The organism is Ructibacterium gallinarum (assembly GCF_014982785.1).
GTDB lineage: Bacteria > Bacillota > Clostridia > Monoglobales > Monoglobaceae > Ructibacterium > Ructibacterium gallinarum.
The window spans coordinates 1-57,671 of record NZ_JADCKB010000021.1; the positions used below are offsets into that span (position 1 = coordinate 1).

44 protein-coding genes, 3 tRNA genes and 1 pseudogene (1 of these 48 running past the window's edge) are annotated in these 57,671 nt (G+C 41.8%); 14 read left to right on the forward strand and 34 right to left on the reverse strand.

Features of this window, described 5'->3' with window-relative positions:
* Positions 1-322: 322 nt before the first annotated feature.
* From INF28_RS09570 to INF28_RS09600, 7 genes are all read left to right on the forward strand, one after another.
* Positions 323-514: a hypothetical protein gene (locus tag INF28_RS09570; RefSeq protein ID WP_226393250.1), complete on the forward strand. Its 192-nt coding sequence runs from the start codon at positions 323-325 to the stop codon at positions 512-514.
* Positions 515-528: 14 nt separating this feature from the next.
* Positions 529-774 (forward strand): hypothetical protein, encoded by a 246-nt coding sequence (locus INF28_RS09575; protein WP_226393251.1) that lies wholly within the window; start codon positions 529-531, stop codon positions 772-774.
* Between the two features lie 151 nt (positions 775-925).
* A complete protein-coding gene (locus INF28_RS09580) occupies positions 926-1,171 on the forward strand; it encodes a hypothetical protein (RefSeq protein WP_226393252.1) in 246 nt (81 codons plus the stop codon).
* Between the two features lie 19 nt (positions 1,172-1,190).
* Positions 1,191-2,390, forward strand: a complete 1,200-nt coding sequence (locus tag INF28_RS09585) for a site-specific integrase (RefSeq protein ID WP_226393253.1) — start codon at positions 1,191-1,193, stop codon at positions 2,388-2,390.
* Positions 2,391-2,713: 323 nt separating this feature from the next.
* A complete protein-coding gene (locus tag INF28_RS09590; protein ID WP_226393254.1) occupies positions 2,714-2,893 on the forward strand; it encodes a hypothetical protein in 180 nt (59 codons plus the stop codon).
* Positions 2,894-2,983: 90 nt separating this feature from the next.
* Complete coding sequence (locus tag INF28_RS09595; RefSeq protein ID WP_226393255.1) at positions 2,984-3,286, forward strand: helix-turn-helix domain-containing protein; 303 nt, start codon at positions 2,984-2,986, stop codon at positions 3,284-3,286.
* A complete protein-coding gene (locus tag INF28_RS09600) occupies positions 3,279-4,208 on the forward strand; it encodes a reverse transcriptase family protein (RefSeq protein WP_226393256.1) in 930 nt (309 codons plus the stop codon). Before INF28_RS09595 ends, INF28_RS09600 begins: the two co-directional genes overlap by 8 nt.
* 133 nt (positions 4,209-4,341) lie before the next feature.
* Here INF28_RS09600 and INF28_RS09605 read toward each other — a convergent pair.
* The 3 genes from INF28_RS09605 to INF28_RS09615 all read right to left on the reverse strand — a co-directional run bounded on the left by INF28_RS09605 (position 4,342) and on the right by INF28_RS09615 (position 6,038).
* Positions 4,342-4,418: transfer RNA gene (locus tag INF28_RS09605), tRNA-Met, on the reverse strand.
* A gap of 74 nt (positions 4,419-4,492) precedes the next feature.
* Positions 4,493-4,580: transfer RNA gene (locus INF28_RS09610), tRNA-Leu, on the reverse strand.
* Between the two features lie 144 nt (positions 4,581-4,724).
* Positions 4,725-6,038 (reverse strand): alpha-amylase family glycosyl hydrolase, encoded by a 1,314-nt coding sequence (locus tag INF28_RS09615; protein ID WP_226393257.1) that lies wholly within the window; start codon positions 6,036-6,038, stop codon positions 4,725-4,727.
* Positions 6,039-6,169: 131 nt separating this feature from the next.
* Here INF28_RS09615 and yunB point away from each other — a divergent pair, with 131 nt between their 5' ends.
* A complete protein-coding gene (gene yunB, locus INF28_RS09620; protein ID WP_226393258.1) occupies positions 6,170-6,865 on the forward strand; it encodes a sporulation protein YunB in 696 nt (231 codons plus the stop codon).
* Positions 6,866-7,303: 438 nt separating this feature from the next.
* Here yunB and INF28_RS09625 read toward each other — a convergent pair whose 3' ends face one another.
* Complete coding sequence (locus INF28_RS09625) at positions 7,304-8,332, reverse strand: LacI family DNA-binding transcriptional regulator (RefSeq protein ID WP_226393259.1); 1,029 nt, start codon at positions 8,330-8,332, stop codon at positions 7,304-7,306.
* 13 nt (positions 8,333-8,345) lie between these two features.
* Positions 8,346-9,299, reverse strand: coding sequence for a beta-propeller fold lactonase family protein (locus INF28_RS09630; protein ID WP_226393260.1), 954 nt, complete (start codon positions 9,297-9,299; stop codon positions 8,346-8,348).
* A 191-nt stretch (positions 9,300-9,490) separates the two neighbouring features.
* Here INF28_RS09630 and INF28_RS09635 point away from each other — a divergent pair, with 191 nt between their 5' ends.
* From INF28_RS09635 to INF28_RS09645, 3 genes are read left to right on the forward strand one after another with little or no spacing between them, the layout of a single operon-like run.
* The gene (locus INF28_RS09635; protein ID WP_226393261.1) at positions 9,491-10,393 is read left to right on the forward strand and encodes an RraA family protein; all 903 of its coding nucleotides are present in this window, start codon (positions 9,491-9,493) and stop codon (positions 10,391-10,393) included.
* Positions 10,394-10,414: 21 nt separating this feature from the next.
* Positions 10,415-11,143: an SDR family NAD(P)-dependent oxidoreductase gene (locus tag INF28_RS09640; RefSeq protein ID WP_226393262.1), complete on the forward strand. Its 729-nt coding sequence runs from the start codon at positions 10,415-10,417 to the stop codon at positions 11,141-11,143.
* A 34-nt stretch (positions 11,144-11,177) separates the two neighbouring features.
* A complete protein-coding gene (locus INF28_RS09645; RefSeq protein ID WP_226393263.1) occupies positions 11,178-12,131 on the forward strand; it encodes a mannonate dehydratase in 954 nt (317 codons plus the stop codon).
* Positions 12,132-12,256: 125 nt separating this feature from the next.
* On the opposite strand, the gene INF28_RS09650 is transcribed toward INF28_RS09645, so the two are convergent.
* Entirely contained in the window at positions 12,257-13,141 is an 885-nt protein-coding gene (locus INF28_RS09650; protein ID WP_226393264.1) for an AraC family transcriptional regulator, read from the reverse strand.
* 198 nt (positions 13,142-13,339) lie between these two features.
* Here INF28_RS09650 and INF28_RS09655 point away from each other — a divergent pair, with 198 nt between their 5' ends.
* On the forward strand, positions 13,340-14,713 hold the full coding sequence (locus INF28_RS09655; protein WP_226393265.1) for a mandelate racemase/muconate lactonizing enzyme family protein: 1,374 nt from the start codon (positions 13,340-13,342) through the stop codon (positions 14,711-14,713).
* 668 nt (positions 14,714-15,381) lie between these two features.
* Here INF28_RS09655 and INF28_RS09660 read toward each other — a convergent pair.
* The 12 genes from INF28_RS09660 to INF28_RS09715 form a co-directional block, all read right to left on the reverse strand.
* Positions 15,382-17,424 (reverse strand): beta-galactosidase, encoded by a 2,043-nt coding sequence (locus INF28_RS09660; RefSeq protein WP_226393266.1) that lies wholly within the window; start codon positions 17,422-17,424, stop codon positions 15,382-15,384.
* Between the two features lie 67 nt (positions 17,425-17,491).
* The gene (locus INF28_RS09665) at positions 17,492-20,377 is read right to left on the reverse strand and encodes an S-layer homology domain-containing protein (protein ID WP_226393267.1); all 2,886 of its coding nucleotides are present in this window, start codon (positions 20,375-20,377) and stop codon (positions 17,492-17,494) included.
* A 34-nt stretch (positions 20,378-20,411) separates the two neighbouring features.
* Positions 20,412-22,769 carry an S-layer homology domain-containing protein gene (locus INF28_RS13010; protein ID WP_226393268.1) on the reverse strand — a complete coding sequence of 786 codons (2,358 nt, stop codon included), beginning with the start codon at positions 22,767-22,769 and terminating at the stop codon, positions 20,412-20,414.
* On the reverse strand, positions 22,762-25,872 hold the full coding sequence (locus tag INF28_RS09675; RefSeq protein ID WP_226393269.1) for an S-layer homology domain-containing protein: 3,111 nt from the start codon (positions 25,870-25,872) through the stop codon (positions 22,762-22,764). The genes INF28_RS13010 and INF28_RS09675 overlap by 8 nt, the downstream gene beginning before the upstream one ends.
* 19 nt (positions 25,873-25,891) lie before the next feature.
* Positions 25,892-26,959 (reverse strand): hypothetical protein, encoded by a 1,068-nt coding sequence (locus INF28_RS09680; protein WP_226393270.1) that lies wholly within the window; start codon positions 26,957-26,959, stop codon positions 25,892-25,894.
* A gap of 11 nt (positions 26,960-26,970) precedes the next feature.
* The gene (locus INF28_RS09685) at positions 26,971-29,508 is read right to left on the reverse strand and encodes a hypothetical protein (protein ID WP_226393271.1); all 2,538 of its coding nucleotides are present in this window, start codon (positions 29,506-29,508) and stop codon (positions 26,971-26,973) included.
* Between the two features lie 125 nt (positions 29,509-29,633).
* A complete protein-coding gene (locus tag INF28_RS09690) occupies positions 29,634-31,913 on the reverse strand; it encodes a hypothetical protein (protein WP_226393272.1) in 2,280 nt (759 codons plus the stop codon).
* 63 nt (positions 31,914-31,976) lie between these two features.
* A complete protein-coding gene (locus INF28_RS09695) occupies positions 31,977-32,828 on the reverse strand; it encodes a carbohydrate ABC transporter permease (RefSeq protein WP_226393273.1) in 852 nt (283 codons plus the stop codon).
* An 18-nt stretch (positions 32,829-32,846) separates the two neighbouring features.
* Positions 32,847-33,809 carry a carbohydrate ABC transporter permease gene (locus tag INF28_RS09700; protein ID WP_226393274.1) on the reverse strand — a complete coding sequence of 321 codons (963 nt, stop codon included), beginning with the start codon at positions 33,807-33,809 and terminating at the stop codon, positions 32,847-32,849.
* Positions 33,810-33,852: 43 nt separating this feature from the next.
* Entirely contained in the window at positions 33,853-35,235 is a 1,383-nt protein-coding gene (locus tag INF28_RS09705; protein ID WP_226393275.1) for an ABC transporter substrate-binding protein, read from the reverse strand.
* A 174-nt stretch (positions 35,236-35,409) separates the two neighbouring features.
* Complete coding sequence (locus tag INF28_RS09710; RefSeq protein ID WP_226393276.1) at positions 35,410-36,090, reverse strand: response regulator transcription factor; 681 nt, start codon at positions 36,088-36,090, stop codon at positions 35,410-35,412.
* Positions 36,077-37,213: a sensor histidine kinase gene (locus INF28_RS09715; RefSeq protein WP_226393277.1), complete on the reverse strand. Its 1,137-nt coding sequence runs from the start codon at positions 37,211-37,213 to the stop codon at positions 36,077-36,079. The genes INF28_RS09710 and INF28_RS09715 overlap by 14 nt, the downstream gene beginning before the upstream one ends.
* 439 nt (positions 37,214-37,652) lie before the next feature.
* Here INF28_RS09715 and INF28_RS09720 point away from each other — a divergent pair.
* A pseudogene (locus tag INF28_RS09720) lies at positions 37,653-38,718 on the forward strand (IS3 family transposase); the annotation flags it as partial.
* A gap of 61 nt (positions 38,719-38,779) precedes the next feature.
* Here the strand turns inward: INF28_RS09720 and INF28_RS09725 are convergent.
* From INF28_RS09725 to INF28_RS09745, 5 genes are all read right to left on the reverse strand, one after another.
* The gene (locus INF28_RS09725; protein ID WP_226393278.1) at positions 38,780-39,751 is read right to left on the reverse strand and encodes a radical SAM protein; all 972 of its coding nucleotides are present in this window, start codon (positions 39,749-39,751) and stop codon (positions 38,780-38,782) included.
* Positions 39,751-41,133: a glycoside hydrolase family 38 N-terminal domain-containing protein gene (locus tag INF28_RS09730; protein ID WP_226393279.1), complete on the reverse strand. Its 1,383-nt coding sequence runs from the start codon at positions 41,131-41,133 to the stop codon at positions 39,751-39,753. The genes INF28_RS09725 and INF28_RS09730 overlap by 1 nt, the downstream gene beginning before the upstream one ends.
* Complete coding sequence (locus tag INF28_RS09735) at positions 41,126-41,950, reverse strand: sugar phosphate isomerase/epimerase family protein (protein WP_226393280.1); 825 nt, start codon at positions 41,948-41,950, stop codon at positions 41,126-41,128. Before INF28_RS09735 ends, INF28_RS09730 begins: the two co-directional genes overlap by 8 nt.
* Before the next feature lies 1 nt (position 41,951).
* Positions 41,952-43,028, reverse strand: a complete 1,077-nt coding sequence (locus INF28_RS09740) for a zinc-dependent alcohol dehydrogenase (RefSeq protein ID WP_226393281.1) — start codon at positions 43,026-43,028, stop codon at positions 41,952-41,954.
* A gap of 253 nt (positions 43,029-43,281) precedes the next feature.
* Positions 43,282-44,589, reverse strand: coding sequence for an alpha-amylase family glycosyl hydrolase (locus INF28_RS09745; protein ID WP_226393282.1), 1,308 nt, complete (start codon positions 44,587-44,589; stop codon positions 43,282-43,284).
* Between the two features lie 154 nt (positions 44,590-44,743).
* Between INF28_RS09745 and INF28_RS09750 the strand changes: the two genes are divergently transcribed.
* A complete protein-coding gene (locus tag INF28_RS09750; RefSeq protein WP_226393283.1) occupies positions 44,744-45,523 on the forward strand; it encodes a helix-turn-helix transcriptional regulator in 780 nt (259 codons plus the stop codon).
* A gap of 56 nt (positions 45,524-45,579) precedes the next feature.
* Here INF28_RS09750 and INF28_RS09755 read toward each other — a convergent pair.
* The 11 genes from INF28_RS09755 to INF28_RS09805 all read right to left on the reverse strand — a co-directional run.
* A tRNA-Val gene (locus INF28_RS09755) sits at positions 45,580-45,652 on the reverse strand.
* 173 nt (positions 45,653-45,825) lie between these two features.
* Positions 45,826-46,497, reverse strand: a complete 672-nt coding sequence (locus INF28_RS09760) for a carboxylesterase family protein (protein WP_226393284.1) — start codon at positions 46,495-46,497, stop codon at positions 45,826-45,828.
* Between the two features lie 1,093 nt (positions 46,498-47,590).
* Positions 47,591-47,962, reverse strand: a complete 372-nt coding sequence (locus tag INF28_RS09765) for an integrase DNA-binding domain-containing protein (protein WP_318961759.1) — start codon at positions 47,960-47,962, stop codon at positions 47,591-47,593.
* 501 nt (positions 47,963-48,463) lie between these two features.
* On the reverse strand, positions 48,464-49,828 hold the full coding sequence (locus INF28_RS09770) for an FAD-binding protein (protein ID WP_226393285.1): 1,365 nt from the start codon (positions 49,826-49,828) through the stop codon (positions 48,464-48,466).
* Entirely contained in the window at positions 49,825-51,300 is a 1,476-nt protein-coding gene (xylB, locus tag INF28_RS09775) for a xylulokinase (RefSeq protein ID WP_226393295.1), read from the reverse strand. Before xylB ends, INF28_RS09770 begins: the two co-directional genes overlap by 4 nt.
* A 22-nt stretch (positions 51,301-51,322) precedes the next feature.
* The gene (gene iolB, locus INF28_RS09780; protein ID WP_226393286.1) at positions 51,323-52,111 is read right to left on the reverse strand and encodes a 5-deoxy-glucuronate isomerase; all 789 of its coding nucleotides are present in this window, start codon (positions 52,109-52,111) and stop codon (positions 51,323-51,325) included.
* Complete coding sequence (locus INF28_RS09785) at positions 52,086-53,015, reverse strand: carbohydrate kinase family protein (RefSeq protein WP_226393287.1); 930 nt, start codon at positions 53,013-53,015, stop codon at positions 52,086-52,088. Before INF28_RS09785 ends, iolB begins: the two co-directional genes overlap by 26 nt.
* Entirely contained in the window at positions 53,012-53,839 is an 828-nt protein-coding gene (locus INF28_RS09790; protein WP_226393288.1) for a class II fructose-bisphosphate aldolase, read from the reverse strand. The genes INF28_RS09785 and INF28_RS09790 overlap by 4 nt, the downstream gene beginning before the upstream one ends.
* On the reverse strand, positions 53,830-54,900 hold the full coding sequence (locus INF28_RS09795; protein WP_226393289.1) for a (Fe-S)-binding protein: 1,071 nt from the start codon (positions 54,898-54,900) through the stop codon (positions 53,830-53,832). The genes INF28_RS09790 and INF28_RS09795 overlap by 10 nt, the downstream gene beginning before the upstream one ends.
* A gap of 12 nt (positions 54,901-54,912) precedes the next feature.
* Positions 54,913-56,331, reverse strand: a complete 1,419-nt coding sequence (locus tag INF28_RS09800; protein WP_226393290.1) for an FAD-binding oxidoreductase — start codon at positions 56,329-56,331, stop codon at positions 54,913-54,915.
* A 21-nt stretch (positions 56,332-56,352) separates the two neighbouring features.
* On the reverse strand, positions 56,353-57,671 hold the 3' portion of the coding sequence (locus INF28_RS09805; RefSeq protein WP_226393291.1) for an L-fucose/L-arabinose isomerase family protein. Its footprint extends 85 nt past the window's final position; 1,319 of the gene's 1,404 nt are visible here — the last part of the coding sequence; its start codon lies off the right edge, out of view — the gene reads right to left on this strand; it ends in the stop codon at positions 56,353-56,355.

Sequence of the window (57,671 nt, forward strand, 5' to 3'; positions counted from 1 at the left end):
AGTGATTTTTTAAAATCTTCGTCATATTTTGTATAATTGTTTGTACCCATAGTATCTCTCCTTTTTTGTGTCTTTTTTATTATATCATATATTGCATCTTTGTGTCTACTTTTTTAGCGTTGATCCATTCACCTATTCAGATAGTAATGTAACAGGTAAAGCGGTAGACCATAAGTGGCTAAACAACAGCCAGTACCCCATTGATTGTCTTGAAGTTGGCAACGAATATGATGTTGAAATTTTCCGTCATATATTTTGCTTATTTCATGATGTAAAAACTGAGGAAGAATAAGAATTTATTTATTATTTAGGAGGAATTTTTATGTATATAGTTGATTTAACACCTGATGAGGTGTACGCAGTAATGCGTATGAACACTAAGACTTTTGATGAACTTATTAAGTCAGAACAAAGTCTTGATAAAAACGACCTCGAAGGTTGTCGCAAACATCTACAGCGTGCTTATAATATTTTATCAAGCGCACATAGTTATTTGTACACAGTCGATATGTAACAGGAGGAATCAATATGAATAACAATACTACACCTAAAATGAGATTGATTCGTGAAGTTTTTGATGAACTTCACCGGATAGACCCAAACAGCGCAATTACAATGTATGCGCTTCGTCAGTTAGTGCGTTCTGGGAAAATCCCGTCTATCAACATAGGACGTAAGATATTAGTCAATTACAATGATGTCATTGACTATTTCAAAGCCGCTACAACCGTTGTTGTTCCAGAGGAAACAGATGGCATTCGCAGAGTATGTTAAACTGGATAAAGCAGGGGTAGATATAATGTTTACCCCTGCCATCTATAAAATTTATGACGAATTCATAAAAAGTTTTTGCTTTTTGTAACAGTATTTGCTATAAATAAGGTGGAGTGATTCCAAATTATGTAAACCAAAGGAGGATTATACAATGGAAAACAATGTACCAAAAATGAGGTTAATTCGTGAAGTATATGACGAATTACACAAGATTGACCCCAATAGCGCAATCACCATGTATGCGCTTCGTCAGCTTGTCAAGACGAAGAAAATTCCGTCTGTGAATGTCGGTCGAAAAGTCTTAGTCAATTACTATGATGTAGTCAAATATTTTGAGACACCTACACCAATCACCATGCCATATGAAGAATTTGAAGGCATACGGTGCATTATATGAGGAAAGAAAGGTAATACAAATGGCAACAGCAAGAAAAAGAGGACGAGGATACGAACTGCGTGTATGTTGTGGATATGACATCACAGGTAAAAAATTGGAAAAATATAAGCGGTGGTATCCAGAGTATGGCATGACGCCAAAACAGATTGAAAAAGAACTGGAACGTCAAAAGGTATTATTTGAAGAAGAAGTACGGAGCGGAACAATTCAAAATGGAAATATCCGTTTTTACGACTTCTCAAAACAATGGATGGAAGTTTACGCCGAGCCTAAGTTGACGCCTAAAACGGTATCACGCTATGGGGAATATCTAAAACGTATCAATCAGGCAATCGGGCATATCAAGTTACAGGATTTAACGCCATTACATCTAAATTCATTCTATCAGAATTTGGGTGAAGATGGTATCAGTAAACGCCGTAAGCATGATAAAAATGGAAAATGTATTGATAAAGGACGACTTGCTCCTAAGACAATACTGGAACATCACAGGTTGATTTCTAAAATATTGTCAACTGCGATAAAATGGCAACTGTTAGATAGGAATGTAGCAGAGCGGGCTGACCCTCCAAGAGTGCCGCCTAAGGAAATGTACTATTTGAATGAAGATGAAGCAAGGCATATGTTACAATTACTGCGAAATGAGCCTATCCAATACCGTACTATGATTTCCATACTAATATTTACAGGGTTAAGGCGTGGAGAATTGTGCGGATTGGAATGGAAAGACATAGATTTTAATAACCGTATTTTACATGTGGTAAGGACATCTCAATTTATTAACGGTGGATTTATTACCAAAGAGCCAAAAACAAAGTCGGGCAGACGGGAACTCACGCTAAGTATGGGAGCTTGTACAATACTGAAAGAGTATAAGGCATGGCATGACGAGATGAAATTAACAATAGGCGACCAATGGATTGAAAACGACAGGCTATTCACACAATGGAACGGAAAACCTATCCACCCCGACACAATCACAGGCTGGTTTTCTAATTTTGTCGCAAAGAATAATCTTCCCAAAGTAACACTCCATTCCCTCAGACATACAAATGCTACCTTGATGATAGCAGAGGGAACGGACATACGGACAGTGTCGAATAGATTAGGACACGCTCAAACATCAACCACACTCAATATTTATACCCATGCATTAAAATCCCGTGATAGCATTGCGGCTGATAATTTGGATAATGTTTTAGGTACAAACATTGTATAAAAATTCGCTATTTGCGAAAAAAGATATTGACAAATTGGTCTTAACCTGTTATAATGAATTTGACAGTGAAATATTGGATTAAATCCGATAGGTCGCCTCCTCTAAATTGAAGTGTACAATACACTTGCGGAACACATATTGTGTTCTACCTTAAACGGGGCTACATGTAGCTTGACCAGCCCAACATGGCATGCCCGTCCGTGCGCCACAGGAGCTTGCGCACGGTTAACAAATGAATTAGATAGACTGTCCTGTTTGCACCACCTTTTTTCACAGGAGGGAAACAACTTAAAAATCTGTTGTTTCTGAAAGGAGGTTGCTCAATGAGCAAAAAATCACTGTACAGGCAGGACGCTCCCGGAACGCCACCCCCCAAAAGAATCCGCAGACAGTTTTTTACAGCTAAAAGACGAAAAGCTATTTTCTTAACTGGATTTAAGCTGTTAGAAGCATTGGAAACATTGGTAGGGATAATTGCTACAATACATGGGTTCTTTAAATAGGTCGGCTATAGCGGGAAAGTCTATCTAATTTTGTAAATTCAGCTTTATGCTTTATATATATATATAACAATTAGGAAAGAGGTGGTTATTATGATAGGCGAAGTTTTAAAAAAGACTCGAACAATTTATGGATATAAAGCAAGTGAAATGAGTGCGAAACTTGGTATATCTAATAGTTACCTTTCTGAAATTGAAAATAATAAAAAACAACCATCCCTTGAACTTCTAAAAACATATTCAGAAATCTATGGTATGAAATTATCATCGTTAATTAGTCTTTCAGAAAAGTATGAAGATGCAATAAATGCAAACAAAGGACAAGACATAATTAGACGAACTATGATTAAGTGGATAGATTATATGTCTTCGGATTTGGAGGCTGACGATGAATAGCGCTATGCATAAATATGAAATAAATCAATGTGCCTTATACAAATGTTCCAGTAAAAAGAGACTGGAACATTTGTTGCTATTGAAAGAAAATGAGTTAAAACAAATAAAACAATATACTAGGTACTATAATTTCTCAACTCCTAAAAAAGATGGTTCACCACGCAAAATTACAGCACCTTGTGATAAACTCAAGAAAATTCAAAGACGTATATTAAGACTATTATCACCCATAAAAAGACCAGACTGGTTGATTTCGGGCGAAAGAGGAAAATCATATATTGATAATGGAAAGAGTCATATAAATTCAAAATATTTTCTTACTATGGATATAAAAAATTTTTACCCAAATTGCCAAAGAGAATATGTATTTCGATTTTTTACTGATGTATTATTGACTGCACCGGACATCGCAAAAATATTGACAGATATTATTACCTATAATAATGGAATACCTACCGGTTGTCCTACCAGTCAGTTAATAGCTTATTACGCTTATGAAAATATGTTTAAAAGTATATATGAAATTTCGTTAAATTACGGTTGCAAATTTACACTATATGTAGATGATATGACTTTTTCTAGTAATTTTCCATTTGACCCTAAAAAGTTAGAACAAGAAATTGATATACAACTGAGAAGATATAATCATAAACCTAAATATTCAAAAGTTAAATATTATCCTGCTAATACTTATAAGTTAGTTACAGGTACAACCGTATCACCAGATAATAAATTATTGGTAACGAATAATTTGCGTCAAAAAATAGTTGAGAATTTTAAAATTTTAAAGAATTATCAAAAATTATCAAATGATGAACGGAAAAAGAAGATTGATTCATTAAAAGGTCAAATACAAGCTGCTCGGAATGTAAATAAAACTATTTTCCCAGAGATAAATAGGTTGACAAATGATTTAAAGTAAATTAGCCAGTTTCACTCCAATCTCGCCTATTTTCGTCCGATTGGGGGGCAACTGGGGGGCAATCCGTATTTTTAAGTAAATTTCAAAAATATAAGAAAAACCGCCTAACCCTATTGGTTAAGCGGTTTTTAGTTGGTTGCGGAGGCAGGATTTGAACCTACGACCTTCGGGTTATGAGCCCGACGAGCTACCGGACTGCTCCACTCCGCGATATCTCACTCATCAGTTATTAAGCTATTCATAACTTGTATGATTTCATTATACATTTTAATAAATGCCACTTTTGGTGCCGGAGACCGGAATCGAACCGGTACGGGAAAAATTCCCACGGGATTTTAAGTCCCGGGCGTCTGCCAATTCCGCCACTCCGGCACATACAGCCCCTTTATCATAGCCAGAATATAATATCATATTTTTTAACCTTTGTCAAGCTTTTTTTTAATTTTCTTTTCTCTTTCTCTGGTGCGGACGCCATTTTAAACTAATTCATCTTCAGCGGCGTCCGCATTCTATTTCTTACCTTTCCATTCTCCAATAAACAGCACCATATGGTGGCAAAATACTTCCTCCTCCAAAATCATGCATTTTTCCTGTTAAAAGTTCCTCTGCCCGGCCGCATCCAGCATCAAAATGTGCTTCAAAACTTTGATTATCCGCATTAATCCCAACCAAAATTCGTTCATTTTCTGTTTTACGTTCAAATATTACCTGCCGGTTCGTCAATAAGACCTGTCGAAAACTGCCATAACAAAGTGCTACACTGTTTTTATGAATTTTCGATAGCTGACTTATCCATTCTGTCAGTGCGTTTTCTTGCGGGGTATCAAAATAAGGCCGTAAATCTATATCCGAACCCGCTTTCTTTTCTCCTTTTACTCCCCACTCGCTTCCATAATATATGCATGGAATCCCCGGCATTCCAAACAGGAGCGCATAAATCAATGGCAAATGCTCCGGACAACTAAGTACACTTGCAATACGGGATACATCATGATTATCTACAAAGCAAAGCAAGTGCTTCCCTTTATAAAGTGTCCACGGTTCAGGTCCAAACTGCCGAAGAAGTGAATGTGTTATTTCAAACATATTCATAGAATTAAAACTAGAGTACAATCCTTTATAGCACTCATAATTTGTACAGCTGTGCAGCAACTGATCGGATACAAACTGATTATAATCACCATGAAGAAGTTCTCCTATCAGAAAAAATTCCGGTTTTAATTCATCACACAGCAAACGCAAACGCCGAAGAAACTCCTGGCGCAACGAATAAGCCACATCCAAGCGCAACCCATCGATATCAAATTCTTGTATCCATTCTTTCACACACGAAAAAATATGTTCCACCACCTCCTCATTAGCAAGATTCAGTTTCACTAATTCAAAATGACCTTCCCATCCCTCATACCAAAAGCCATCTTGATATACACTGTCCCTGCAAAAATCAAGATAAAACCAATCTTTATACCGCGAATGTTCTCTTTTTTTCAAAACATCCTGAAATGCCCAAAATCCCCTACCCACATGATGAAATACGCCGTCGAGCACAATGCGTATACGATTCTGATGAAGTATACTGCAAATTTCTTTAAAATCCTCATTACTGCCGAGACGAGTATCTATTTTACGAAAATCTCTGGTATCATACCCATGAGAATCCGATTCAAAAACCGGAGAAAGATAAAGCGCATCAATCCCTATTTTTTTCATATGCGGAATCCAATCTTTCAACTTGCGTATCCGAGATACCGGAATACCATCATTGTGCTGAGGTGCTCCGCAAAATCCCATAGGATAAATCTGATAAAAAACACTTTCATAAGCCCACATGGTCTCGACCTCCTTTTTTATAAGACCAGTATACAGGAAAAGCCTCATTTTGTCACTCTTTTTTTTAAAGACAAACACAAAAAATAAATCTTTTCATATTATAAAATATCCAAGTTTGGGAGATGACGAATATGCCAATCCTACTGCGAAAACTAAAATATCGTTTCCGCCCTTCCGCAAAACATCGTAACAAAAAGCGTCCGCATTCTCCGCGTCATATAGTATGGATTCTTATATTGCTTATGATACCTGCTTTTTTATATATTTTTTATCAGGCAGAAAGGCGCATTGGTCCCTTGGCACAGCAGGCAGCCGTTTCTAAGCTAAACGGCGAAATCACTAAAAGTACTAATCAGGTTATTCAAGATATCTTGAAAGCTCAGTCTTTAAACACACAGGATTTAATTTTATCCGAAAAAGACGAAAACGGACATTTGACAGCTATGTCCGTAAACTTTTCTGCTGTCAATCAAATCAAATCAACGCTTGCTATAGAAATCCAAAATTGCCTGGATCAGATGGAAGTGATTCACACTAGTGTTCCTGCCGGGATGCTTTTTTCGGATACTCTGATGACCGGTATGGGAATTCAGATTCCAATTAAAGTTTTTGCCGTCAGCGCTATAGAAGTGGATTTTATTGACGAATTTTCTTCAGCAGGAATTAATCAAACCCGTTATCAGCTCATGGTTGAAGTACGTGTACCCGCCAGGGTCGCTGGCATTTTTCTACACGAAGACACCGAAATCGTAACACAGGTACCAGTTGCGGAAACCATTGTAGTTGGTGATGTACCAAGCGCATACCTGGCTCCATCCGGGAATTAAATGCATGACCACTGCTCGTACCAGTGGCTTGCACTTCCCCTTAGTGCATATTTAATTTTAAATTTGCGGCAAGGAAACATGGATTTTTTATATGTCCATTCCATTATACCACTCTTGTTTCTGTCCATCAATTCGGGGATGGGGCAAATCCATATTTTGCGATAATATGGGCGTGTATATGCTATCAAAGTTATATTTTAGGGGCCTTTTAAACTCATAAAATACACACTTTGTCAACAGTTCCAAAACGCTCACACCGCCAACAAAAATGACTGCAATAAATTCATTTGTGAATCTTTTGCAGTCATCTATTTTGCCACTTAAGACCAAGCTTATGTGTCCGTCATATACTTTCCATCAACTGATGTAACACAAAGCGGATTATACAATCACTGAGATATATGATTCCTGTTAAGTACAGACATTGCGTAAACCAGTTCAAGAATATATCCGCATGCCCTTCCCTTCTTTATTTCCCTCACTGCTTAGATTTTTCACAGAATTTTGCTCCAGCACCATACAAGCTGGCATCTCTTCCGAGGACAAGTCATGATGTTCAATCGCACTGATCACACGGCGCATGGCCATTTTCCCAATACTTTGAAAAGGAATTTGAACGGTAGTAAGCGGTACGGGAAGGTATTCGGAATAATATTCGGTATTGGCAGCAATAATGGATAAATCCTCCGGTATTTTAATTCCAGCCGTCAGCGCCATATCCATCACCTTTTTTGCGGTATCTGTCTTATTGGTTACAATACTGTGAAATTGTTTCAGCATCTGCGGAGTTAAATCCTCTACCGCACGGCATAAACATGGCAGTCCTTCCTCTTGCATTCTTGTCATATATCCCTTCTGCCGCAAACCCACCTCTCTAATTTCTTCACCATACTTCGGTGCAATATAGATAATCTCCCTATGCCCTTTGGCAAGCAGGTAATCTGTTGCAAGATAAGTGGTCTGCGCAAAATCATACCTAAAGCAATTTCCTTGAGGCAGATCTGTATGGCCATTGATTACCGCAAAGGGAATCTTAGCCTTTTGCAAACGGCGAATATGTTCCATCTCATTAAATTCTGCCATAGATGTAACGGGAGCAATCAAAACAGCTCCATCTATCCTTTTATTCTCATAATAGCTAAGATACGAATAGGAATCCGCAGAAGGGCAAATAACCACGGAATATCCCAACTTTTCCCCCATTGCAGTAATACCTTCTAAAGTTTTAATAAAAACACGGTTATTAATTTCCCACCAGTTCACAATTCCTATCGAATAAGAACGCTGAGAACGCATTCCTCTGGCAATGTGATTGGGATGGTAACCCAGTTTTTCTGCTGCACTGTATATTTTCTGACGCGTTTTTTCAGAATACTTCTTCTCTGTGCTCTGATTGAGAACATAAGACACAGCCGATACACTGACTCCCGCTAACGCTGCTACATCCTTAATCGTTGCTTTTTTCACTTTTTCACATCCTTTATATCACACACAACGGCGTTTTTATATGTAATTCAGCATCCAGCTTTTCAAGTTGGGATCCCTCGCATCGAAAAACCGTAACATTATCAGACAGTTCATTAGTACAAACCAAGTACGCACCAAACAATTGAAAATCCCGGGGGCAACGGCCGCCACAACTGGTTTCGCTTTGCAAAATCAGCGTTTCCCCCTGCACCAAGAAACAGGATATAGAATCCTCCCCTCGATTGGAAACATACAGATATTTCCCATCTTCTGACAACCGTATAGCCGCAACTGTATTATTCGGATTCGGTTTTTTTAAGCAAGAATAGGTGCCGATAGGATGCAAAACATCCCTGATAAACGTAAAAACAGTTACGGTAGATCCAAGCTCATTGGCACAGTATATCAAATGCCCGTCTTTAGAAAACGCCAAGTGTCTTGCACCGTGTCCCGAAGGTACACAAGCGCTAGACCGAAGCTTGAGATCCGAATCATAAACATAAACTCTGTCTGTCCCCAGGTCTGCCACAAAAACATTCTCTTCTTTTGTTATTGTAATAAAATGCGGATGAGATTTTTCCTGCCGCAGAAGATTGGGACCGCTGCCGCTGTGCTGGACAACGCAGGAAGGCATTTTAACCGCCGTTTCTGATAGATAATTCACAAGATAAACCTCCCCATTCCTAACACTAAGGTGACAAGCCACCTCTCCATGCGTGGGTGCAATTTGACCACAGGAAGATAAACTTCCCTCTGAATCTATAGAACATACCTCCAACCCGCTCTCTTGAGATCCCTCAAACGGAGCGCGAAGTAAAATATACATTTGATTCCCTTCCCGCGCCATATACATGGGCCGATCTGCAAAAAAATAACTACGAATGCTCAGCTTCCCGGATTCTTGCAGCGTGCACTGATAAATTCCGCCGTCCGACACGCAAGATGCAATATAAAGGTTCTGCTCCATAAAATCGCCTCATTCCCAAAATAATTTCTGTTTGATTATATCCAATTCTTCTGCAAAAGTCAACCGCCTATTGACAAATCATGCAGAATATGCTATGCTTTTGTAGAAACGTTTCTACATCGTTTTAATTGGAATTATTGATATAAAAACGGCTGAATGTGCGGCGCACATCGGCAGAAAAGGAGATTGTTATGCATTTTAATGTAAAAGAAGAAATCATTGCACTTACTCCTCAATGGAAAGGGGAGCGATTTCCGGACGGACGGCCCAAGGTGGCAGACAAATACCTTTTGGCATTACGGGATTTAACCCTGGAAGAGGTATGGAAGCCAATTTTTGTCAAAGGTTATGAGAATCAGTTTGAGGGTCGTCTTCGGCTTTTGCACGATGATGGCCGCAAACTGATTGGCCGAGCAGTAACTGCCACCTATGTTCCTACTCGTCCGGATTTGCACGAAACCACCTTTGCAGTTGGTATGCAGGAAGGCAGGAAAGGCAATTACAACCAATGGGTTATTGACAGCTTGGTAGAAGGCGATGTGGTGGTAGTTGATATGTACGATAAAATTTATAAAGGGACATTTTTGGGCGGCAACCTGACCACAGCCATCAAGACCAAAACCAAAACAGGAGGCGGGGTTGTATGGGGCGGTATCCGGGATGTAGAACAGATGAAAAAAGTAGATGGCGTACAGGTTTATTACAGAGGCATTGATCCTACCCCCATCCGGGATTTTATTATGACTGGCTTTAACACGCCTACCAGAATTGGAAACGCCATTGTACTGCCAGGTGATATTGTGTTTGGCGCCGAAGGCGGGGTCTTGTTTATTCCCTCTCATTTAGTAGCTGAGGTGGTAGACGGTGCATCCAAAACCCAAATCAAAGATGTTTTTGGATTTGAAATGATTACCCAGAATAAATTTACCACTGCACAAATTGATCGTAACACATGGACGGTAGAAATGCTGGATATGCTAATGAATTTTATTCAAAACGACAGTCGTGGGGCGCAATACCGGGATCTTGACTGGTCCGAGGAATATGATCTGGCAATCAATGGTGACCCCAATGATACCCAGACTGCATTATAACAAAGAAAAGAGATGAGAAACATGAAAAACATTTTAATAACTGGAGGGAGCCGCGGTATCGGAAAAGCCATTGCCCTATCGCTTGCCTCCCCTGAGACCACCCTCTACATTAACTATGCGGGGAACACTGAAAAGGCAGAACAAACCAAGCAGGAGATAGAGGAAATCGGTGGCCGCTGTGTCTTAGTACAGGCTGATTTGCAAAAAGAAAACTGTGCTGCCTTAATCAAACAAACTGTACCAGAAGCAGATATTTTAATTTTAAATGCCTCACTTCAATACCGAAAAAAATGGATGGATATTACCATTGAGGAATTTGACCGGCAAATCAACTGTAATCTGCGTTCTTCTCTGCTACTAATGCAGCAATATCTGCCAGGTATGATAAAAAAAGGCTGGGGGCGGGTGATCACCATCGGCAGTGTACAGGAAGCAAAACCCCATCCCGACATGCTGGTTTACTCTTCAAGCAAAGCCGCTCTGACACTGATGGCACGGTCACTGGCACTGCAAGTGGCAGATACCGGCGTCACAATCAATTCCGTCGCGCCAGGAGTCATTGACACGGATCGAAATACAGACGCATTATCGGATCCTGCATATGAAGCTGCAGTCAAAGCCAAGATTCCTATGGGATATATCGGCAAACCTAGGGACTGTGCCGGCATTGTGACGGCATTATGTACAGATGCCTGTCAATACATAACAGGACAAAATATCTTTGCCGACGGTGGAATGAGCATACGATAAGCATTCATGAAACAAAGAAATCTAGGAGATTGTAATGATACTAACTGATTATTTCCGATATCCCCGGGATCTTACCTGGGAGTATGCACGGCAATGCGGTATCCGGCACGGAGTTATCCGGCTTCCCGAAAACGCTGAATTTGATATATGCAATCTTTTCCACTGGCAAAAAATACACCGTGATTTCTGTGATTTTGGCTTAAAGCCAACCGTGGTGGAACCCTTACCGAATGCACTGCACGATCACATCAAAGCCGGTGACAGCAAAAGGGACGAGTCTATTGAAAAGGTCCTTCAAATGCTGTCCATTATGGATCAGCTGGATATTCGAACACTATGTTTCAATTTCATGGCATATATCGGCTGGCTGCGCACAGATCAAAAAGTTCCACAGCGGGGCGGAGCCTATACCACCGGCTTTCGGCTAAACGATTTTACGCCGCCGGAGAGCCCGGCTATTACCCATAGAGCATTATGGGATAACTATACCTATTTTATCAAGGCAGTGCTGCCCGCAGCAGAGCAGTACGGTATCCGCCTGGCACTGCATCCGGACGATCCACCGGTTTCCCAGCTTGGCAATGTGGCACGAATCATGACCTCTTTTGCAAATATTCAAAAAGCAATGCAAATTCTGCCCAGCAATTTTCTTGGCGTGACAATGTGCCAGGCCACCTACCACATGATGGGGGAGAATCTCTTTCAAGTTATCCCGGCGCTCAAAGATAAAATCTTTTTTATACATTTTCGAAATGCTTCTGGGAATAAAAATGATTTTCATGAAACCTTTCATGACAACGGCGATCTATCCATGGCGGCACTGATGAAGCTGTATGCTGATTGTGGCATACATGTCCCCATCCGAGTTGATCATGTTCCGGCCATGACAGGGGACAAAGACCTGTCGGGATACGGTACAACAGGCCGTTTGTTTGCCATTGGCTATTTAAAAGGTATCCTCGATGCACACTTCATTTCTTATTGTTAAAAACCTTTGCCACAATTTAAATGCGGCAAAAGCAAACTGTCGAAAAAACCTGTTCTGGCAATCACACCAGAGCAGGTTTTTCAGCAGTTTACGGTTTTCTAATATCAATGTATCAGAACTTAACCTTAAGAATCAGTATTGTTTTTCGCTTTAATATAAGAGGTAGGCGACATACCAGTGACTTTTTGAAATGCCTTATAAAAATTAGAAATACTCTGAAACCCGCACTGTTCCGCAATTTCCAATTTAGTAAAATTATTGTGCCTCAATAAATTCATAGCTTTTTCAATTCGTTTGATGATAATATAATCCCAAGGAGAAATCCCATTGTACTTTTTAAAAATCGTAGAAAAATAAGCCTTACTCATGGTAGCCTTCCGCGCCACCTCTTCTAAAGTCAAAATATCCGTATAATGCAGATTAATAAAAGTGATAGCATCAGAAAGTTGCCCCAAAATTTTTTCATTAGCACAAACAAAATCCTTTTCCTCTATATCAGTATAACTTCGTAAAATAAGCAACAATACGTCATATAAATATAAACGGATTTTTAATTCGTATCCAATTTCTTTTTTTTGAAATTCTTTTTCCATTTCCAAAATCTTAGGAATCATCTCCAACGCAAGAGGGTTTTCTCGATGGATTTGATTTGAAAACTCTGCGCTTCGGTTATGAAACACCCGCAACAACGGTAAGGCAGCCCCACCTTGACTATCCCATAAAATTCTAGGCTCAAAATGAATATTTAAAAGATCAAAAGGCTCCTCATCAAAAATATTTGTAATACAATGTGTTTCATCACTGCCAAATAAAAAAACATCTCCTTTTTGAAAAGTATAAGTTTGTTTACCCACAGTATAAATACCCGCTCCATTACAAAAAAGAGATAACTCACATTCCGTATGATGATGTTCTCTATAAGCTCTGCGCCCTGCAGGCACCACCGAATGAAATAAGCGAAGCAAGGGTCTTTTTCCGCTGTCATACAAAATAAATTCCTGCTGTTTCATACCGTTTCATGTTCCCTCCAATAAATCAAAATATAGTGGACAAAAATGTAAATATTTAAGTTGCTTTTATGTTGTTTTTATTATATTATAAAAAAAATAGTAGAATGTCAAGTAAGCCGTTGCAAAATATAAAAGAGCAATCTACCAAAAATATTGAAAACAAATTTCTTAATGCGCAGCGGCGGAATGGAGAAATGTATGAATGAATCAACTTTAAAAGAACAGATTTCAGAAAATGTCAATTTATATTCCAACCCGTCAGACTTAAAAATTACGGATTTGCGGGTTACCCATCTGAATGGAGCTCCCAAGCACTGTATTTTGCTAAAAATCTATACCAATCAGGGATTAGTAGGCTACGGCGAGCTACGGGACGCCTCCAGTGCGACCTATGCACTTATGCTAAAGTCCCGTCTTATAGGAGAAAATCCCTGTAATGTAGACAAATTGTTTCGCAGAATCAAGCAATTTGGCAATCATTCCAGGCAAGGAGGAGGGGTTTCGGGCATCGAAATAGCCCTTTGGGATTTAGCAGGAAAGGCATGGAATGTGCCTCTGTGGCAAATGTTAGGCGGAAAATTTCGGGATAAAATCCGAATGTACTGCGATACCGATGTAGATGGCAAACATACCGGAACGGATATGGGACATGCCCTAAAAAAAAGAATGGAACAAGGTTTTACCTTTCTAAAAATGGATCTCGGCATTGAACTTTTACTTGATGAACCGGGATGCTTGAATGCTCCATCTGGCTTTTTGGACGACATTAAAAAATATTCCTTAAAAGCCATTAATCATCAAAAAGGCTCTATCGATCGCGATTTAATGTTAGGAAAAAATTACGAGGTATTTACCATTCCTCATCATGCAACAGGAATTCATCTAACACAAAAAGGAATGAATTATTTAGAAGATTATGTCCGACAAGTTCGAGAGGTCATCGGATATGAAGTTCCCCTTGCCATTGATCATTTTGGCCATGTGTGTATAGAAGATTGTATTTTATTTGGAAAACGTCTGGAAAAATATAATATTGCATGGATGGAAGATGTTGCTCCATGGCAATACACTAAGCATTATGAAAAAATTTCCCGTGCTGTGCACCTTCCAATCTGCACAGGTGAAGATATTTATTTGGCAGAAAATTTTGTGCCATTAATGCAAAACGGTGGTATTTCTATTGCCCACCCGGATATTCTCACAATTGGCGGAGCAATGGAAATGAAAAAACTAGGAGATCTTTGTGAGAATTATGGCGTGGGACTTGCCATCCATATGGCCGAAAGCCCTATCGCATGCATGGCAGCTATTCATACCGCAGCAGCAATACCCCAGGTTATGGCTGTGGAATTTCATTCCATTGATATACCTTGGTGGAATGATCTAGCACACGGCATTGCCAATCCTTTATTTGATCATGGATTTGTGCGTGTTCCAGATAAACCAGGCCTTGGCATTGATGCTTTGAACGAAGAGTTAATAGCACAGCATCTTCATGAAAAACATCAGGAACTTTGGCCATCATCTGATTGCTGGAATGACGAATGGGCCAACGACAGACAGTGGAGTTAAACCCGCTTATCCAAAACAGAAGAACAATATAAAGAGAAAAGAAAGCTTACACCAATTTGAAAAACAACAGTCCTATATCCATGCTGGCCTTAATAGGTGTATAGCAACACACATAAAGGTTCCCGCCGTTACTGAGGTATATGATCAAAACAGCAACCCTTTATTCCGATGCAACGGCGGTGTTGGCTTTTTTCTAAAAAGTGAAATTTCGGCCATTTATAGCACAAATTTAATGGCTTGTCAAGAGCGCCCTTGATTTTATGGGCGTTTATCTTTCTCTTGGTATCCAGAAAATTTGTGCTATGAGAGCTGTCCGTCGTACATGTTGTATCAATTACCTTTCTGACCTCTGCTGAAAGCTTAAACATCGGCGATATAACATTCCAATTTCCTTCCCACCGTTTCATAACACTAGGATATCCATCTTCCCATTTTTCTTTTACCTTGCGCATTGTTTCATGCCGCTTTCTTCATTTGGTGCATGATAAATATTTTTCTAATCCTTTATATTTTCTTGTATTGAAGCATATTACACCATCACAAAATAATCTCATTCTGCTCTTGCTGCGTTTTGCCTGTAGAATATGAAAAGTACTTACTAAGCTTTTATGAGATGCATTGCTTGACAATGGCGTAGGTGGGATGATTTTTCTGCAATAGAAGTATCTCTATTTCAGTTTCAGAACGCATACACCGTATTTGTCAATTGTTCCGCATGTCAGATCTCCATACAATATGTCAAAATCATAAGGCAAACTAATGTTCTGAGGCGTTTCAGTATAATTTATAACAAATGCATATGCCTCTCCATCGGTTCCATAACGCCACTGTACATTAACACCTCGCGGCGTATCCGGTATTTTCTCTTTCGGCAGCACCGGCTTAAGTGCTTCACCATATGCTTTTATAAGGCCCTCTTCCTCCAACTCTGCTGCTATATAATAGGCTTTTCCATTTCCAAAATGATTTACTGTAAAGGCAGGCATACCCGCATAAAAATCCGTCTTGTATGTTCCAAGCGCTTCTGCTCCGTTTAAATGGGATAACTCACAGTAACGGGTTGCCCTGTATTCTTTGCCAAACATCTCCACCGTATTTTCGTGGATATCATACAATGCATCTGTTTCCTCGTACAGTATTCCAAGGACGTTTCCAAGCGGATAGTAGTCCTTCCCCTGCCAACAAAGATTCTCCTCGTCTACAATGCCTGTACAATAAGTCGAAACAAAAACGCCGCCGTCTTGAACGAATTCTTCAATTTTTTCGACAAGTCCTCTTCGTAATATATACATCATTGGCGCTACAACAACTTTATAGCGCGCAAGAGCAATACCCCCGCTGACAATATCCTCTGTGCCGATAATGTCCACGCCTGCGTTCAAATGCCAAAGCGCACCCAGATTTTTAAACAGGGTGGTTTCAAAGCCCTTTCGTTTTTCAAAGTTTCTAAAACCTTCAATAATATCGAGCGTCCATGCACAATCGTAATCAAACAGGAATGCAACATCATTATGCGAAAGAGTATCCTGAATCTGCACAAGCTGTTCAAGAGCCTTACCTACATTCTCGACCTCATGAAATATTCTTGTCTTGTCCGTTCCGTCATGACCGATTGCCGCTCCATGAAACTGTTCCAGCTGGCCTCTGCTTTTTCGCCATTGGAAAAACTGCACCGTGTTACTGCCATGTGCCACTGCCTGCATTGACGACATGAGATGAAAACCGCAAGGCCGTAGCTTTGCCGCAGGCTGCCAGTTGGTTGCCGAAGGCGAGCTTTCCATCATCATAAACGGTTTGTCAGGTTTCATTGCATTGTATAAGCTGTGATAAAACGCGGTTTCAACTGCTATTTCACAATTATCATTTTTTGAATACCAATTCGGGTAATTGTCCCACGAAACAATATCAACATGTTTGCACAGCTTATAATAATCAATCTCGAATGTATTCATGATATTTGTTGTAACCGGCAGATCGGGATTATATTTTTTTACCGTCTTCACTTCTTCTCTATAAAAATCCACCAGTAGATCCGATTTAAAACGCTTCCAGGCCAGCTTTAAACCTACTGAATGTTCTTCTCCTTGAAGATTGGGCGGCTGTATCTGTGAAAAATCGCTATATTTATGGCTCCAAAAGCCATTCCACCAAAACTTATTCAATGTATCGATATCCTTATACGTTTTCTTCAGCCATGCTCTGAAATTTTCCCTGCAAAGTGGACACAGACAATCATATGGCGCATTGGTGTCCATCTCGTTTGAGATATGCCACATGATCACACCCGGATGATGTGCATATCTTTCTGCCAGCTTCTCATCTATTATGTGAACCTTTTCGCGATAAACTGGAGAAGAATAGCAATGATTATGCCGAAAGTTATACTCATATCTATTCCCAGCACCATCCATACGATTTACTTCAGGATAGTTTATGCCCAGCCAAGGCGGCCTTGCCCCTGACGGGGTCGCAAGAATTGTGTAAATCCCATTTTTATACAGGCTGTCGATGACTCCATCAAGCCACTCGAAATTAAAAACACCCTCCACAGGCTCCAATATGCTCCATGAGAATATACCAATGGACATGACGTTACACTTTGCCTTTTTCATATATTCTATATCCGCTTTAAGCACATCAGGACAGTCAAGCCATTGGTCGGGATTATAGTCTGCTCCATGCCATAATTTAGGTAATTTATTATTTATCATTTTCTCTCTCCTTCTGCCTTATACAAATATAGGCAGAGCAACATAACATCACTCTGCCCAATATACATCAATCAAAATTATAAATGATATAGCATCTTCCTGCGCCCTCGTGTGTCTGAATTAACAACCTCGAAAACTTCTCGCCGTATTCCACATACGGACGCAAATCATCATATGTGCCAACTCTTATCGTTGCTTTGCTCGGATCGTCCTGCGGTCCTTCATAAACGATCGTTCCGTGGTACTGCCACGCGATATTGCTAATTCTTCCAGTTGCACGCATGTCATAGCTTCCGTCGGCCAGCTTATTCCCATACATGACTGAAAAGTCAGGTGAATCTGACAATTCATACACACCTGCATAAAAGTTAAGCTCCGTATTAAGTCCGGCAAACCCATTATAGGTTGTGCTTAACTCCTCTGGCAGATTGCCAACTGTTGCCGGTATGGTACCCGCTGCATCAAAATACACTAGCTGTATTTCAGTTACAAGGTTAACCTTACCATAAAGCCTGATCAACTGTCCCTTTTCGAGCCCCTCACAAATTGAGCTATCCTCACATTCAAACGTCCTTGCGTTTTTGCCCGATATAACATCGATATAGGTAGAGGAAAAGCCATCATCATTAAGCTGCTTGTAGGACTGTACAAACATTGCTGTTGCAATAACATAATCACCATCCATAATTTCCGATGCAGCCGCACTCTCAACATACTGTACCATCAAGCCCGGCCTTTGCTGCTCTACATCGTATACTTGTGCTTTAATACCTGACTGCCATGTGGGTTTTTGTGAGCTGTAATAGCTCTCATCTGTGGTTTCCTGTGACGGTACGACAAAGTATACATCAGGATTAAGATACCGGCCAACCCATTGTCCGTTTTCCTGTTCAAGCACGCGGTATTGGAACTCGCTGCCGATGAAAAAGTTGTCGGAGCTGCCGGCTATGTCAAGATGTGTTTCTTCCTCAAAGCCTGTTGAAACACCTGTACTGGCAGTGAGAACTTGCAGCTCGGTTATCATATTATCTTTTGTCTTATAACGCACAACCTGCGAAAGGTCAAAATCGGGATTTGCATATTTGGCGCTCTGTCTCAAAAGCGTTTCAGCATTGTCTTTTGCTTTTTCACCGTTAATTTTTAAATTGTCAGCGCACTGAAATTCTGTAATTTCACCGTCCTCGGTAAACAGTCTGACTGCCATTAACTCGCCTTTGGTCAGCCCTGTACTAAATGCCGCAGAAACCAGATATCCGTATACAAAATCACTCTCCGATTCGCTGCCAGAAAGTGCTGTAAGCTTGCCTCCCGCGTCAAGCAGGAAAGTCCCCTCCTGCGTATCGTTCAGTCTGTATAAACCATCCCCGAAATAATTGGTGTTAGCTATATAATACACATTGCTATCCAATTCAATTTTTCCTTCATTTGGATAACGGGCTGTGACCGTGCCGCTGACAGTCCTTTGGGAAACAACCATTTTGGCATAAACAACATTATATTTTTCAGCATAGTCAGCAACATTATAAACTGTCTGCCCATACGGCATATAAACACTCAACACCGCACCGCTCTTAAAAGCCGACGCATCAAAAGTCTCTTCGCCGCTCTCAGTAGTTTTATAAATACTGTCTGCACCCGTCTCCGCATTGTACACATCGACATAAATATCGCTTGCGTCAATGGTAAACATGGTAGTATCATACTGCAATCTGACAGTTAATTCGCTTTCATCAAAGCTCGCAGCTCTTATTATGTAGTTTGTATATTCCTCAATATCAACAACCGTGTATCCGCTATCGGTTCGCACATATCTGATGCTTCCGTCTTTAATTTTAAAAATATCCTCATTGTAAGCTAGCTCCGGCACAGTGCCATTATATAAAAGAGTGGCGCCGCTAAGGTTAACCGTCACCTGTCTGTCCGCATTGTTATAATGAGTGAGTATGCCATCATGAAAGCTTACAAAATCCTCTGCGGCAACGATGGTCTCCGTGGTTCTTTCAGTGGCCGCCATATAGATAAGTTCTTTGGTGTCCGTGTCATACCAAAAGTTTACATCATAACCTAAAAACGCATTAAAGCTGTCGGTACAGGGATACATCTTTCCATCGATGCTAAGCTGTCCCTCAGCGGGTGTGGTTTTGCCGTCAATGCTTGCAAACCGGTTTGTCTCGACCAACCCTCTATCCTTTACAGCATGATATATATGAAGGAGAGGGGCATCCCCATCCGAGGCTGTAACTATCGTTTCATCATTGATATATTCCAGGCGGGCCATTGGTGTTTCAAGCACATCTGCAAGGATTCTGGCCATATCAATACGGGTAATAGCCTGCTGATTATTCACACTATTTGCATTCAACATTCCCAATCTTGCTGCTACTGATTTGAACCCTGTCGGATAACCGCCAAGTTCTTCTGCAAGCGATGCATAACCCAGTGCACGCAATACCATAACCATCGCATCCTCGAATGATATGGTATCATTTACACCAAACGTATTGTTTTCAAATCCTGAAACAATACCAAGGCGAACTGCTGTGTAAACCAAACCATAATATTCGTGATCTTTAGGAACATCGTAAAACTGTCCTACCATTGAGCTATTTTCACTGTCATAGTCAATTTTAAAAAGCTTCAGCAAGCCCTCTAAGAATTCGGGGCGGCTAATATAAACATTCGGTTTAAACATACCTGTTCCGTCATAGTCGCCCATAATACCAAGTGCGCCGAGTATCCCAACCACAGATAATTCATTTGTATCAGGATAGCTGATTAACCCCTGCTGACTGACCAAGGTCTCAGTCTCGCTTTGGTCACCGTTCAAATCAACGCCATCATATTCCTGACCGGGTCTCATGATAATGACCTCTTCATCATCGTCAGCATAACCTGCAATGCACGGGAGTGCAAGTGTCAGGATTAAAAATAAAACACCTAATCGTTTTAACAAATTTATACGCCTCCTCTGCACATGAATACTGCATTTAAAGATTGCGATACAAACGGCAAACAACCGCAGCCGCCTCTGCCCTGGTTACAGGCCTGTCAAGGCTAAGTGAACTGTTTTCATAAAGTCTGGTCAAATAGCCTTCTTTTATAGCAAATAATACGTTTTCCTTTGCCGATTCGCTTAAATTGCTCATATCGATTTCACTGATACTACTTTCATCAGATGTGCCGCCGCTTATATTATGGTTTATGCATATCTGCTTAACCGCTCTGCATATCTCCTCAAAGCTGATTTTGTTTTCGGGATAGAAATACGCGTCACGAATAATCCCTTCTGCATACGCAACACCTGCTCCGTCTGCGTACCAGCTGTCAGCTGAAACATCCTCATAGAATGTGCCTGCATACTTACCCGTTACATGCAGCATTCGTGCAAGCATTTCATAAAATTCCGCTCTGGTAATATCATTTGACGGATGAAACAGACTGTCTCCGTTGCCGCAAACGATACCTGCCTGACGAATGATCTCTATCTCATTTTTTGCCCAGCTATCATCGGTATCAGCAAATGCCCCTTCTGTAAACGTAACAGTTTCTTCTATCACCTCATTTTCTGTATCACCGCCTATTTGCGGAATGTGTTCGGTCGTTTTAAGTCTGAGTGCAACAAGACCGTTACCCCGAAGCTGATAGCTGGTAAAATTCGGCTCATTTTTTTCTGTTTTAATGTATTGCGTAAGCTCTGCGCTTTCGGCATCATAGGAATATGTCAATGGATTCGGTGCAACCACCTGCATCTCCTCTACCAATGTAAAATTGTGTGGAAGGTCAAATTCTATATCTATGACATCATCTGCGTTTTTGTTGGTCAGAAGCAGAATCAATTCATCCGTTCCATTTGCCATTGCATTTACTGAAAAGCTCTCTGATTTTTCAGCAATTATCCCCTGTGAATTTGGAGTCGGGTCGACTGTATAACCATAGGTACTGTTCCATCTGGGTTCTACGCCGTCTTCTATCCAATGCCAATCCGTGAATATGACACGGTCGCCCATTGCATCGTGATACATTCTGTATACCTTTTCAATTGGGGACGGGAAAACGCCGTGCTCAGGATTATATATCCAATAAGCCCAGTCCGGACAGTCTATACCGCTTGTCTGGCCAAGAACACCGTGATAGTTGTTACCATCCCACCAAGGTGTCTGAAAGGTTAAGTTAAGATAATGCATTACACTGGAGGCTGCCTCAAATGTACTGCTTCTTTTTAATCTTGTCCCGGACGTCCATCTCGCATGTTCTGTACACGAAATCTTTATATCCTTGAGATTTCCGTTTTCGTCTCGCAAGTCGAGTTCTGCGACATTTTCGTCAATGATGCTTTTCATATCCTTACAGAAGCCCAGTAGCATTTCCTGTGAATTTCCGTCATAATAGCCGTGCCATGACATCGCATCAACATACGGTGCGAGCACATAGCTGATCTCATCCACCCATTGCCGGTATGTATCACCTATTCCCCATGGAGCTGTCGGCCCACAGAACATAACCTTGGCATCCGGATTGACCTCTTTAATCACTTTGGCAAGTCTAACCGCGACGTCCTTGTACCAATCCATTCTCTTTTGGTTAGGATACGGCCTCAAATATTCAATTTCATTACCAAGCTCCCAATAGAAAATCTTGATGGGTTCTTCAATCCCATAGTATTCCACTCTCAGCCTGCCCCACTCGGATTCGTCCTTTTCGTCATAGCAAAAGGCCATAAAACTACGCAAATCCTCCTCTGACATGTACCATGGCGTAATACATGGAACAAACGAGGTTTCGGGATTGTTGATATACGCCAGCTGGACCAGTTCGCCAAACCCGAGTCTTCTAATCTCAGAATTTACAGTCACTTTAGGCTCATAACTAATCATATTTTCCTCTATCGGTGCTGTTCCGCCCCTGTCTTCCACAGGGCCAAGCGTATCTAGTAGGTTCACCCGGCTCGATGCCGTACCACCAATACGCCAGCATGGAATCGGCGCCATTCCTTTCAGCTGATCCACAATTTCAGGTTTGAATACGCCTCCTTCATAAAACCAATCATACATATCAACATATTCACATTGTACGCCCAGGTTTTCTTCAACAGCATCCCACATTTTTGTTTCATCTATCGTGACAAGTGCTTTTTTATATGTTTCTTCGCCGCCGTAAAGCTGTTCTGCATTCATCTCTGCTATGGTTGCCTTTTTATTTGCCGCAAGCAGAGCGTCAAGCTCACTGGTACGGGCATTGATGGCGTCTTTTGATAAAGCATCATCCGCGGCCGATACGCCAAGCATGCCAAGACTCATTACCGCTGCAAGTGTTACTGCCACCCATCTTTTAAAGCTTTTATTCACTTATAGTCACCTCTACTTCTCTCTGTATAAGCTCGTAAATCATCTTGGCACTTTCTGCACGGGTAATGCTGTCCGCAGGGCGCATGGCGCCATTATCGCCGTTGATTACGCCGCCAACCTGTAGTTCGGAGATGGCATAAACCGCCCAATCTGAAATAGCATTCGCATCGGTAAAACGGATCAGTTCATAAACCGGTGCAAGCGTTTTTCCTTGTGCTGTCATAATTCTATGAAGAATTACCGCTGCCTCTTCACGGCTGATTGCCGCATCGGGGTTTGCGTTGTTTTGGTTATCGCCCTGTAATACTCCGGCATCTGCGGCCGCCTTAACATACGGATAGTACCACGCGCTGACATCAACATCGTTAAACAACGGTTCATCTTCCACAATTTCGCCTTCCGTTGTTTGCTCTGCTTCTTCTGCCGTCGTCTCATCCGCTTCTTCCGTGGGTTCTTCTGTAACCAACATATCTGAAGCCACCAAAGAAAGCTTTAAAAATTCTGCACGGGTAACGGAGGCATCCGGCATAAACATCCCGTCCTCGTAGCCATCTGCGGCACCTATCGCATTCAAATACCGGATTGGCTCATATCCCCAATAGCTTTCAGGGACATCGCTGAATATCTGCACTCTATCAACAACCGGATCGGTGTCGGGTTTGGCTTCCGGCAGGACATCTAAATTCTCCTCGAAGCGAACGCCGCCCCCAAAACTACCGCCGCTGCCACCGCCTGAACTGGGCCGTCTGTTTCCCGTACTGCCGGTATTGCTGTCATCAGCTGCGGTCTCACGATAACTGTCAATGGCTGTTTTAAGTTCCGCCACTGTGTTGATATCTGCACTGATCAGATTTTTGGCCAATGTAGTTTTGTCCTTAATTGCGCTGTAGTGATCTGCATCATATCCGATTTCGGCCGCACAATCGTCCAGCATGGTTATCAGATATTTCTCCGAAAGCCCCGCATTTTTATATGCTGCCATGACGTAGGCCTCCTTAAAGGTCTGAACAAGTTGATCATAGCAGGTGAACTGTAGATTGCTTAAAGCTGTGTGAACGGCTTTTTCGCACTCTATATAATACTTGTTATCAATAGGCAGATTTAAAATCGTGTTATTTTCTTCTATTGCGGTCTTGATGGCATCGGTCTCTTCGGTCGGTGCAGCAAGATTGCAAACTCTGCCCGTGTATAGCTCTTTTAAGAGTGATTGCTCCATCTCTTTTATTGCTTCAATACTGCTGCAGATATATTCCTTACCAGCTGCCGCCACTCTTTCTGCAAAATAATCAAGTTCGGTCTTTTGCTGCGCATCTGCCTGGGTATTGTCAATTTCAAGCAGACTTCTGTTGCTGACAGCATCTACGTTAAAGATGCTGTTTGTCTGAACAACCGAAAAGAAATCTTTGATAGCAGCAATATCATCATCCTTGACCGCCCGGTTAAGGGTATCGACGATATCCTGCTGATCTGCAAGATACTGATTCATTACAGCGGGGTCACCGCTTTCAATCGCCGCAGTCATCGGGCCTACAATTCTAAGCTTTTTTGTCAGCGTTCCGCCACCTGCAAAGCTGTATGTAACGGCTGCCTCACCCTCAGCTGTACCATATACGGTATCATTTTCATCATCGACAACCGCAATATTTTCGTCATCAACCGCAAGACGCACACCATCGTAAACGGTTATGCCCTTTACGGCATAGATGTCATACTTTTTGGGATCTTCCCCTGCTCTCGTCTTCGTTATATCCATAGCAATATCTCCCACAATTGCATATACCTTCATATCGGCAGGGATTTCATCTGTTCCGTCCGGCAGTGTCAGCGCCGAATACTTTATCTCTACATCGTCTATCGCGGGCATCCATTCTCCATCTGCATTTAGTACTGCAGAAATTATTTCTCCATCTGCAGTTGTGAGCATAAGAGTTTTACCCGCAAGCGTTGGACTGATGATACCTGAGATGGCAGCACCATTCTTCTGGCCGAGGTCAATTCTTCCTTCCACAGCAGTTTTGTGTTGAACACCATTAATACAAAGATTAACATTTCTTTGCTCTATGCCTTCGTCCCATATCCTTAAATCTTTAAATGTGACATCGTCATAACCCGCTGCCAGAAATTCAATGGTGTAATTTTCTGCATTGGAGAACAGATTACCATAGTCCGCATCATTATATACAAAATCCTGATTGAATTTAGCGCTGTCATCAAAGTTAAAGCGGTTATTGGCTGCATCGTACGTCTGCGGTATGTTGGACTGCGAAGTGGTCGGGGTATCCCCTCTGTCCGCAAAACCGTCAAGATAGTTCGTCACCCGCCACGCAACCGTCTCTCCATTATTGCTGCTTCCCTTGCCTGTCGCAAAGGCCTCCCAGCCAATTCTCTCACCATCGGTAATAATGGTCCATTCTACCACCTTTTGGTTTGGCATAAAATGGTTGACCACATGCCCGCCAAAGCTGTAGTTGGACGTATGTTCTCCTACATTTGCATTATGTGCTTGCATCACGGCCACGCCATCTTTTACAACCTTGACATATGCAGAGGAGATGTTATCGCTCGCCCAGACAAACGCCGCAGGACGCCAGCCCTTCATGCCAAACTCCAGATAGCTTGTCTTATCCTCATTCGTGTAAATTCTGATAGCACCAAGTGGCGGCCAGTTGCTGTTTGTCATGTCCAGCGTAAAGGTCAGCTTTTTGATGGATGTAAATGCTGTGTCAAGGCTAATCGATATGGGGAGCTTATCTACAGTTGCTCTTGCCGCTATTCCGTCCGAGACAGGCTTTATATACCAGTCGTTGGTGGTGTCTGTGTCATGCCCCGTCCATATGCCGCCGTCGCGCCTTACGGCAAAATCGGGCTCTCCATACATGACACGCCCGTCGACATCATCGTCTTCAAGATCATCATAACCGTATCCGTCCAAGCGTATCAGTGTTCCATCCGGGTTGGTATCCGCATCGTACACACCCCAATTTTCAACAAATACGGGCACAGGCTCTGCAGATACAGTCGGTAAAATGCCGGCTGCACAGAGTACAACAGCTATCACAGTCAAGCCCGCTGCCGCTCTTTTGCCAATTCTTTTAAATCCCATGTGACATCCTCCTCCAGTATTATTCGCATAGATAGCTCTTTACAAAATGCGGCGCAGAGACCATGATTTTTTGTACACCGTTCTTAATAAAATACGGTTCTTCCATAGCCTGCAAATAAATTTCTTTTTCTCCGCCGCCCTGCACGGTTGTACTTTCTGATTTTAACTTGTACAGCCTGCCTTCATCATCATACAATCCAATCGTGTATTTGATGGTCTCTGCTGCTGCGAGAGGATTTTTTACTGTCAAGGTGTAGGTATTGCCCGACCTTTCCGGTTCTGTAACCGAAATTCCCGCAGTAAATACAACATCAAATGTTGTGGTAACCCCGCAGAACTCCAGCTGGACCTGCGCTGTACCGCCTGCACTGTCATTCCATTTTAAATTGCCGTTTTGGTCAACCACCGCGTTTCCGCTTTTGACTGACCAACGCTTCATATTATTTAAATAGATCCTTTTTTCATTTCCATTTTTATCCGCGCCATAACAGGCCAGCGCATTTAAGTTAACCGTGGTATTTGCATCGGCCGTTGTACCAACGACTCTCAAAGAATACGGTGCAACCCGGATAATGACATCATCCACATACAGTTTTCCCGAAGAAGGTGTAAGATACATAAATACGCGTATCCCCGCTTGTCCCGCAGGAGTTTTGCGGTAAGCAGAATATCTTGACCAGCCGTTTTCATCCGTTTCCCGTATTGTAAGCCGGGTCCCCTGCTTGTCGCCTGATGGCGCTTCCAGCCATATATTTGTGATATCATTTATTTCAATCTCCTCTGTCTTGAGATAGGCTTCTGCATAATACGCATACTTATCATACACCGTCACAGTATTTGTATGCAGATTTAGGTTTGCATTGGCAACTGAGAAATCGGTCATGTAGGATTTCTGTCCGCTGTGTGCCGTATCCTGCACAATTCCGCCGCCTATTCCAAAATCATATGCAAACATATATCCTTCAAATGTATTAATAGATATGATGTCACCGTAGTTTAATGCTTCTGCCGACTCGGCAGAACGCACCTGTACCGGGCACAGCAGCAGGCCAAGCAACATGACAAACGCAAATTTTTTGAAGATCATTTTTCCCTCCCTTATGTGATATCATAAACCTCGGATAGAGGTTTGAGGCAGCCTTTTTCCCAAACATAAACCCTGATGGCGTCTATACTCTCCGCTGTTATACTAATCGGCATGGGGACAGTCCCTTCTGCCCTTGCTGCCAGTGTATGGATAGCAGTTTCTGCATGTACAAGTGATTCGCCATCATAGGCCGCAGCCATAAATAAAAGCTGCATGATAGCATCTGTTCGGTTAATCACCTTTATGTAAAGGCTCTTGATGTCTGCAATATTTTCAAGCGTAACCATCTCTCCGTTTTCGTTATACAGCCAGTCGCCGAGCAGGATGATTTCATCTGGCTTGTAAAAATCGAATTCCGCAATTCCTTCGGCTCTATCACCTGGGCAACTGACAGATATGACATATCTGCCCTCTATTGCATCCTTCGGCATTTTTATATGTACGGTGTCAAAGCTCTCACTTCCCCTGGTCTGTGTCTCCATCGCCACAATGTTATTACTTTCTTTTTCCACAACCGTTATGATATATTCTACTCCCGCCGCAAATTCTGAATCAAAGGTTATTTTACAGTCAAAGCTGTAATCGGCGTTGTTTACCTGTTTTACACCGTTTGCATATGCTCCGTCCGGCACAATACTGCGCACATAGCCGCTTACCATTTGCGGACGGTATTCAAATTCCACTATGTTGCTTGTACCGCCTCCTGATAAAACCGCTATGTAAGTACCATTTACGTTATTTGGCATCTCTGCATCAAAGTAGACATGATCCCAACATACCCTCTGTGTATCCGTGTATACAATTGTATTTGACGTATCCCTAACTGTAAGCGTAAGGCTTTCTGCATCGGCCGCTTCTTTGTTGGCAAAAAGCTGGCCGCTGAAAGAAACGATCCGGTCTGTCGGAGCCACGATTATCTTGCCGTTTAACACCTCACTGTTTTCAACCACCAGTTCGGCAGCCTGCTCTACCGTCTGCGCCGACATAGGAACCAGCTTAAGCACAACCGCACTGGCCGGCGAAATTGTATACGAAGTAAATGCAGTCTGACTGTTTATAAGATTGCATACGGGATATAGAGCCTCGGGTGTATTCGGTTTGTTATCCGCCATTAAATCATCAGCTGTCAGGATATATTCCCTCTCCAGCCTATATTCGTTTTGGGCAGAAAAGCTGATCTGCTGCGCTGCGGTTGTTTTCTCATTATTCACAAAAACAAGATTTAAGCCGCCATCTGGGGTTGTATGCGCCGACACCGTAAGCCTTGCGCCCGAAGAATCTCCGCCTTCTGCGCAAGCATTGCCGGATAGGGTTGCTCTGACAACATTTTCACCACTTTTTCCGCTGCCATAGGCATAGTTATACAATTTCAGCAATGCGCCGATCCCTGATATATAAAGCTTTCCATCGTCTGCATGTCTTGATACAACATGCCAGAGAATGGGATCGTCATCCGATTGCACACCTCCGTTACCCATACCGTGGTATATCATTCCCGCAGTATAGCTGTCGGTCGTTGTCAAATTGATGATCTGTCCGCTGATCAGTACCCCCTTTAAGGCAGAGGTCTCAAGTCGATCGACTGCATCCCTGTCGTTCGCCGTCCATTTTGCGTGCTCAGTAAATAGAATCTTCGGCCTGTCCGATGCTTCTATTTCGTCAAGATAATCCGTAATCTCGGGCATCCTGTAACGTTCCAGTTCATCACTGCTGGAGCCGTAATAGTAGTGAAACGAAACATAATCGCATTTTCGTCCAAGTGCATCGATAATCTTTTCATTCCATATACGGGGTTTGGCGTTTGCCGCATGCGGCACGGTAAACATCAAAGCCGCAAACTGTAAATCTGGTTTAACGGCCTGCATAACGGCCATATGTTTCTCGCACAGTGTGATATACTCCTTTGCCCTTGCGGCAATCGCATCTGCATCGGTGTAGTCGGCCGCCAAGTCATACTCATTGCCAAGCTCAATAATAGGTACAATTTTCTCACGCCATCCTAAATCCACACGCTTTTGCGCCCAATTGGTTCCGTCGCTGCCAACCGCTTTTGGGTCGCTTGGGTCAAGACATAAAAAACGGATTAAATCAGCATTGTTTTCAGGCGAATCGTTCAGGTTTATCACAAAGTCAAATTTTGCAGCCTTATCAACCGCTCTGGTATACTCAAGCCATTCGATAATGCCGTGGCTTACTTTGGCGCCGTTTGTCTGCGACCCATAATAGCCTCTTTCATCTGCGGTGCCGATGCTGTCCTTCCAATAAAAGCTTTGTGATTCGGTTCCAGCAAGCCTGGATACCGCAATCGGGGTCCCCGTTTGCCGAAAGGCATCGACAAATTCTTCACTGATCTCCGCAGAGTCCTGCTTCACCGCAAGAACGTTCTGCCATCCGTCATTAATACCGAGAAAGGCGCGATCGGACGGCTTGATGATATCATTCTCATTGACTGAAAGAATGGCTGTCTGTGTTTCTGCCGCATTGACCGAAATACAGAGGCATGCTGTCAGCGCCATTGCAGAAAGTATGCCGCATATACCTTTTTTCATAGTAAGTCCGTCCTTTCTTAACTGTACGGCTGTTGTGTTTAAGCAAAATCTACTCAAGCGAAATCTGCAAAGATTGATCTTTGTCCCCAAACGCAACAGCCGCGCACCCACACGATATAGTTATCCTATTTTTCAACAGAAATGGGCTTCATAAGCGGCTGCAGATTTCCTGCCAAGCCGCCGTCCCACACAAAGATGGTCCGCATCGTACCGCTTTCTGGGATATTCATTACGACTCCTTCGCTCGTCCATTCAGGCGTTGTCAGTGTAAGAAGCTGAATGTTCTGGAGCTTCTGCATCCCTCCATCTGCTGTGTAATCTGCCGCAACGGCAGTAAATTCGCTTGTGTTGCCCAGCAAGCCGCGATCCAGCCGAAGCCGTTGCTTCGCCACGCCGTCAATCATAACGGGTGTAATACTGGCATCTGCATATACCGCTGCATCCTCAAAGATCACTTCCGCATCGCCGACAGTTAAAAGAGAGACCGTATAGTCTTCCGCATCAGTAAACATATTATCATATTTTGTATCATCATATACATAATCCTGTGCCAACAATGTGCTGTCATCAATAACAAATCTGTTAAGCTCACCATCATATGTTACAGGGACATTGCTCTGGGTGGTCATATCCGCGCTTGATCTGTCATCAAAACCAGTTAACCCGTTTGATACTCTCCAGCAGACCTCCTGACCGAGATTATTGTTATGTGTTCCCCGGGCATAGACTTCCCAGCCAACTTTCTCGCCATCGGTTATGACCGTGATCTCCGCCTCTTTGCTGTACATCAGGAACTCATTCAGCATCTCACCGCCGACCGTCACACCCTTATCGGAAACAAACGAACCAACATTCGCATTATTCGCCTGTTCTGTAACTACGCCGTCTTTTACAATCTGCGCATATGCAGAAGAAATCTCATCTGAGTTTCCCCAAACATACGGGGCTGGTCTGAATCCTTTCAACCCGATTTCGATATAATTTTGCTTTGTATCATCGGCATAAACTCTCACCGCGCCAAGCGCTGGCCATGATGTTGTCAGATTGAGTTTCACCGTTATCTTTTTAAGACCTCTGTACTTTACATTGGAATGCAGCTCAAGAAGGTTATTTGCATGTACAGCTTTGGCTGCAATACCGCCTCCAGCAGCCGAATTGACATAAAACCTCATGTGGGGAGATGGTAAAGACGCTGTCCATGTGGCGCCATCATTTCTAATCGCAAAATTTGGATTACCTTCGGTTGAGCCATTGTCTTCACTACAACTATAAGAAGTAAGGCTGCTTAAGTCACCCAAAACATTGTTACTGGCGTCATATACACTGAAGTTTTCGCTGAAAATAGGGGTGCTTTTCTCTAAGACTTCTCCCCATATGCTTAAATCTTTAAATGTGACATCGTCATAACCCGCTGCCAGAAATTCAATGGTGTAATTTTCTGCATTGGAGAACAGATTGCCATAGTCCGCATCATTGTATACAAAATCCTGATTGAATTTAGCGCTGTCATCAAAGTTAAAGCGGTTATTGGCTGCATCGTACGTCTGCGGTATATTGGACTGTGAAGTGGTCGGGGTATCCCCTCTGTCCGCAAAACCGTCAAGATTGTTCGTCACCCGCCACGCAACCGTCTCTCCATTATTGCTGCTTCCCTTGCCTGTCGCAAAGGCCTCCCAGCCAATTCTCTCACCATCGGTAATAATGGTCCATTCTACCACCTTTTGGTTTGGCATAAAATGGTTGACCACATGCCCGCCAAAGCTGTAGTTGGACGTATGTTCTCCCACATTTGCATTATGTGCTTGCATCACGGCCACCCCGTCTTTTACAACCTTGACATATGCAGAGGAGATGTTATCGCTCGCCCAGACAAACGCTGCGGGACGCCAGCCCTTCATACCAAACTCCAGATAGCTTGTCTTATCCTCATTCGTGTAAATTCTGATAGCGCCAAGTGGCGGCCAGCTGCTGTTTGTCATGTCCAGCGTAAAGGTCAGCTTTTGGATGGATGTAAATGCTGTGTCAAGGCTGAGCGATACAGGAAGCCTATCTACAGTTGCTCTTGCCGCTATTCCGTCTGAGACAGGCTTTATATACCAGTCGTTGGTAGTGTCTGTGTCATGCCCCGTCCATATGCCGCCGTCACGCCTTACGGCAAATTGTGGCGTTCCATACATGACACGCCCGTCGACATCATCGTCTTCAAGATCATCATAACCGTATCCGCCCAAGCGTATCAGTGTTCCGTCCGGGTTGGTGACCGCATCGTACACACTCCAGTTTTCAACAAATACGGGCGCAGACTCTGCCGCAACCGCCACCATGCCCGCAGGTATAACGCTGAGCATCATCATGAATGCCAGACAGAATACCAGCATCTTTTTTAAAGCATTTTGGCCTTTCATTTTCACTCCTCCTAAATAAGATTAGAATTTTAAATATGTGTTAATTTTATATTTTAAAACAAACTATCCTTTGACTGCTCCTGCAGCAAGTCCTGATACAAAGTACTTGTTGCCGAAAGCATAAGCAACCAGCAGCGGCAGTAATGCAATGACAGAGCCAGCCATCATTAAATTCCAGTTTGAGGCCGCGCCGCTTGTACTTTTAAGTGCCATAAGTCCGACCATAAGGGTTTGTTGCTCTGGCTTAGTGGTTGTAAATACTGTGGGCAGTATATAATCATTCCAGTACAGATTAAAACTGAGGATTGCAATGGTTGCAAGGATAGGCTTAAGCAATGGCATAATTATCTTAAAAAAGGTGCCTATAAAACTGCAGCCGTCTATCTGTGCTGCCTCATCCAGCGCTTTCGGCAACGACAGTACAAAGCCACGCACGAGATAGATATTTACAACCGGAATACCAAACAGATGTATAATCATCAGTGCCCATAAACCCTTGTTTAGATTCAACGCATTTAGTATATCAAACTGCGGATAGACTGTAATATTGCCCGTTTTGACAAACATCAAAGCGGTAAAGCATGCAAAGACAAATTTTTTACCGAAAAATTCACCTCTGGCAAAAACGTACCCGGCCATGGAGGATATCATTACACTTATAAACACATTAATCAATGTATAGTACGTACTGTTCCAAAGCAAACGTCCAATATTAAATCCGTCCGAATTCCATATCAACTCATAATTTTCAACCGTTGGGTCAACAGGCAAAAGTCGTCCCGGTTCTGTCATAAGCTCCATATTTGTCTTAAAGGAAGATGTAAATGTATAGATAATCGGAAACAAGGTTAAAAGCATCAGCAACAAAAGTATGGCGTGGCTTATCATCATAGTTGTCTTATTCTTTATATTCATTTTACTTACCCTGCCTCCTTAATATAAATCATTCATTTTTTTGCTTGCCGCATTATATATAAATGATATAACCGCAAATAAAATTGTTGTTACAACCGACAGAGCACAGCCATAGCCGAGGGCGGGGGTTGCCTCGGAAGTAAATCCGGGTACAAACTTCTGTGTCAGATATGCCATTACCGTCATGGTCGAACCGCCAGGGCCGCCGCCCGTCATAACAAGGATAAACTCGTTGATCGAAAGCGTGCCGATCAATGATAACAAAAGCATGATCTGAAATATGGGCGCAATCATCGGCAAAGTAATGCTGAAAAACATTCTTACCGAACTCGCTCCATCCAGTTTGGCCGATTCGTATACATCTTCAGGCACATTTGCAAATGCCGCCATCAGATACATCACATTTACGCCGAACGTATTCCATATACTCGATATCACCAGAACCGCCAGGGCCGACCCCTTGCCTGCAAACCAGTCTATCCCCTCGGATACAATTCCCAAATCTATTAAAATACCATTCATCAATCCAAAGAATCCGAACAGATTTGAAAAAATCAAACCAATAACAACTGCGCTGATGATACTAGGAAGATAATAGACTGCACGGTACATTCCTTTAAGCTTCAGCCGTTTCTGATTGAGTAAAAGTGCCGCAATCATTGCTATTATGTATTCAAGAGGAATTTTGCATATTGCAAACTTAAAGGTATTTAACCATGCCTTCCAATAATCCAAATCGACAGTGAACATTCTGATAAAATTATCAAGCCCGATAAACCTCGTCTCTGACGGAACGCCGTTATAAGAAAACACTGACCATCTAAATGTCCACAGAATCGGGTAGAGGGTAAACACAAAGAAACCGATCAGGGGCAGTGCTATCATCAGATAGCACTGCACATTCATACTGAGTCTCTTCTTTGCCATGCCTTTACTTCTTTTTAACAGAGGTATTTTGGCATCATAGCTATGCTTAAACATTGTTGTATCATCCTTTCGATAAAGCCCATGGCAGTATGAAAAGCTATTCGCTTATTTTAACATTCCAGTCAGGCTTGACTGACGCATTAATATCTTCATCAGGATGCATCTCATAATAAGATGCCCTTGCCTGATTCTTTGATTCTTCAAGCCGTTCCACAAACTGCGCAGGCGTTTCTTCTCCTGACCACACCTTGTTTACAAACTCCGTGTTTTCTGAAATTGTATAGGTGGCATCCGTTTTTGGCTGCGTTACCGGCTGTGCCGACTGTGCAACCAGATCTGCAAACGCCTGCCACTGTGGGTTATCGGAAATTTCTATCCCCTCGACAAGCTTAGCATCATACGGCAAATTGATACCTTCCTTATACAGTTCCTGTATGACCTTGTCGGATGTAAGGAACTTGAACACTTCCATCAAGGCTTCACCGCCGACGGTTTCAACCGATTTGCTGTTTATAAACATACTCATGCTAATTGAAGCGCGTGATTTATATCTTTCACCCTCCACCGTAACAGGCAAAGGTGCTACACCCCAGTCGCACGTGGCTGGGAATTGATCCGTAAGCACGCCGACATCAAAAGAATATGCCAGCTTCATGCCGATGTTACCTGCCGCAAACTGCGCTCTTGCGGGGTCATTATCAAGTCCCTCTGCACCAGGATAAACCGAACCATCAGCCTTCATATCAAGATAGGTCTGTGCAATCGGGATGATTCCGCTGTAATCATACTCGCCCGTAACGGGATTATATCCATCGAAACCGACGCTTGTCTGCAAAGTCTCGCCAATGTCGCTGCCATACCAGTTTGAATATTTTGCCGGTAGAATAATTCCATATTCCTTTTTTTCGGGATTGGTCAGTTTTTTTGCAGTTTCCCTGAGCTCTGCCCAGGTTTTGGGCGGCTTTGCCTCACCGTTTTCATCGACAATACCGGCAGCCTTAAACATATCCTTGTTGTAGATCAGGCCTCTGGTTGTCATCGAAACGGGAACTCGATAGGTCTTTCCGTTATACGAGGTTCTGTCTTCTTCAAGATAATCTTTATATTTTTCAAGATACTCAGGGCCGCCCGGAAGGTCATCAATAGCAACAATGTAATTCTCTTCAACAAGCTTATCCATCGTTCCGCTGAATATATCCGGGGCATCACCGTTCTTCAGTGCCAGCTCGATCGTCTGGTTATATGTAGAATTATCCTTTACCTGGTAGTCAAGATGAACGCCTTTTTCCTTACCTTCGCCCTCGTTATATTCGTTAACGAGTTTCTCGTAAGCTAGCTTACTGTGCGTCTCACCCGACCATACTACAACCCGCTTTACGCTACTGTCAGAATTGCTGCTATCTTGGCCACAACCAACAAACAGTCCAGCTGTCACAGCAATTGTCAAACCAACCGAACACATCTTTAACCATTTTTTCATTAGGCATCTCTCCCTTAATAATTATTTAGGCAGAAACCATTACAACCTCTGCCCATTTTTCTTAATTATATAATATCATCAATTTATCCAAAATAACAGTTGATCTTTTGTACACTTTTGGCAATCTTACAGACTCTATGGATGACATTTTATGTCTCCGCCTTTTTTCAACTTCTATCTATCAAATATTTTTAACTCTTTCATTGCAATAATCAACTCTTTCATTGAAGGCATCTTAAACTTTCTTATAATCCTAGACGCAAGTGTTTTGACCGTGCTTTCCTCCACAACACGCTTTTCTGCGATTTTCTTATAGGTCATTCCATCATATATATCGTGCAGCACCTCATATTCAGAAGGCGAAAGCGTGACAAATACATCAATCATCTCAATCATATCTGCCTTTTGGAGCAGCAGCTTTTTTGCTTCCTCCTGAAAAACATCAAAAATATGCGGCTGCATTCCATTTTTGTAAATCTTATAATTCTGCAATATCTTGCGTACATCCTCCAGTACTGAAAAGCCATCTGCCACCTTTATGATGTAGCCAATTGCACCTGCACAAATTGCTGAAAGGACGTACTGGCTGTCATCGTGCCCCGTAAGCATAATAATTTTTAGATCCTCCATAATGCTTCTCAATTCCGGCAATACATCTATGCCTGTCCGCTCCTCTCCGAACTGTATATCCAAAAGCAGTAAATCCGGTTTATGCACAAGCAGCTTTTCTTTGCAAGAATCCAGCGTATATGCTACTTCAACACACTCAAAATCATCGCTAAGCTCCATATACGCCTTGTAGCCTTCACAGATATCTTTTGAATCATCACAAATTATAGTCCTAATTTTCCCCATGTTTCTTTCCTCCTTCGTACTCAAGCAATACAATCTGAAATGTTGTATATCCTTCTTCTTTGGATATGACACGGACCTCGCCGCCATGTGCCTCTACAATTCTTTTTACATAATACAAACCAACACCTGTACCGTTTTCCCCCTTTGACGAATAAAACAAATCAAAAATCTTTTTCCGGTCGGCCTTGTTTATCCCTATTCCGTTGTCCGTAATCTCAACCATATAGTAACCATCATCATGTATTACTGAAATATCAAGTTCTGGAGCTCGGTCACATCCTGTCATTGCCGTAACAGCGTTTTTAAACAGATTGACAAAAACCTCTGTCAAATGAAACTTTACACCTCTGACATAAGTTGCTTCGTTTCCGTAATGCCTGGTCAGTTTCATTTTGCTAACATCAATAATACGCAGGGCGCTTTCGATACACTCCCTAAGGTCAACGCATACGAATTTTTCTTCTACGTTCCTTAAAAGCTTTAAATTTCTGTTTAACGTTTGCTGATATTGGGACGAAATTTTTTTACCCATTGATAAATGCTCTTTTACTGCATCAAACTTTTCCTTTTCCAGGTAAAGCTCTGCCAGACTCAACCTTTGTTCTACCGCAATGAACGCATTTTTGTACGCGTGCAGCTGCAGCTCAAGATTCTTTTTCATAACTTTGGTAAATTCCTTAGATGCATTTCGTTTATACTTATACACAATCATCAATGTCAGGTATACACCTATCACCACTGCGACAAAGATGCATATATATGCAAGCATCTCCAACTGTCTGCCATCGAAATATACCGGCAGCTTTGCAAACCCTACCACACTAAAAAATATTGGTCTGTAGATACCAAGTACAAAGAAATAATAAATTACGGCTGATATAACAAGCGTACATATTCCCATTACAAAAAACAGTTTTTTCTTTGTAAAAATTTTTGCTTTAAACATCACATAGAATGCCGCGGCAGCAGGTATAAACAGATATATAAAGTAAACCATCTCCCAAATTTTATTTACAATCAACACAATATTTGATAACCACGCAGAGTGATATGTAAATATGTGAGCATATTCTGCTGTCTCTGGATCTGCCCAGATAAGCAGTACAATCGGTGGTATTGCCATTAGGATATTTCTGAGTTTACTTTTTTTCAAAAAAAATGACAAATATGCAACCGCCATAAACATTTGTGATACAATACATATATTATAAACTCTTGACAGGGTTTTTATTGATATTCTCATCTGCAATAAGTAATAATACAGCGTGTAATCCAGCTGATTGACATACGGATAGCTGATACTTTTCGATATATAAATATTTGCAACCAAAAAAAGCGCTATCAGTAGTATGACTTGCACAGACACGATGTTACTGAATTTATTCCTGTGATTAAAGCATAAAAATATAAAAACAAATATCAATACACCAATAATTGTAGGTAGCATAATTTCACCTGTAATCCATAAATTTATTTCATTTATCATTGTTTTAAAATGTTGAGGTATAATGTAGTTGTAACACCTTGATCTAATAAGATATCATCTTAGGAGGAAAAGAGGCTTGTTACAAATGAGTCAACATTATGAATTAAAATTCAAAAAGAAGATAGTCCGTCTTCATCTTGGGGATGGAAGAACCCCTAAAAGTCTTGTAGATGAATACAGTGTTTCACATGCAAGTATTTGTAACTAAATAAACCAGTTCCGCACAGAATGCCAAACAAACGAAGAATTCCAAGCCGATTACAATTTCATGAAAGAGAATCTTAAACTTGAAAAGCAACTTGCAGAACTCTAAAAGGAAAATGATTTTCTAAAAAATGCAGCAGCATTCATTGCGAAGAGAATCGATTAGAGGCTTGTCGGTTTATTCAAACATACCGTCCTGCATTCGGACTAAGATGACTATTAATGAAATTTAACATCTTTTTCAATGCTTAGTATATTTATCTAAAAATCAGAAGGCTGATTATTGTCAGCACAAGGATGAAATCAAACCTTCTATCCGTGAAATCTACCATTCTCATGGTGGAGTGGATGGCAATGGCCCCATTCATGCTTATCTGATTCGAAAAGGGTATGATATAAGCCGCTTTACTATTCATAAATACATGAATACGAAATGACATTTGTATTTTGTCTCACACCAAAGAAAATTATGAATATTGTACGACACAAATTTTTGAAAACAATCGGAATCAGGATTTGAGCGCTAATAATATCAATCAGAAATGCTGTACAAGAGATTTCACTTATCTATCCTTACTGACGGAAGCAAATGCTATTATTGCTCCATAATTGACCTTTATGACCGGAGTACAATCGCAAGCATTACAGGCAGAAATATCACTGCTGCTCTTACAAGGAAAACTCTGCAAAAAGCGATTGAGTCCCAACCTGAAATGAATTGAAGCAAGCTCATCATACATTCCGATCAAGAAGGTCAATACACACCGCCGAGTATACTAAGGTCTGTGAAAACCTTGGCATTTCACAAAGTATGAGTCAAGCAGGATATCCATGATAATGCTCCAATAGAGCAATTTTTCAGTACTTTAAAAAATGCCCTGATGGTGTTGTACAATTCCCCTATAATATTTTATTCTATCATAGAAGAATTATTTTTTCCAGATCTTTTTTCGCACGCTCTTTTAAAATTCGATTATATTCATAATGTATCCAAGCATATCATTCATCCTCAAAACTCGCACACTTCCAAGAGCAATGCATGCAAGTGATACAATTTCCGCTTGTGATTTCATTCCGGTATATTTCGCTTTTTTCATTAAAAAAGATGGTTTCAACTGTATCTTCTTTTACGTTCCCTGCTTTAAAATCATAAAAATCCGTACAATAAGTTACATCGCCGTTCCAGGTGATGTGCATATGCCAAAAAGGCGACATACAATGGATATCTGTGCGATTAGAGTGCGCTTTATGTTCAATGGTATAATTCAGATCTGGTGTATGGTCTATAATACTGTCAATCTCATCTGCAAAATTAATTTCTCCGTTATTCTCCCATGCGTCAATCTCTGTCGCATCAATACCAAATACACTTTTTGCCCAGGCTTTGTAATGATTGATTTCATCAGTCGTGAGCCCTATCATATCCTGCAGATACAGACTTTTGATATTGAATTTCTGAAGCTCTGTTAAAAAAACAGGCAGCACACACATCAATTTTTTTGTCACAACCGACATAATGGTAATATTATTATGCTGCAATTTCTTTAAATTATTTGCGACCTTTTCAAACACACCATTACCCCGTATTTCATTGTGAACCTCTGCTGTCCCGTCAAGCGAAACATACACTCTATCTGCATATGTTTCTAATATTTCCTTGTGTTCTGCTATGAGTACACCGTTGGTTATAACCTCGGTCTTAAATCCTTTCTCATGGATCATACGCATCAGCTCATCAAAAATCGGTGATATAAGGGGTTCGCCGCCCCAAACCGTTATGAGGATATTGGCGCCTGTTTTCTCCCGATATTTCTCGAGCTGAATTATAACATTGTTCCAATCCTCACAAGTCATTTCTATACCTGAACTGTCGGCAAAAAAGCCTTTTTTTCCCCATTGTCCGCAAAAGGGACATCTCAGATTACAATTTCTTGTAATCTGAAAATGTACCTGCTTTATCTTCCTATCCATTACTCGCCAAAATATTGTTTGCTCATTAGCAAATCATCTATCGCCTTGATCTGTGTTTCCATAAGTCTCGGAGAATAGAGACCACGTTTCGCTGCAATTCCATTGTTCTCCATTGCCTTTGCAAGACAATTGTTTGCACGATACATATCATCAAGGCTTTCTCTCACATTAAATCTGCCCGGGCTTGTAGGCGCAGGCGGCCAACGGCTGTCGGACACCCATGCACTTGCAAGCGCCTTCATTGCATTATCCAGGTCATTATCAAGCGATTCCAAATTCATCCGGAGCTTTTCTGCGACTGCTTGAATTCCATTAAAAATGGAGAGACAAACCGGATCCATAATTCTGGAATACTCCGTATTCGCCCATGCCTTTGCCGTTCCGCCGTGCCATGCGACACCATTTTCAATATTATCAACATAGTTGTTTTCTATTGTACTATTCAGTACCTCACTCGGCAGAGCAAACACATAGCCAGATTCTTTTGCAGCGTCAAGAATTTCTTTAAATCGTAATACGCTGTCGGGTTCTTCCTCAAAAAAACGTGCCTGATTGAACTGTTTTACATAGAAATATGCACTGGAACCGATATACTCTGCATCCTCGGCATAAGGCATAACAAAGCTGCCCGTCTGTGCAATCCTTTCTTTCCAGTTTTCAAACATGGTTTTAATCTCGTCCATATTGATGGGCTCATCTCGCATACCCTCAGTCGCGCCCATTAAATACCACAACAGCAGATTTGCCATACAATCGCTGCGGAATATCAACTTTAGTCCATTGGGAGCAACCGATGCATTTGTAATAAATTTGAGGAAGTCAGGCTTATCTTTTATGTATTCTTCGATTTTAAAGAGATGGTTTTTGTTTGAATGCCCCGAGACATCAAATTTAAGACCCGTAGCCTTTCTTATCTCGTCAAACGAAAGCATGAGCGAATCAGCATCCATAACCAGAGCCTTAAGTCCCGCCTCTTTGTATACATCGGGAATATATCCCGCCCAGCCGCATTCGGGATTCCAGCCGATTTCGGGACGTTTTCCTGTGTGCTTTTCCCAAACCTCCATTGAGTATTTAAGCGAATGCAGGCAAACTTCTTTCGGAATATTTGCCAGCATAAAATGGATATACGGCGAGCATACCGGTTCAACCTTGCCATCTGCTATTAACTTCTTCAGCTTCGCAAGCACCTCCGGCGCCTGGCGGGCTATCTCGTCAATTGTAATGCCGCTGGCTTCAAAAGCAATTTTATAGTCGCCCGCATCGATCAAATCAAACAGCTTTTCATAACCGTTTTTTATTACCCATTGTCTTTTTTCGGGGTTAAGCTGTGAATACTGGATATTTGCATGTGGCAAAAATATAACCTTGGGTTTATTCATTTTCAATATTCCTTTCTATTATGTAGTTATAAGACTTAACAAGTCCTTCTTCTATGTCGTCTGTATTCTCGTATTCAAACAGGGCAAAACCTTCAACCCCCTTCATGGCGTTAAGGATTGCACCCCAATCCATATCACTATCGCCGCAATAAGACGGCTTCAAATGCCCTGATGGAAGACTGGCAAAATCCTTGAAGTGCGCGTATGCTACCTTGCTCTTGATTTCATTATAAAAATGTTCGGGATTTTTTATGCCTACCGCATAAAGATTGGCAGGGTCATAACAAAGCTTTGCATTATCCGGCAGAGCTCTTAAAATTTTCTTTAGGGTTTCAAGATCGGTTGTGGTACTCATAAAGTGCTGTACACCGTCATCAAACTCGTTTACACCGCCATGCGTTTCTATTGCAGGTGTAACACCGGCTTTTCCTGCATACTCACAAACCTCTGTCAGCAATTTTATCATATTATTGAATACTTCTTCGCTTACATCTTCGAGCGCTGTAAATCCTGCAAAAATGCGAAGATATTGAATTTCAAGCTCTCTGCATATATCAATTACCCGTTTAACCTTTGATATATCATTTCTTCCGATCGTAAAGTCGTTGCCTGTTGCCCCGGCAAGTATTTTAATCTTATATTTTTCAGACAGCCGTCTGATTTCATCAAGTCTATCTGCTGTTACATTGAGAGGGATATCATTAGGGGCATTTGCAATACCTATTTCAAGAATAGAAAGTCCCATCCCGGCAGTCATTTTAAACTGTTCCTCTATCGGCGTTTCTCTAAATCCCCATGCTGCATTTCCATATTGCATATCACTTGCTCCAATCAAATACTATTTTAAATACATCTTCGTGTTTTTCCTCAAGATATTCAAAGGCCTCCTTGCACTTGGATACGGGCCATACCTCTATCGGAAGCCCCTCTGTGTCAAACTTACCCTCTGATATCCATTCAAGCACCTGCTCTTTGCAGCCTGCGCGAAGTGCACACGTCATTGTGATGGTTGCATTCTTAACAAACCATCTGTGATAGTGATCGAATATTATCTTTTCGGGATAATCACCCTGCAGGTGGATATGGGCCGGAATGTCATGCTCCTCCCATCCGCCGTCCTTTATATATTTATGAAGCGTACCGACAACCTCCGGATTGCCGCTGCACTCCATAAGCTGGTCAGCCATCTTTCCGCCCGTCGCCTCGCTGATTTTCTTCACAGCATCTTCAGGGCTTACAACCAAATCAGCATACTTTTCTGCAATACTTCTTCTAAATGCATTTCTCTCAATACAAATCACCTGCAGTGTCGGTTCCAAAATCTTAAGCTCCTGAATAGCAGAGATACCAACCATACCTGCGCCAATTACAACGATTGTCTCGTTGGGGCGGAGCGTTAGCCTCTTTATCCCTTTAAGCGGAACACACGCAAGATATGCCAGAACCGCCTGAACGTCCGTTACATTGTCGGGAATTTTAACCATATAATCAAACTGGTCATTTGTTGTAAAGCTATCTTTAATGGTATACTCGCTTCCGCCTCCCCATGCCGCACAGACATCACCATACTGACGGCATTCGTTGATCATAACCCGATCGCCCACCTTTAGTTTACGGGCACTTTCAGGCAGTCTGCTAAGGTCTACGTTCTCCTCCGGTGCTGCTACAATAATTCCTGCCGTCTCATATCCCGGAACAAGCGGATAATAGCATTGTTCAGGATGCTGCATTCCTCTGTAAGTTTTCATATCTGTACCTGTGCTGATACTGCTGCATAACGTTTGGGCAATAAACGCATCAGCTCTTGGTTCTGTCAACTTAATTTCTCTTAAAGCAGCCCGATATGGCCTCTCTATCACAATGGCTCTTGTTGTTTTAAAGGCATTTGCTTGCATTTGCATTCCGCTCCTTTATTGGTTTTATTTATAAATATAATAACATCTTTTAATATGAAATCATAGTGGATATTTCGTCAACCATAAAACCAATATGTGTTTCACGAGCATGTCAGACTGCAATAGATGATAATTACTTCGAAGCAGACCATTCCTTTCCAGCTATCACAAACAATACTGGATTGCAAAAAAAGAGGTGAGGCAATCTACCCCACCCCAGTCTATCCCAAAAGACTGTTTATATAAGCGTTATTCAATCATTGATTTCCGTAACAATGTAGCCATATGGTTCCATAACAGCGCCCTTATCTAACAAAGTCACACCTGATACTATATATATTTCTTTAGGATCGATATCTATATTAACATCCACGTTCTTATTTTTAGTATTTACTGCTACCAAAACTTTTTTGTCTTGATAGCTTTTTAGATATGAGATAACCGCATCTTCCGCATCGTTATCTACCCATTCCAGCATCCCATCGTTAACAATATCACATTCATGGAAAATAGTATGTATTTTCTTGATAAACTCCATTCTTCTGGCACCATCGTGTGTAAAACCTCTGGACCAATTGGCTGCACTTCTCCTCCCAAAATCGCGATTGGAAAACATACAGTTCTCGGCATTATCACAAACCTCATATCCATTCCAGAAGAAAGGCACCCCTTCATACGTGGTTGTTATAACAAGTGCTGCCTCAACGCCTCTTGTTGTCATTGTAATCTCATTTCTATTCAGGCCGGCATCACTTGCAGTATCATGTGTGTCTACTGTACGAATTAATTTTTTTGTGTGATCTCCGTATTTTTCTTTTTCTTGGATACAATAGTTTCTAAACACCTGTGCAGATGCAGCATTGGCAAAAACATCAACAAGATTTTCAGTCCATTGGAAAGCGTATTCCATATCAAAAATTCCCTTGATATAATTCAGGTCAGTACCTTCATTTAATGTAATTAAATCAGGCTTTATTTCTTTTAAAGCTTTAAATGATTCTTCCCAAAAATCAAGTGGTACCTGATCGCCTACATCACATCTAAATCCATCAACAGCATATTCTGTTACAAACGTTTTCATGTTTTCGAAAAGATATTTTCTCAAATCCGGATTTTTAAAATTCAGCCTTGCAAAAGGCCATTGTTCACCAACGGCAATGGTTCCGTCTGCATTTTGCTCGACAAAGTCAGGATTTTCTTTGATGAACACGGCATTTTTTCCACAATGTAAGTATACAAGATCAAAAAGAACTTTAAGGCCATTTTTATGCGCTTCCTTAACAAAATCTTTTAAATCTTCATTTGATCCGTATTCCTCATCTACATTAAAATAATCTGACATCTTATACGGATTTTTCGGATTATTTGTATTGGTTTCGATTTGCCTCGGGCTCCATGTTGTCCTGTCTTCGTCATTGTCAGCTTTAAACACAGGGCATAAATAAATAATATCGACATGTAAAGATGCAACATGTGTCAAAAGCTTTTCCGCAGCTTTTAATGTTCCTTCCGGGGTAAAAGTACGCAGGGCCATTTGATAAATAATCTTTTTATTACTCATACTTTTCTTCCTTTCCGACACCATTGAATATGGGTATCATTGTTAGATTTAACTTAACACGAATATACGGAAAAGTACACTTAAAAAGCGTTCCAAAAGGTTGATTTTTCGAAACTAATTTGTTATAATTTTTGCATTACAGGGGGGATCAGTCATGATTTTCGAACAAGATGCGATAGCATTTCAAATTTTAGATATTTTTTACATAAACCAAAGATGTACAAAAACATACAATTTTAACCGTAATTTTGATGCGCTTTCCTTCAGATATGAAGCAGATACAGTCATAGACACTAAGCATGAGCAAACAACACTGTTTGACAATTCAATTTGTTTTTTTCCATCCTCTGTTAACTATATGCGTACAACAAAAAAAGATAGACTAATCGTAATCCACTTTAAAACATTTAACTATCATTCAAATAAAATAGAACGTTATATCCCGACTGATTACCAAAAATATATTACTCTTTTTGAAAAAATTTTAAATTGCTGGAATCAGAAAGATATTTCATACAAACATAATGCTGCTGCACTGCTCAACAGTATTTTTGCTGAACTCTACAGGGATAACAAACCAGCAGAAAACCATAAATCAAAAATTTACCCATCAATTAAATATATAGAGGAGAACTGTTTGAAAAAAACCTTTTCGTTGCAAGTTGCTGCAAAAAAATCTTTAATAAGCGAAACATACTTTCGAAAACTTTTTAAAGCTGAGTTTCATATTTCCCCAAAAAAATATGTAATAAACCGCAGAATGGAATATGCTGCATCACTGATACTTGCAGGCTATTTCACTTTACAGGAAATAGCAGACATGTGCGGATATGATGACTATAAATATTTTTCTGTCGAATTCAAAAAAATGATAGGCGTATCTCCATCTAAATATACCTACAATCATAGAAATAGCATCACATGGTCAAAATGATGTCCGGATGCTATCAAGCTGTATTTAACACACCCGATATATGCCAAAAATAAGGGTAGTCGCTATAGGGATCGATCCTATGGCCCTCTGTTTGTAAGGCAAATGCTCTCCCATCTGAGCGAAGCAACCAATTGCAACAGCAAAAGTTGCTATACATATATTACCGGCAGCATTTAACTATTGTGAATCTTGTTTTTGTAAATATGTATATCTACCTCTTATTTTCTCTTAAATTGTCCGTTTTTCTTTCATTTATATGCCTTGCGCATTTTCTCAAAGCATAAATATTTATATATCTAAACTTAACCAAACAGTTCCTGATTGTCAAATCCCTTTACTTCGCATACTTCATGATTGTTAGTTTGGGCAAAAAGCCACTGGAACAGTTCTTTACTATTATATGCATTTATCCATGAATTGTGACCTACACCATTGCAAACGGTTAATCGAGCATCTCCGCCTGCGGCATTAACTGCATCTACCATTTTAACGCTTTCTTCAACAAATACGGTTTCATCCTCACTACCATGATATGCCCAGATTTTAATATTTTTCAGTCTGCCTGCATTCCAATACATACCGCCTCCACAAATGGGCACTATAGCGGCAAAAAGATGGGGCATGGTCATTGCCATCTGCCATGTGGCGTATCCTCCCATACTTGCACCTACAAGATATACCTTTTCCGTCATTATAAACTTGTGACTTACGGCAAATTTGATAAAGTCTTGCAGCGCTTCAAAGATGTCAAACCAAGAATTTGCATAACACTGAGGAGCAAAAGTCACAGCATCAAATTCATACTTACTTGTTATTTCAAAATACGGATTAGAGCAAATCATATTTATATCAGTTCCTCTGCCCCCCGCTCCGTGCAAAAATACTATCAAAGGATATTTTCTATCTTCCGAAAAATCGTCAGGAACAGACAAAATATAGTCTAATTTTTTATACTTTAAGGTTGTAGTTTTCATAAAATTCATTTCCTTTATAATCAATATTTATTTTCAAAAAAACGAGTTTATCGTTTTAAATTTAAAATTTCTTTTGCAAAAATTTTTTATTCTGCCGCATAGATTAATACAGTTCATACAATATATTTTTATCTGACATAATACACACAGTTTTCCTTTCGGCAGCGGCATCTGGTAGAGCGGCATCCCTCCTCACGGTGCTCCGCAGACATGAAATACTGTAAATATGCTGGATCAGCACAATCTTGAACAATACAATCGGATAGATGCCCGGCCTACGATTATCCTCGCAGTACCGCTTCTCTACAAATTCATAATTCTTCTTGAAGTCGATTGCCTTATCGAGCTTCCGAAACAGATGCTCCTCAGGTACATTTTCTTCCAGACTTACAAATTTCCTCTGTCCTCAATTTTCTACGTTTTTTCCCAACATTTTGATTACCCCACTATTATACCATTCTCCCCCTACACGAGAAAAAGATCACCCCCAGGTGACCTTTTTCGACAAGCTAAAATGACTTGAGTCTATTCAGGTCACATTATACACCTATTTTTACATAATTCTTTAGGCAACCAAAAATTTCATCAGGTTTTACTCCATGGAACGAATGGTTCTACGCGAAGATGCTTTTACAACATTCATTTTTTCACAAATTGGTGTAAATCACCGCATCTATGATTCTTAAAAACCGCATAAACACTGGGTTTTTCGAATTTTATTTATCGATCGGTTTTATTGTGGGGATATGAGTTTTGTCTTTTATATAACTTCTTATAAGCTCTTAAAACTACATTTTTACGTCATCTGTTAATATAACATTTTATATAAGTTTTTATAAATTCTTATATCTTCTTAGTGAAAAGTGGTAAATTAGACAATCTTAATTTTATCCTCAAGATTTGAAAAACTTTCTACCTTCTTTTCCATTATAGTTATGACTTTTTTTGATTTCTGTCATAACATTATCAGTAGAAGTTCTTCATATAATTATTTCTAATAGCAATATTAAATACTAGATGTAATATTGTGTGAAGAATTTCCATGCTGCGTGGTTTAAATCCCAATTCATAAATTAAAGAAATATAAAATTTTTTAATATCTGTATATTACAGATTTTTTATTACCAAGAACAGGTTTAATATATTTATAATTTATTCTTGTTGATTGCTTTAATTCATATTTGGATTTCATATACTCATCATAGATCTTATCTAATGTTATTTGTTTCGCTTCTTGAGGTGCAATATCATCTTCCAAATCTCTTTCAATCCTGCATTTCATATCTCTTAGAGATTCTTCACATTTTTTACCATTTGAAATTTTATAAGCCGAAACCAATTTCCAACTATATATACTATGTTTCATCCCATTTCTATCAATATATCTGTACTCATATTTGCCATCCGAATATTGTCTTTCATTTGTTATCTCGTTTTTTCTCTGCCATAAATCAACATCTCCAATCCGAGATAACTATAATAGGTATTAAACATAATAACATAATTTTCCCCTTAGTTCAAGCATTAATTAAATACTATGCATATTATTTATAACATTTTCAAATTTTTTCTTTTAATTTGTGGTCCATTCCCATTCCACAAAATAAAATCCGCATTCCTATGTTCATTTATATGTTGTGATATATTATAGTTGTAATTGAACCATAGTCAAAAAAGTGGATACAGGAACGAGGAAAATGGGATAGCGGCAGTTTAGGCTTGCTCCCAATGCAAAAGTTCAGCCTAATTGGGAGCAAGCACGCCAAGGGATCCATGAAGGTGTATGGAATTGTATAAACCATCAATATATTCCATTTTATGTTATATACATAAAATGCACGTCAGTTTCAATAACATATTATTGCGATTTTATCATAATATTATTTTGCCATAACTTTTGCTGTCCCACATAGATTAAAAAAATATTTTCTTTCATTTTATCAAACATCGCAGCGCTTTCTAACTTCTAAAATTTTTCTATAATTCCATAATCTGCATAATCAAAAATTGGTGCATTCGGATCAGGATTGACAGCAATAATGCTTTGTGCTCCTTCAATGGCACAGACATGCTGAACCGCGCCAGAAATTCCCACTGCGATATAAATCTTTGGGCTTACCGTTTTTCCGGTCAGGCCTATTTGCGCAGAATACGGCATTTGATCCATGTCTACAAGCCCCCGCGAAGCGGCAAGCTGTGCCCCAATCTTTTTTGCAAAATCTTGCAGCTTATCTATTTCTGACGCTGCGCCCCGGCCACCGGCAACAATAATATCCGCACTATCCGATTTCGTTCTCACCGTTGCCATCTGCGGTCTGGTCAGGCATTCGATTTTCGCTGTGACCCGGCCGCCCAGCGCCGGTCTGTAAATGTATAGCTTCCTGCCGTCTGTTTCCAGCTGCGTGCAGTCTGCGCAAAGGCCTGTCTGTAATGCGGCTGCGGCAATCGAAGCATTGATTCTTCCCCACGCATCTGAGTTCCACAGAATAACTTCTGGTTTTTCTGCCGCGGCTCTTTGGAGGATTTTTTCAACCGGCTCTTTGGGAATCCGTACCACTTGATCTGCGATTGCCTTTGCGTAAGGAAAAACATCTTCTCCGACAGCCCAAACACATGGCAGGCGCTGACTGCTCTGTTCCTTTTCTTCCCATACCCGTCCAGTCCTTTTCATTTCCTTTTTTAACTGTTCTATTAAAGGAAACAGATTGTCCATAGAAACAAACTGACAATTTCGCTTTCCCCGCTCACTTTCAAAAGTTTGAAGCACTCTGGTTGCAGATCCCCGCAAGCCGCAGTGATCCGGACTGCATCCCAAAACCGTATTATCCCAAAGGATCACCTCCTGTGTCCTGGAAAAAATACTTGGAAAACGCAGCCGATATTCTTTCTCCATCGTAATTAAAGCCGGGAGAGCAGAACGCACCTGTCCCTCTCGTGTTCTAACTGTTACCGCATCTTTTTCTGCCGTAACTGACAATGCCCCGGTAAGCAAAGAGCATCCTATCATCTGCGAAAGCATAACCCCCACTTGGGCAGTACTTCCGTCAATGCTCTGCCGGCCGCAAAGGATCAAATCAAATGGCAATTTTTTTATCGCAGCCGCCAAAACATTAGCAGTTGCAAGAGTGTCCGAGCCGGCATACAACTTATCTGTTATCAAAATTGCTTTTGCACCCAAACGCGTCAAGGCCGAAACTGTCTCTTTTGTATGCTCTGCCCCCATCGATAAAATGGTGACGTCTTCTGACAAGGTAAGAGCACATTCCAAGGCAGAAGCATCAAAAGGATTGATTTCCCCTTGAATAATTTTGACACAAACCAAAATTTTCATTTTATTTCTCCATTATAAATAGGCTCCAGCGCTTTTTGCACCGCTTTATATTTTTGAAAGATCTCGGCATATTTCTTCGTATTTTCCGTACAAGGCACAGTTTCTGCTACCGTTTTGTTGCACAACCCTACTGCCTGCTCCAAGTTTTCAAAAATACCTGCTGCGGTTCCTGCCAGCATTGCGCTTCCAAAGGAAGAATCCGCATGTTTCATGGTAAGAAGCCGGATTCCCAAAACATCGCTCAACATCTGTCTCCAAATGGGACTTTTCCCGCCGCCGCCAATGATTGCCGCCGTGTCCTCATGGGCAATGCAAAGATGATCCAGCATGGTCTTGCAGTCCAGCATGGACATGGCGACCCCTTCCATGACAGCTCTGGCAAAATGGGCTTTGGTATGAGATGCACGAATCCCGATAAAATCCGCACACAGTCTGGGATTGGCATAGGGTGTCAGTTCTCCGTTGAGATATGGGTGAAAAAGCAGGCCGTCTGTTCCCGGCGGAATTTTTGCCGCTTTTTTATCCAGCTCTTTATAATCTCCTCCAAAGGTATCCCGAAACCATCGGTAAGAAGCGGCACAAGATTTGGTGGCCGTCCCCGGATAAAACAATCCATCTATAACATGGGAATAATTGACCAAATTGGCATCCGGATACGGACGATCGGTAACAACACAAATTCTGCCGGCTGTGGCCAGTTTGACCACCATCTGCCCTTTTAAAACCGCCCCGGCCGCAAAAACCTCCATCACCGTATCCGTTGTTCCGCAAATAACCGGCGTGCCCTCGCAAAGTCCAGTCAATTTTGCAGCAATTCCGGTAATGCATCCAGTCTGGTCAGAAGGGCTGACAATTTTGGGCATCCGCTCTATATCAATGTCCAAAATACCGCAAAGTTCCTTGCTCCACTCCATCTTTTGGCTGTCAAACATCATACTGCCCTGTGCCTCTATATAATCGGTCACATAATCTCCGGTAAAACAATGCCTGACATAATCCTTAGCAAAAAGTATTTTCCGCATCTGCCGCCAGGAATCCGGCTCATTTTTCTTCAACCACAAAAGCTGCGGCAAAGTCCATATGGTATCGGGATGATGCAAAACCTGCTTTTCAATCAAACCCGCATATTGCTCCTTTAAATATTCTGTTTCAGCAATGCACCTGGTATCGGTCCAGTAAATAGCCGGACGGATCACATGAAAATCCTCATCCAAAATTACTGCGGTATGGGTTGCGGCGTCCAGCGCCAGCGCAGCAATTTCCTGCGGTCGAATCCCGCTTTCTGCAAGGACCGCCTGAATATTTTTACAAGCCGCCTCTACCCAATCCTGCGGATCCTGTTCTGCGTATCCAGGCTGCGGATAATATGTGGGGTACTCACAGCTGCTCACTGCGCACACTTCTCCGTCTTCCCGCAGAAGCGTGGCCTTGGAAGCCCCGCCGCCAAAATCAATTCCAAGAAAATATTTCATCACTGTTCCCTCGTTTGCCTTTTTATTGATTCAGCCATGCATGATCTTGATCGGTAGTCATGAAAAAGCCCCTGTCCTTACCGGCCATGACCCAAAGGTAATAATTGTCATAGCCCGGTGCAGCATGAAATGGATGATATCCTTTCGGAATTTCCACAAAATCACCGGATTTTACGGTATAGATCTCATCAATGTCTCCTTCCATGGTATAAACCCTCTGTACACCAAACCCCTGCGGCTTCTTAAATTCATAATAATAAATCTCTTCCGTTTCTGCCTCAGTTGGCATATTGTCATCGTCATGTTTGTGCGGCGGATAACTTGCCCATTGTCCGCCTTTGACAAAGGCTTCGCCGATATAAAGCATATCCGCTTCGGTCCTTTCATCCAATATAAAATGGGCTTCCCTCTCCCAGCCCGGCTTACCCAGCTGTTTGATTACCACATCTTCCGGCTGAATCAAAATCGGTTTACGGCGGCTGACAGACGGTGATTTACAAACCGCAATAGAGACTTCTCCCACCGCAGTAACAGAAAACGGCTGATTTGCCGGCAGATATACACATGTGGCCGGGCCATCAAACACATCCTTTCTTTTTCCAACGTTTTTAAAGGAAAAATCTTCGCCTGTAACCGTACATTTTCCACCCAAAACTACCAGCGCATACTCCTTGTCTTTTTCTTTATATCCCTTGGTTTCGCCGTCACGCAAGCGAAGCATGTCGATCTCCACCTTTTGGCAACCGCTGTTTTCTTTTGCATAAATAACGGATTTTCCGTATTTTTTATTCCATGTTCTTTTCAAATTCATGATATCCCCGCTCCTTTAAAAATTGAATTACTTCCTCATATGCCGGTACACCCTGACGCGCTCCCAGTCTGGTGCATTTAATTGCCGAAACCGCACTGGAAAAAACACAGGCCTTATAATAGTCCATCCCTCTTACGACTGCAAAAGCAAAGGCTCCGTGAAAAACATCTCCTGCACCATTAGAATCCACTGCAGATACCGGAAATGCCGGATAGGCAGAAACCGTTTCTCCATCAAACAAAATTCCGCCTTCCTTTCCTTGGGTAATGACCACCACACGTGGCTGATACTGCGCAAATAGTTTTTTTGCGGCCTCCTCTGCTGATTCTGCTCCGGTATATCCCAAAGCAAATTCTTGAGAAGGGATCAGATAATCCGCCATGGGCAGAAGCGACGCAATGCCGCTGTAAAGCCCTCCTGCGTCATAAAGCACCTTGGTACCGCTTTTTCGGGCAAGCGCTGCTCCTTCTATAGCCGCGCTTAGTTCATTGCCGTCCACCATCAGCATCTTCGCTTTTTGAATACCCTGCTTTTGTTTTTCGTTCAAAACAAGCGGCGGTATGTTTCCTTTATCAAAAACACAAGTTCTGGAAACCGTTTTTTCAGAAAGCCAGATATAAGAGGTAAACGCCTGATATCCGGGCTCGCTGACAATATATTCCCGGGAAACCCCGTATTTTTCAAAATCATCCGCCAAAAACCTGCTTGCGGCATCATCAGAGAGGCATCCCAAAAAGGCCGTGCTTTCTCCCAGTCTGGAAGCGGCTGTCAGCCCAGTGGCACAGGGTCCCCCACCACTGACTTTGATCTCTGATGCACGCATTTTTGTATCCTCATCCGGATAACATGGGAGGGTAACCAACGTATCATATACATTTGCACCAATTCCTACAATATTGATCATGCTTGATTCTCAGCTCCTAAAAGTTCCATCTTTCCTTTTGCAAAAGCAGCCACATTGGGAATGACATCCTTCATAAACATATCAATCGCAATCTTGTCACGGGAACCTGCAAACACAGCATCCAGGAAAGAATAACAAAGATCTGTTCCAAAATTCACTTTGCGGATTCCAGCTTCAATCGCCGCTTTGATCTGATCATCCGGAACGCCGCTGCCGCCGTGAAGCACCAACGGAATCTGTACAGCATCCTTGATTTCCTTGATTCTTTCAATATCTAGTTTTGGTGCTTTTTTATACCGGCCATGCGCCGTTCCCACCAAAACTGCCAGCGCAGAAACATGAGTCTTTTCCACATATTCTAGAGCCTCTGCCGGCTTGGTATATTCATCCATCACGGCATCATTGACGCTTCCCACATGTCCCAGTTCGCCTTCTACCGGGATATCGACTGCACTGCACAGTTCGGAAACCTGCTGGGTGATTGCAATGTTTTCCTCCAGTACACAGGCAGATGCATCAATCATGATACCAGTACAGCCATAACGCACTGCCTTCACTACCTCATGCATACCTGCACCGTGATCAAGATGAAAACATACCGGGACTTTAGCCTGCTGCGCTGCCGCCAAAATCACAGGAGCCAGAAAATATGCTTCTTCATTGGTAAAAAGCCGGGAATAACTCTGCAAAATAACCGGGGCATTGGATTCCTCTGCGGCCCGGATCACCCCCATCACCGTTTCCATATTATACACATTGAACGCCGGCACTGCATAACCGCCTTTTTCCGCTTCTGCTAAAATTTCATTTAATTTTACAAGCATGCCAGTACCGCCTCCTCCAGTGACAGCAGGTTGATATTCTCCGGCTTCACGGCATTCAGCAGAATATATTCAGCAGGACTCTGTGTAACCACATTTTCTGCCCCCGCATTTTTCGCATTTACCCAACGGTTTGCCGCTACCTTTTTCATGACGTCCGGCATATATTCATTCATTATCAAATTTCCTGCCATCATGGTATTTTCACCATACAGCAGCATCTCTTTTACAGTACCGCAGGCGGACAGAATGTCCCGCATAGGCTGTACTTCTTCCAGGTCTCTTGCAAGCAAAGGGCTGTCCTGCGGCGTAAATGTCAGATTCTGCTTTTTCACCTGCAGTTTTCCGGAATGGATCAGTTCGGCCAAAAAACCGGTAAAAGTTATTACTTCCGGCACAAGGTCAATGCCCCATTCCTTATATTCCCGCTTCATCACTTTCGCATCCGCGGGATCATAGCAGATCACTCTTTGAAATGGTTTCAGCACATCCGCACATTTTTTCATCATGTCTTTTGTTTCTGCCGCCGCGCCTACCATGAAATCCATTGCATAGCCGCTGTTTGGCTCGTCTCTCAGGATTGTAAAAGGAACTCCCGCTTTCTGCAAGAGCAAAATTGCAGCTTTGCAGTCCCCTTTGACTCTTGCATCCTGACCCAGGAAAAACAGCGTATCGCTGTCTGGCAGTTCCGGGATATCCGCTTTCGGTTCCTCTCCATAAATATTTCCCGTTTCCTGTAAATGAATCAGCATTTTTTGAATATACGGCGGAAGTTTCCCCTCCAGCGCCGCTGCCAGCCGCGCTTCTTTGGTAAACATTACAGGATCCCAGCCGGTTACACACTCATGAACACAGCCGCCGCAGAGCGCACATTCGTATACGTTATCAATCATATCCTTCGAATAGGGTACAGCCCCCCTTGCCACCAAGGAAAGACCCAGCGCCCTTGCACGGGCTGTATTTCTCTCCAAGCCAGTTGCATTTCCAATGGGACAAATATGATGACACATCCAGCAAAAACGGCATGAATCAATATGTTGTTTTGATTTCTGTGAAATTTGCATACCAGTACCTCCTTATAATCCCAGTTTATACGGATTGAGTATTCCATTAGGATCCAGCTGTTTTTTGATCCCTTCAAACACCTGCATGGCAGGGCCATATTGTTCCTTCATCAAGCGTCCCAGCTTTAACCCCACGCCGTGATGATCGTTGATCACACCGCCGTTTGCCAGAGCTGTCCTGACACCGCAGCTCCAGATCGCATTATGCAGACGCAGTGCTTCATGCGGATCCTTGGGAACATCATCAATAATAAAACGATCATAGATCATACATCCCCACTCATACCAGTGCGAAAAATGTGCAATAAACCTGGCCATAGGGAAATTGGTCTCAACGGCTTCCTTCATTGCCCAGTAAATCTTTTCGATTTTGTCATAAGGCGCAATGGTATCCATAGTGCCAAACATCTGCGGCAAATCCATCATATGTCCGGGATAAAAGAAGGTTATTTTTTCCTTCCACCATTTTTCGCCGTACTCCGATCCCAGGTCCTCCGCTCCATACTTTTGAAAGGTGCTGAGCAGTATCTTCTCTTCCAGATCCACCATTTCCGCCACACCCTCAATGGCAATATTCATAAAAGCGCCCGGCTTTGATACGCCGACAATATCTTTAATCAAAGATGAGGTTTCTGCCTCATCATAAAGACGCATGACAGAGGGTTTAAACTTTTGTAGAAGTTCTCTGCCCGCTTGGAAAGCATCCGTCATGTTATGAAATAAAAAGCCTCTGAATTTTCTGGACTCTGGCTGCTGGAAAATACGCATCTGCGCTTTGGTCATGATTCCCAGGGTGCCTTCTGACCCGATAAAAATCTGATTCAGATCAGGACCGGCCGCATGCTTGGGGGCTGGTGAAGTATAAATAATATCACCGTTGGGCAATACCACCTCCATCTGCAATACCATATCATCAATTTTTCCATACTTGGTAGAACAAACGCCAATCCCCCGGTGCGCCAGAAATCCACCTACTGTAGAACAAGTAAGAGAGGACGGATAATGCATGGTTGCATAGCCTCTTTCATTGGCTGCCCATTCTACATGCTTATAAATGGCGCCAGTGCCGCATTCTATGTACATTCCCTGCTCGTTAACTTCAAAAATTTGGTTCATTCTTTTGGTATCCAGCACAATACCGCCGCAGACCGGGATCGCTCCGCCCTGTGTCCCGCCTCCAGCACCCCAGGTCGTAACCGGGATCTTATAATAATTTGCAATTTTCAATATTGCCGAAGTCTCCTTGGCATTGGCAGGCGACGCAATGATGTCCGCTTCAGGCATTCTCAATCCCCGATCCGCCCACATTCTGGAAAGCCAGAAATAATCCACGCTGTGGGTGATTTTATCAATGGTCCGGGTAGAGCAGTTTTCTCTTCCGACTGCATCTTCTACTTCCGACACAATCATATCAAACAAAAAATCATTCATTTTCCTCTCTCCTTCTTTCTCCTATTCTTCTATCGGGTCATACTGAAGTCCAGGAATAAATTGACAAAATTCCTCCAGCACATCTGCATAACTGCCGTAAATTTCCGACATATGATGAATGTACGGCCCGTAAATCATTTTCTTCTCTATCTTCGGCCAATCTTTAAATTCCGCCCACATATATGTCCCAAAGGTATGCGGACCTGGTACGGTTTTGAATTCTCCTCCCAGCAATGTATACTTTCCCCGGTCTCCTTGGAACCTTGCAATGGTATACTGTCCGTCTTTTGCTTTAAAGCTGGGTTTGGTATTGAAAAGCTTTGCCTTTGCTTTTTCATCCTTCATGGAATAAGGGAACGGCCCGCAGTGCCACAAAAGCTCTGCATTCGGGTTCTCCGGGTGCCTTACTGTCAGCTCTCCGAAAGCCGGTGCGCTTTTCCCTCTTGCGGCACACATCAAAAGCGCGTTGGTAATCGCACCATGAATGTCAGATTCACAAGTTACGATATATCCCATATCATACAAAACACTCATGGCAAGACAAGGATTCGCACCCACTGCAGCAGGCATTGCCGTCCAGCACTCACTTGCCAAAACATCAGATCCTGTCTCTTCAAATACTTTCTGGTAGGCATAAACAAAAGCAAGCATCTTTTCTAAAAGCGCATCTTCTACGCCATCCACATCATAACGCTTTTTGATTTCTTTTGCTTCCTCTTGCAGCATTCCCTTTTTTTCCTCCATAGCATGGCGGAACTTCTGCTCAAATACTGCCATATTAAGGTTATTCATATTGATGCCAAATTTCTCTGTAAGTTCCAGTTCGTTGTACATAACACTTTTAAACGGCGTAAGCCGCGTTCCTACCTGAGTTACAGTAAGATTTTTAAAATTTTTTACCATGGTCACCACAGAAAAAAATCTTTGCAGCCCTTTGGCAAAGACCTCACTTTCCACTGGTGAATTCTCAATATAAGAAAAGGGAATCTGATACCGCCGCAACTGCTTGCTAATGGCAAACAAACCACACTGCACGTCTGTATACCGCTGTCCGTTTTCTTCAAACACCATATCCTGCGCCCCCCACAATAAAACAGGAAGCTTGAGTTTTTTAGCAAGCCGTCCGCAGGCTTCTTCATTGCCAAAATTACAGTTGATCAAGAAAATTGCATCCACCTTTTCTTTCTGCAAATATGCACAAACCCTGTCAACATCCTCGTTTTTATAGAGCACTCCCAACTCATTCAACCACTCTAAATCACAGAAATCCGTCATATCATCCCGAAAATGTTCTTGTATATAACTGCGTACCCTATTTTTATTTTCCGCTCCTTTTGCCG

Bases quoted from the DNA above. Each gene is read 5' to 3' on its own strand.
- INF28_RS09570 (WP_226393250.1), top strand. From the start codon at position 323: ATGTATATAGTTGATTTAACACCTGATGAGGTGTACGCAGTAATGCGT.
- INF28_RS09575 (WP_226393251.1), top strand. From the start codon at position 529: ATGAATAACAATACTACACCTAAAATGAGATTGATTCGTGAAGTTTTT.
- INF28_RS09580 (WP_226393252.1), top strand. From the start codon at position 926: ATGGAAAACAATGTACCAAAAATGAGGTTAATTCGTGAAGTATATGAC.
- INF28_RS09585 (WP_226393253.1), top strand. From the start codon at position 1,191: ATGGCAACAGCAAGAAAAAGAGGACGAGGATACGAACTGCGTGTATGT.
- INF28_RS09590 (WP_226393254.1), top strand. From the start codon at position 2,714: ATGAGCAAAAAATCACTGTACAGGCAGGACGCTCCCGGAACGCCACCC.
- INF28_RS09595 (WP_226393255.1), top strand. From the start codon at position 2,984: ATGATAGGCGAAGTTTTAAAAAAGACTCGAACAATTTATGGATATAAA.
- INF28_RS09600 (WP_226393256.1), top strand. From the start codon at position 3,279: ATGAATAGCGCTATGCATAAATATGAAATAAATCAATGTGCCTTATAC.
- INF28_RS09615 (WP_226393257.1), bottom strand. From the start codon at position 6,038: ATGTGGGCTTATGAAAGTGTTTTTTATCAGATTTATCCTATGGGATTT.
- yunB (WP_226393258.1), top strand. From the start codon at position 6,170: ATGCCAATCCTACTGCGAAAACTAAAATATCGTTTCCGCCCTTCCGCA.
- INF28_RS09630 (WP_226393260.1), bottom strand. From the start codon at position 9,299: ATGGAGCAGAACCTTTATATTGCATCTTGCGTGTCGGACGGCGGAATT.
- INF28_RS09635 (WP_226393261.1), top strand. From the start codon at position 9,491: ATGCATTTTAATGTAAAAGAAGAAATCATTGCACTTACTCCTCAATGG.
- INF28_RS09640 (WP_226393262.1), top strand. From the start codon at position 10,415: ATGAAAAACATTTTAATAACTGGAGGGAGCCGCGGTATCGGAAAAGCC.
- INF28_RS09645 (WP_226393263.1), top strand. From the start codon at position 11,178: ATGATACTAACTGATTATTTCCGATATCCCCGGGATCTTACCTGGGAG.
- INF28_RS09650 (WP_226393264.1), bottom strand. From the start codon at position 13,141: ATGAAACAGCAGGAATTTATTTTGTATGACAGCGGAAAAAGACCCTTG.
- INF28_RS09655 (WP_226393265.1), top strand. From the start codon at position 13,340: ATGAATGAATCAACTTTAAAAGAACAGATTTCAGAAAATGTCAATTTA.
- INF28_RS09660 (WP_226393266.1), bottom strand. From the start codon at position 17,424: ATGATAAATAATAAATTACCTAAATTATGGCATGGAGCAGACTATAAT.
- INF28_RS09675 (WP_226393269.1), bottom strand. From the start codon at position 25,872: ATGGGATTTAAAAGAATTGGCAAAAGAGCGGCAGCGGGCTTGACTGTG.
- INF28_RS09680 (WP_226393270.1), bottom strand. From the start codon at position 26,959: ATGATCTTCAAAAAATTTGCGTTTGTCATGTTGCTTGGCCTGCTGCTG.
- INF28_RS09685 (WP_226393271.1), bottom strand. From the start codon at position 29,508: ATGAAAAAAGGTATATGCGGCATACTTTCTGCAATGGCGCTGACAGCA.
- INF28_RS09690 (WP_226393272.1), bottom strand. From the start codon at position 31,913: ATGAAAGGCCAAAATGCTTTAAAAAAGATGCTGGTATTCTGTCTGGCA.
- INF28_RS09695 (WP_226393273.1), bottom strand. From the start codon at position 32,828: ATGAATATAAAGAATAAGACAACTATGATGATAAGCCACGCCATACTT.
- INF28_RS09700 (WP_226393274.1), bottom strand. From the start codon at position 33,809: ATGTTTAAGCATAGCTATGATGCCAAAATACCTCTGTTAAAAAGAAGT.
- INF28_RS09705 (WP_226393275.1), bottom strand. From the start codon at position 35,235: ATGAAAAAATGGTTAAAGATGTGTTCGGTTGGTTTGACAATTGCTGTG.
- INF28_RS09710 (WP_226393276.1), bottom strand. From the start codon at position 36,090: ATGGGGAAAATTAGGACTATAATTTGTGATGATTCAAAAGATATCTGT.
- INF28_RS09715 (WP_226393277.1), bottom strand. From the start codon at position 37,213: ATGGCAATACCACCGATTGTACTGCTTATCTGGGCAGATCCAGAGACA.
- INF28_RS09725 (WP_226393278.1), bottom strand. From the start codon at position 39,751: ATGGATAGGAAGATAAAGCAGGTACATTTTCAGATTACAAGAAATTGT.
- INF28_RS09730 (WP_226393279.1), bottom strand. From the start codon at position 41,133: ATGAATAAACCCAAGGTTATATTTTTGCCACATGCAAATATCCAGTAT.
- INF28_RS09735 (WP_226393280.1), bottom strand. From the start codon at position 41,950: ATGCAATATGGAAATGCAGCATGGGGATTTAGAGAAACGCCGATAGAG.
- INF28_RS09740 (WP_226393281.1), bottom strand. From the start codon at position 43,028: ATGCAAGCAAATGCCTTTAAAACAACAAGAGCCATTGTGATAGAGAGG.
- INF28_RS09745 (WP_226393282.1), bottom strand. From the start codon at position 44,589: ATGAGTAATAAAAAGATTATTTATCAAATGGCCCTGCGTACTTTTACC.
- INF28_RS09750 (WP_226393283.1), top strand. From the start codon at position 44,744: ATGATTTTCGAACAAGATGCGATAGCATTTCAAATTTTAGATATTTTT.
- INF28_RS09760 (WP_226393284.1), bottom strand. From the start codon at position 46,497: ATGAAAACTACAACCTTAAAGTATAAAAAATTAGACTATATTTTGTCT.
- INF28_RS09770 (WP_226393285.1), bottom strand. From the start codon at position 49,828: ATGAAAATTTTGGTTTGTGTCAAAATTATTCAAGGGGAAATCAATCCT.
- xylB (WP_226393295.1), bottom strand. From the start codon at position 51,300: ATGAAATATTTTCTTGGAATTGATTTTGGCGGCGGGGCTTCCAAGGCC.
- iolB (WP_226393286.1), bottom strand. From the start codon at position 52,111: ATGAATTTGAAAAGAACATGGAATAAAAAATACGGAAAATCCGTTATT.
- INF28_RS09785 (WP_226393287.1), bottom strand. From the start codon at position 53,015: ATGATCAATATTGTAGGAATTGGTGCAAATGTATATGATACGTTGGTT.
- INF28_RS09790 (WP_226393288.1), bottom strand. From the start codon at position 53,839: ATGCTTGTAAAATTAAATGAAATTTTAGCAGAAGCGGAAAAAGGCGGT.
- INF28_RS09795 (WP_226393289.1), bottom strand. From the start codon at position 54,900: ATGCAAATTTCACAGAAATCAAAACAACATATTGATTCATGCCGTTTT.
- INF28_RS09800 (WP_226393290.1), bottom strand. From the start codon at position 56,331: ATGAATGATTTTTTGTTTGATATGATTGTGTCGGAAGTAGAAGATGCA.